Genomic DNA, 52,838 nt, shown 5'->3' on the forward strand with positions numbered 1-52,838 from the left:
ATTAGGCTGATGTTTTTTTGTATTTATAAATATAAATAAATTTAATGAATCAAAGTGAAATTATGTGAAACTTGATCAATGTAAATAAACAAAGCTAATTTCACTGGTACTTCACTTAAAGGCATGGGTTTAAGTAGCAGTTCTTTCGTGAAACGGGGTTTACCTTATATGGTAATAAGCACCGTACAGGAAAGCAGGCGAAGAAACGAAGAAAACAAGCGTTTGGCGGCTAGTCTGAGACTACAAACGAATTGTAGTCCTTTTATAGTAGTTAAAAGGAACAAAAATAAAGTCAAAGTAGGAAAGTAGTATCGTGTTAGAAAAAAATATTTAAAATATAGAGCACAAAATTAGAACTATTTTCATATATTACAAAAAAATAGGCCCTAAATTGTATAAAAAGTTTTTAATTTGCAAAACTAAATAATAAACAAAATTGTTTAATCAATCGTAAATTACACTGGAAAAACACTTAGAGGAGGAATAAAGGTGAATAGTTTATCAAAATGTATAGTTTGTGAAGAGAAAAAGGAAAATGGCATTCATATTATTGAAGCATTCGTTTGTGAAGAGTGTGAAAAGAAAATCGTAAAAACTGAAACAGACGCACCTATATACAATTCCTTTGTAGAGAAGTTAAGATGTATTAGTACGGTGAAAGAAGAAATTGCGAATTAGAGATTAGCATAAGCGTAATAGACTAATAGTAGTAGTCTAATAAGTTTTTGTAAGTTAAAATAAGATATAAAGTGAAGGACCGATTCTATATACAAGGTACCTCTGCCATAATTTATTACTGTTTGGTCACACCTTTAGTGACTGGGCCTTTAAGTAATGGAGAGAACTTGTAAATAGTATCGGTTTTTATATTGTCTATAAAATATTGGTTTTTGAGTTAGGTAGTTGTATTAAATGTCGAAAAGTATGTTTTGAACGTTTAAATTAAAACCCAACAAAAAATATACTAGTATAACGATACGTACAAATAAATTGCGTAAATTAAAGGAAGAGTTATTGATGAATAAAATGCCATTACTAAATGCACTGAAACAGTTTGTAAATAAAGAAACAATATCTCTACATGTTCCAGGTCATAAAAATGGAAAGCACACTTTTATAAATGAATTAGGATTACCAAATATATTAAATTATGATGTGACGGAATTAAACGGCCTAGATGACTTACATTACCCTTCAGAAGTAATCAGAGAGGCTCAAAAAATGTTAGCGAAAGTATACAATGCAGAAGAAAGTTTCTTTTTAGTAAATGGATCAACTGTGGGTAACCTGGCTGCAATTTTAGCGTTATGTGGTGAAAATGACGAAGTATTGGTACAACGCAATTGTCATAAGTCAATTTTTCATGGTCTTTTACTTGCTGGAGCAAAGCCCATATTCTTGCCATTAGATATTGATGAAGAGCTAGGACAGCCGCTTGGGGTAAACAGTGAGCAATCTATGAATGTAATCAAAAATTACCCGAAAGCAAAAGCAATAATTTTAACCAATCCTAATTACTATGGAATGTCTCAGAATTTAAAAAATATAATTGAGTTCGCTCATAGTATGGAGATCCCAACGATCGTGGATGAGGCGCATGGAACACATTTTATAATTGGGGGATCTTTTCCAAATGATGCGCTCTCTATGGGTGCCGATATTGTCATACAATCAGCGCATAAAACATTGCCTGCAATGACAATGGGTTCATATTTACATATAAAATCAAAACTTGTTTGCAAAGATAAAGTAAGAGAAATGCTGAGAATGCTACAAAGCAGCAGTCCTTCTTATCCAATCATGGCTTCCTTAGATTACGCAAGGAGTTTTGTCGAAACATTTTCTCATGATAAGGTAAAAATACTTCAAAAGAAAATTGCCGAATTTATTAAAGAAGTTAATGCTTTATCTAGTATACAAATTGTTACAACAAGTCGAATAAACTATACACAAGATTTACTAAAAGTAATCGTAAAAAGTAAAAAAGGACATACAGGTAAGCAACTACAGGAAATATTGGAAAATGAGGACATCTATTCTGAGCTATCAGATTGGGGACATGTTCTGTTCATTCTTCCGCTAGATGAAAAAATGGATTTTGATGACCTTATTAATCGAATAAAAAAAGCAACTGAATCTATGGCTTATATTGAAAATAAACAACCTAAGCTTAATGTACCTAATTTTACGAGTACAGTTTTACATAGTTACGCTGACTTAAAGAAAAAAAGGAAGTTGGTAAAAGATTTGGCAGATTCGGTAGGAGAAATCTCTGCAGAAAATATTGTTCCTTATCCACCAGGAATTCCGATTTTATTAAAAGGTGAACTAGTTACTACTAAGCACGTTGATTATATTCATGATGTATATCAATATGGAATGACGATTCAAAATTTGATTGAAGATAAAAATTTACAAATTGAAGTACTGATTTAGGAGGAAACACACTTGAAATCTTTATTCATTACATTTGAAGGACCAGAGGGTGCTGGGAAAACAACAATTATAAATATGATATCGGAAGAACTTCGTAAAAGAAGTGTAAATTTTATATCCACTCGAGAACCAGGTGGTATACGGATTGCTGAAAATATAAGAAATATTATATTAGACACAGAGAATATTGAAATGGACAAGCGTACGGAGGCACTACTTTATGCTGCAGCAAGGAGACAGCATTTAGCAGAGAAAGTAATCCCTGCATTGTCAGAAGGAAAAATCGTGTTATGTGATCGATTTGTAGATAGCTCGCTTGCATATCAAGGTGTCGGTAGAGGAATCGGAATAGATGAAATTTATAATATCAATCAATTTGCAATCGATGGTTTAATGCCTGATTTAACAATTTACTTTGATTTAGACCCTAAAGTTGGACTAAATAGGGTTCACCAAGCAGATGAGAGAGAAATCAATCGACTGGATTTAGAAGAACTAGATTTTCATTTAAAAGTTCAAAGTGGATATGCTGAAATCATGAGTAGAGAACCATGGCGCTTTAAACGAATTGATGCATCAAACCAGGTCGATCAAGTATTTAAAGATACCTTAAAAGTCATTTTAGAAAAAATATAAGAAATTTAATTAATTACAAAAATTGATTACATGAACAATAACATGACGGAACTGGTATAATAGAATAAGAAGCATACTTTCGAAACTTAACTGGAAATTACTTGCATAAATAGATAAATGTAAGCCAAAAGTTAGGCTTAAGTAATTAGTAAAACGATTTAAAAAAACGATGCAATTTAAAAATATCATTGATTAATTTATAGATATGAGTAGGTGTAAACATGAAAACATCTTGGGAGAAACTAAGCGAGCGTCAGCCAGTTGCCACAAAAATGTTAAAAAATGCAGTAATTAAGAAAAGGGTAGCTCATGCTTACTTATTTGAAGGCCCAAGAGGAACTGGTAAACGCGAACTTGCATTATACTACACAAAAGTATTACTATGTGAGAATGTAAGTGGCGCTACACCTTGTGGAACTTGTCGTAATTGTAAGCGTGTCGATTCTGGTAATCACCCAAATGTTTATGTAATTGAGCCCGAAGAAGCCTCAATAAAGAAACATCAAATTCAACAATTACAAGAAGAATTCTCTAAAACAGCGGTTGAATCGAATCGAAAAATTTATATAATAGACCATGCTGATCGAATGACGACAAATGCAGCTAATTCTTTATTGAAATTTTTGGAAGAGCCGGTCTCAATTACAACTGCATTTTTATTAACTGAACAAGTACAACAAATTTTGCCAACGATACAATCTCGCTGTCAATCAATCCATTTTAATCCATTACCAACAAAATACTTTGAAGAACATTTAGTTAATAGAGAGCTCCAATCAAACTTAGTACCATTATTAGCAAGATTAACAAATAGTGAGGCAGTCGCACTTCAAATTGCTGAAGAAGAATGGTTTGCACAAGCTAGAGATTTAGTGATAGAATTATATGAAGCATTATTAACGACAAAAAAAGATAGTCTTCTAGTCATACAACAAAATGTTTCTCGTCATTTTGATACGAAGGAACAGTTACAAATGATGCTTGATATGCTTGTATTAGCCTTTAAAGATATGCTATATATATATGCTGAACAAGATCAAAATGTTGTTTTTAAAAATGAAGAACCATTAATGAGACAAGCATTAAATCGTATTTCATTAGAGAAAATAACCACTTGTTTAGAAATCATCCTTTTTGCTAAAAAGCGATTAACATCCAACGCAAATATGTTAATGGTTTTAGAGCAAATGATTATAGAGCTACAGGAGGGATTGTAGATTGTGTACGAAGTAGTCGGAGTACGTTTTAAAAAAGCTGGTAAAATCTATTATTTCGACCCAAATGGATTAGCAATCCCTAAAGATACTTTTGTCATCGTTGAGACGGTGAGAGGGATTGAATTTGGAAAAGTAGTTGTACCAAATAAAAAGGTCGGAGAAAATGACGTAGTCCTTCCGTTAAAAAAAGTTATGCGATTAGCTGATGAGCATGATCGTATGATTGTTGAAGAGAATAAACAATCAGCTAAAGAAGCTTATGAAGTTTGTTCTAGTAAGGTTATGCAACATGAACTAGATATGAAATTAGTTGATGTCGAATATACATTTGACCGAAATAAAGTCATCTTTTATTTTACAGCAGATGGTAGAATAGACTTTAGGGAATTAGTAAAGGATTTAGCTGCAGTATTCCGTACTCGAATTGAATTAAGACAAATAGGAGTACGTGATGAAGCTAAAATGCTCGGTGGGATTGGGCCTTGCGGTAGAATGTTGTGTTGTTCAACGTTCTTAGGTGATTTTGAACCAGTATCCATTAAAATGGCTAAAGATCAAAACCTTTCACTTAACCCGGCGAAGATTTCAGGACTTTGTGGCCGATTAATGTGCTGCTTAAAATATGAAAATGATGAGTATGAGGCTGCAAAAGAACAACTTCCAGACTTAGAGGATATCATCAAGACAGCAGAAGGTCCTGGAAGAGTAGTAGGATTGAACATCTTAGAACGAGTTATACAGGTAGAATTGATCAAAAAAGAACGCGTTGTGGAGTATACCCTAGATGATTTAATTCATGAGGGAGTCGTGTCAATACAAACCACAGATTAAGAGGTGGTAAGATTGGACAAGAAGAATATATTCTTATCTCTTTCCAATATGGAAGAACAAATTCAAGATTTATCAACACAGCTTAGTGATTTAAAACAATATATTGCTGAGCTACTAGAAGAAAATCACTATACGAAAATTGAGAATGATCACTTACGAGAAAGATTAGGTCTAAATAAACGTATAGAAGAAAAAGAGCAAATAAAAGACTCAAAGAAGAAAAAGGTACAAAAGGATAAGGATCTTGGGGAAGGCTATGATAATTTAGCAAGATTGTACCAAGAAGGTTTCCATATTTGTAATCTACATTATGGAAGCGTACGTCATGGTGAGGACTGTCTGTTTTGTTTATCCTTCTTTGATAAAAAGTAATGGTAGGCTATTCCGGAAGAAGCGAGCGATTACCTTTTTAAACAGCTATTAAATAAACTGTTTAAAAAGGTAAAGTACGCACGTTCTAAATGGAATAGCTTCTTTTTATGCATTGCTAGTTAATTGTTATACGATTAGGCAATGCTAAAAGATAATATTGGTATGAATTTGAAAGGAACTAATTATGCTTAAAGGTGACGAACGATTAGATTACTTATTAACCGATGATATGAGGATTATACAAAGTCCATCCGTTTTTTCATTTTCATTAGATGCAGTTCTTTTATCCAATTTTACATATGTCCCGATCCAAAAAGGTACAATTGTTGATTTATGCTCTGGAAATGGAGTTATTCCATTGATGCTACACCGAAGATCTAAAGCAAATATAATAGGTGTAGAAATACAAGAGCGACTGTATGATATGGCTAAAAGAAGTATTGAATATAACAAGTTAGATGAAAAAATATCAATGATTCATGACGATTTAAAAAATGCACCAAATAAAATAGGCAGAGAATTTGTAGATGTTGTTACGTGTAATCCACCATACTTTCAAGATATTCCGACTTCTGAACAGAATATGAATGAGCATTATGCAATAGCGAGACATGAGATTAAAACGAATTTAGAAGAAGTAATCAATGCAAGTAAACAACTTTTAAAGCATGGTGGAAAATTGGCGATGGTTCATCGTCCAGGGCGTATGTTGGATATTGTTACAACAATGCGTAAACAAGGTATTGAGCCGAAAAGAATTCAGTTTGTTTATCCAAAAATGGGTAAGGAAGCAAATACACTTCTAATTGAAGGTATTAAAGGTGGTAAGTCTGACCTTAAAATTTTGCCTCCGATTTACGTATATGAGGAAAATAACGAGTATACGGCTGAGTTAAAGGAAATTCTATATGGAAGATCATAAACACTATTTATATGTGCTAGAATGTTCTGATGCAACTTTCTATGCAGGGTATACAACAAATATTGAGCGTAGAGTAAAACAACACAACGATGGAAAGGGTGCAAAATATACGAGGGGTAGAACACCTGTAAATTGTATATTTTTTGAGGAGTACCCAACTAAAAGAGAAGCGATGCAAGCGGAATACGCTTTTAAGCAATTATCAAGAGAAAACAAAGAACGATATATGAGAGGAGGAACGAGTAATGATTAAAAGTCAAAAGAGCTTCTTAAATGAAGAATTAGGCTGTCTTTATTTAATACCAACCCCTATTGGTAACTTAGAAGATATGACGTTTAGAGCGGTACGAATACTAAAAGAAGTAGATTATATTGCGGCGGAGGATACTCGTAACACGAAAAAGCTTTGTAATCACTTCGAAATACCAACGCCATTAGTGAGTTATCATGAGCATAATAAAGAAAAAGCAGGATTAAAGCTTGTAGAAGACTTGAAACGAGGATTAAAAGTTGGATTAGTAAGTGACGCAGGAATGCCATGTATAAATGACCCAGGTTATGAGCTAGTAAAACTTTGTTTAGAAGAAGGAATTTCTGTCGTTCCTTTACCTGGTGCAAATGCTGCCTTAACATCTTTAATATCATCTGGACTACCTACTGATTCGTTTTTATACATAGGATTCTTGTCACGTCAAAAGAAAGATAAGAAGAAGCAATTGGAACCGTTAAAGGGGCAACGTAGTACAGTCATTTTATACGAGTCTCCACACCGTTTAAAAGAAACGCTACACGTTATTCTTGAAGTATTAGGTGACAGAAAGATTGTACTTTGTAGAGAATTAACAAAGAAGTTCGAAGAGTTTTTACGTGGGACAGTTAGTGATGCAATAGACTGGGCAACGAATGAAGAAGTACGTGGAGAGTTTGTAGTTGTTTTAGAAGGGGCATCTGAAGAAGATGTGAAAAGCAATGAGGAGTGTTGGTGGCAGGAACTATCCATTAACCAACATGTTGATTGGTACATAAATGAAAAAAATGAAAAAAGTAAAGATGCGATAAAACTTGTTGCGAAGGATCGTTCATTAAATAAAAGGGACGTCTACGCGGAATATCACGAAATTTAATAAGGTTTAAAAATGAAGTTAGGCTGTCTTATTTATTTGTAATTCTCTACTCATTTTTACTAGCATTAATTTAGAGAATGCAATTAAACTAGGCAGCCTCTTCAATTTAATTATTATCAGCTATAAATTGTTCAATCTCGAATTTTAGAAGCTCTGCGCCTTTTTTACTTAAAACAATTTTACCATCAGCAACCTCAAGATTATTTTGAGAAATTTCTCCCGTCATCATACAAGTCATATTTGGTTCATACTTTTTTAGGATAATACGATCATCTTGAACAAATATTTCAAGTGTGTCTCTTTCAGTGATATTTAGTGTTCTTCTAAGTTCAATTGGAATGACTACACGGCCAAGCTCGTCTACCTTACGGACAATTCCTGTAGATTTCATAATTAATCCTCCTATATAAAGTTTTTATGAAAATAAATGTACTATGTAGTCCAAAAGACAGAGCTACATAATGCTACTATGCCAAAATGGGTTAATTAAAGAGAAAATGTATGTATATTTATGAGAAATAATAGAAATAGATGTTACTATTGTGTAAAATTTAACTTATAAAATAAGTATGAAGTTGTAATAGTAGATGGGGATATGCAGTTAACTCATTTTTCATTTTATAATGAAATGCAAAATCATGCGAATAATTTAGTGTCAATATTTAGAAATTTTTGAAGGAGGATTTTTGGTCAATGAGTAATAAAACTTTTTATCTTACAACCCCAATATATTATCCGAGCGGAAAATTACATATAGGTCATGCTTATACGACTGTTGCTGGGGATGCAATGGCTAGATATAAAAGACTTCAAGGGTTTGATGTCTTTTATTTAACGGGTACAGATGAACATGGTCAAAAAATTCAACGAAAAGCTGAGGAATTAAATGTCTCACCGCAAGAATACTTAGACGATATCGTTGTTGGAATTAAGGACCTATGGACAAAATTAGATATTTCCTATGATGACTTTATCCGTACGACGGAAAGCAGACATAAAGAAATCGTTGAGAAGATTTTCAAGCAATTACTTGATCAAGGTGATATTTATTTGGACGAGTATGAGGGTTGGTATTCTGTACCGGATGAAACATATTATACTGAAACTCAAATTGTTGATCCTCTATATAATGAAGAAGGAAAAATTATTGGTGGAAAGAGTCCGGACAGCGGTCATCCAGTAGAGCTGGTTAAAGAAGAGTCTTATTTCTTTAAAATGAGTAAATATGCTGACCGATTACTGAAGTATTATGAAGAAAACCCAGAATTTATTCAACCTGAATCAAGAAAAAATGAAATGATTAACAATTTCATTAAACCAGGATTAGAGGATTTAGCTGTTTCACGTACTTCATTCGACTGGGGTGTAAAAGTACCGGGTAATGCTAAGCACGTTATTTATGTATGGATTGACGCTTTATCTAACTATATTACCGCTTTAGGTTATGGTTCAGATAATGAAGAAAACTATAAAAAATATTGGCCAGCGAATGTTCATTTAGTTGGTAAAGAAATTGTACGTTTCCATACGATTTATTGGCCGATTATGTTAATGGCATTAGACTTACCATTGCCTAAAAAGGTCTTTGCTCACGGATGGTTATTAATGAAAGACGGCAAGATGAGTAAATCTAAAGGTAATGTTGTAGACCCAGTAGTATTAATCGACCGATATGGCTTAGATGCTCTAAGATATTATTTATTACGTGAAGTTCCTTTTGGATCAGATGGTATTTTTACGCCAGAAGGATTCGTTGACCGTATTAATTTTGATTTAGCAAATGATCTAGGTAATTTATTAAATCGAACAATTGCAATGATCCAAAAATATTTTGATGGTAATATTCCTGCAGTTAATGGAACAGTAACAGATTTTGATGAAAACCTTCAACAAGTGGCAAAGAACACGAAGGAAACTGTGGAAGCAGCAATGGAAAATATGGAATTTTCAGTTGCATTAACAAATATTTGGCAGTTCGTTAGTCGTACAAACAAATATATTGATGAGACACAGCCGTGGGTACTTGCTAAAGACGAAAACCGTGTACCTGAACTAGCTTCGGTAATGGCGCACTTAGCTGAATCTTTACGTCAAGTTGGGATTTTATTAAAACCTTTCTTAACTCAGACTCCAACGAAAATTTTCACACAGTTAGGACTAGTTGATGAAAAGATTCTTTCATGGGACAGCCTAAAAGAGTTTGGAGCAATTCAAGAGGATACGAGAGTACAAAAGGGTGAACCAATTTTCCCACGTTTAGAGACAGAGGTTGAAGTTGCATATATTAAAGAACAAATGCAAGGTACTGTAAAACCAGTGGTAGAAGAGAAAGTGGAAGAAACTGTTCCTGAAATTACAATTGATGAGTTCTTTAAAGTTCAACTAAAGGTAGCTGAAGTAAAAGAAGCTGGTGCAGTAAAAGGAGCAAAAAAACTTTTAAAACTTCAATTAGATTTAGGAAACGAAGCAAGACAAGTTGTATCAGGTATAGCGGAATACTATAAACCAGAGGAATTAATTGGTAGAAAAGTGATCTGCGTAACGAATTTAAAACCTGTAAAGCTTAGAGGGGAACTATCCGAAGGGATGATCCTTGCAGGAAGTATTGAAGGTAAGCTATCACTTGCAACAATTGATCAATCATTACCAAACGGTACTATTATTAAATAATGTTACTAGGAAAAGTATTTCGTGTAAAAACTAACATGAAATACTTTTCTTTTTGATTTGTTTTACTGAAATAATTGTTGTATTGTGCAGAAAATTGTAAAAATATCATAAGAATCACAAATATGATAATATTTTGTTGATTTATGGCAGGTGTTAACAAGTTATTGTTAAAAAATGTCACTATATGAAGAAAGTATTACAGATTGATTACAATAGTAAACTAAAAAAATTATCAGAATTTTGTTTTAAAAAGTAAGAAAGTCTTGATATAACATGGAATTAATTTAAAACATCTTTAAAAATTTATTAGAAATTGCTTAATTTTGACTGTTTCTTTTTGTAACGGAATTGTTAACTGTGCGTTAGGTAAGAAATTTTACGGTATGCTAGACTAAATCTCAGATGAGCAAAGGGGAAGTAAAAATGCTTTTTGATACACATGTACATTTAAATGCAGATCAATACAAAGAAGACCTTGAAGAAGTAATTAGTAGAGCTCTAGAAGCAGGAGTTGTTCATCAAGTAGTTGTTGGCTTTGATCGACCAACAATTACGAAAGCTATGGAATTAATTGAGAAGTATGATTTTCTTTATGCAGCTATTGGCTGGCATCCAGTTGATGCAATTGACGCAACAGAAGAAGATTTTGAATGGATTAAGGAATTATCAAAACATCCTAAAGTAGTAGCAATTGGTGAAACTGGGTTAGATTACTACTGGGATAAATCTCCAAAAGAAATCCAAAAAGAAGTATTTCGCAAACAAATTCAATTAGCAAAAGAATGCGGACTACCGATTGTTATTCACAATCGTGACGCAACAGAAGACATTGTAACCATTTTAAAAGAAGAAAATGCATCAGAAGTAGGTGGCATTATGCACTGCTTCGGCGGAAGTGTGGAAACTGCAAAAGAATGTATTAAAATGAACTTCTATATTTCATTAGGAGGACCAGTTACATTTAAGAATGCAAAAAAACCAAAAGAAGTTGCGACAGAGATTCCGTTAGAAAATCTATTAATCGAAACGGATTGTCCATACTTAACACCACATCCGTATAGAGGAAAAAGAAACGAACCTAGCTATGTATCACTTGTTGCTGATGAAATTGCACGTTTAAAAAACATATCAGTTGAGGAAGTTCAAAAACGAACTTTTGAAAATGCGTGTAATATTTTTCAGATTAACAAATGATCTCATGAACTAGTACGAATACATAAAATTCGTCACAGTTCACGTATGAAGAGTTGAAGAATTTGTCGAAAGAAAACTCTTCTACTTCTAAATCTAGTAAACATACATTCAGTAGAGTAGAAGCACTAGTTAATAGGTTTGGAGCTAGTCAATCTTTTTTCTCAGGCGAAAAGGAGGAGTAAAATCGTGATAGACGCGAATAGGTTACTTTCTAGACTTGGGAGTAGTAAAAAACTAGCAGTACAACTTGCAGGAGCTTTAGTTTTCACTGGATCAGTAGGTACAGGAGCATATGAGGGACTTAAAGAACAAGTAACTCTTGAGGTAGACGGGAAGGAACAGGTTATTCAAACACATGCAAATACTGTGGCTGAATTATTAAAAGAACAAAATATTAGTATTACGAATGCAGATGAAATATATCCGTCGGCCAAAACGAAAATATCAGATGATATGGATATTACAGTTCATTTAGCGAAACCTGTTAAACTTACGATCGATGGGCAAGAAAAAGTCATTAAGACAACTGCTCAAACGGTAAAGGAATTATTAAAGGAACAAAATATTAAGATCAATCCTGATGATGTTATAATGCCTGCACTGTCAACACCGTTAGAGGAAAATGGTAAGGTATCTTACGAAAAAGCATTCCCTATGGTATTAAATGACGGAGGAGCTTCTAAAAAAGTATTTGCAACTTCGACTACTGTCGCTGACTTTTTAGAAAAGCAGAACATTACATTAAACGAATTTGACCGAGTTGAACCAGGTGCCGGCGAAATGATCAAACAAAATGATACAGTTCGAGTTATCCGTGTCGAAAAAGTCAACGATGTGGTGGAAGAGCCTGTAGATTTTAAAGAAAAAGAGCAAAAAGATTCTTCTATGTATAAGGATGAATCTTCGGTCATTTCAGAAGGTGTTAAAGGACTTGTTAAACGTAACTTTGAACTGATTAAAGAAAATGGTAAGGTAGTTTCTAAAACGCTAGTTGATGAAACTATTTTAAAAGAACCTGTTGATCGAGTAGTTGCAGTTGGAACAAAGTCTGTACCAACATCAAGTGCATTAGTAAAATCTAGTGCGCCAAAATCAAGTAGTAAGGTAAAAGAAATGTATGTTGAAGCAACTGCATATTCACCTTACGATGCGGGGATGTCTGGTGTAACAGCTTTAGGTATTAATGTTCGTAAAAATCCTAACACAAAACTGATTGCAGTTGATCCAAAAGTGATTCCTTTAGGATCAAAGGTTTGGGTTGAAGGATATGGCGTTGCTATTGCTGGTGACACTGGTGGAGCGATTAAAGGCAGAAGAATCGATATTTTAATGCCAACAAAAGACGATTGTTTTGATTTTGGTCGTCGTACTGTAAAAATTCGTATTATTAGCTAATATTTTTAAAATAGATCGTTGTTTAAATGAAAGTAGAAGGATAAGTCCTTCTGCTTTTTTTTATACTACTTTTAAGAGAGTATGAAGTTTTATTATCCTTATGGTATGATTACATATACTTGTACTGGTTGGAGGAACAAATGAAAATTAAAGAAATCATTGTTGTTGAAGGTAAAGATGATACAGCGGCAATTAAAAGAGCTGTGGATGCAGATACAATTGAAACAAGTGGTTCTGCTATAAATAAGGATACTTTAAAATTAATAAAGCATGCTCAGGAGACTCGAGGAGTTATCGTATTTACAGATCCTGATTATCCTGGTCAGCGTATACGCTCGATTATTAAGGAACATGTACCAGGATGTAAGCATGCGTTTTTACCAAAGGAAGAAGCTGTTCGTTCAGGTAAAAAAGGATTAGGAATCGAGCATGCTACTAGAGAATCTATTCGAAATGCTTTAATTCATGTTAAGCAGGAATTTATCGAAGTTGAATCTGAAATTACAAAGGAAGATTTAATAGATGCCGGATTAATTGGACATCCCTCATCAAGTGAAAGACGAGATAAACTTGGTAAAATTCTTAATATAGGTTATACAAACGGTAAGCAACTAGAGAAAAGACTGCAAATGTTTCAAATCTCAAAAGATGAATTTGGGCAAGCAGTAAAAAAAGTTTTAATGGAGGAAAAATAATGAAGGATATCGCGACACCTAGTCGAACGAAAGAAATATTAGCCAAGTACGATTTCTTCTTTAAAAAAAGCTATGGTCAAAATTTCTTAATTGATACAAATATACTAGAAAACATTGTAAGTTATGCAGATTTAACTGAAGAAAGTTGTGCAATTGAAATTGGCCCGGGAATTGGAGCACTAACTGAGCAAATTGCTAAGCGTGCTAAGAAAGTATTAGCTTTTGAAATTGATAATAGACTAATCCCAATCTTAGAAGATACACTTTCACCATATGATAATATACAAATCGTTAATGAAGACGTACTAAAGGCAGATGTTGAAAAAGCGATTAATGAGTATTTGCCTAATGAGTTAGATATAATGGTAGTCGCAAACTTGCCTTATTATGTAACGACGCCAATTATCATGAAGCTATTAACAGAAGGTTTACCAATCAGAGGAATTGTTTGTATGTTGCAAAAAGAAGTAGCTGACCGTATCTCCGCTAAGCCGGGAACAAAGGACTATGGTTCACTATCAATCGCAATACAGTTTTATACACATGCTTCAACTGTTATGACTGTACCTAGAACAGTCTTCATGCCTCAGCCAAACGTTGATTCTGCTGTTATAAAGCTAGTAAAACGTGAAGAACCAGCTGCAGAGGTAATTGATGAATCATTCTTTTTTGAAGTAGTTAGAGCGAGCTTTGCTCAAAGACGAAAAACATTAAATAATAATTTATTAAATAATTTTTCTCAACTGAAAAAAGATAAGGCAATACTTGAAGCTTGTCTTTTAGAGGCGTGTATTGAAGGAACAAGAAGAGGAGAAACTTTATCAATTCAAGAATTTGCAACATTAAGTAATAGTCTATATAAACAAGTAAAATAACAAAAAGATGATTATAAGCTAATTTACCAACTAGTTTGTAATCATCTTTTTTATTTGTTACTTTATTTTAGTTCTGATGCCCTATAAAAGTTCAATAAACCTTCTTTTCACCCTTTTTTTTGTCCATACATAATCTAAGAAAAGAGAGCGAACTCGTAGTGTACTTAAGCAATTTTGGAGGGGAAGGCATGTGAATATTAATGTAGGGGATATAGTAGAAAGAGCATCTTATAAATATGACCTAGTTTTTCGAGTAGTGGAGGTAAAACAAATCGGGGATGAAGTCATTGCTATTTTATATGGTGACGATTTTCGTTTAATTGCTGATGCGCCTTTATCTGACCTGCGAGTAATCATTGAATCAGAGTATAGAGAAAAAGGTAAAAGATCATCTGTTCAAATTGAGGAAAACTATAAACTATTTAAAAGAGAAGCCTTGGAGCAAAAAGAAAAAAGAAGATTTCAAGCAACAAATGGATATAGAACAGATGTAAATCTTTTTCAAATACCAGGTCGGGTTCTTCACATCGATGGAGATCCAATATATTTAAAAAAATGTCTTGAAATGTATAATAAGATGGGTGTGCCTGTTGAGGGAATCTATTGTAAGGAAACAGAATTACCAACAAAAATTGGTTATTACTTAGATCATTATCGTCCCGATATACTAGTTATAACTGGTCATGATGCATACACAAAGTCAAAAGGGGTCGTTACTGATATAGAAGCTTACAGACATTCAAGATATTTTGTCGATGCTGTAAAAGAAGCGCGAAAGAAGGTACCATCTTTAGACCACCTTGTAATTTTTGCTGGGGCATGTCAATCTCACTTTGAAGCGATTATACGTGCAGGAGCAAACTTTGCAAGCTCACCAACTAGGGTAAACATACATGCATTAGATCCTGTGTATGTAGTTGGGAAGATAAGCTTCACATCATTTATGGATCGAGTAAATGTTTATGATGTGGTTCGTAATACAATTACAGGTGAAAAGGGACTTGGTGGAGTAGAAACAAAAGGAATTTTAAGAACAGGGCTACCTTTCCAATCGATGGAAGAGGAGTAAGGAAAAGATTTTCTACATTAACGAGAAAACTCGTATGTAGAAAATCTTTTTTTTATTTTCATACATAAATTTTCAGATTTTCACAAATAATAATCGAGTGTTGCAAAAAAATATTGACAGGTAACCTGTATCGTTGGTATAATTTTATCTTTTTTGACTTAGTTTACATAAGATGGTATACTTGTCATAGTGAGGTGGTATGAAATGGCAAAAAAATTATCTGAAATAAAGGATACTTTAGATAGTCATGTTGGACAACGACTTACATTGAAAGCAAACAGCGGACGTAGAAAGACTGTGGAACGTTCCGGTGTATTAGCAGAAACATATCCATCCATATTCGTAGTACAATTAGATCAAGAAGAGAACGCATTTGAACGCTTATCTTTTAGTTATGCAGATATTTTAACAGAAACAGTTGAATTGTTTTTCTGTGATGACCATACAAGTGGACTGATGGCGAATGGGCAGTAGAATTTTCTACTGTCCCTTTTCTTTTTATTATTCATGAAATTAAACAGAATTACACATACTAACAATGTCGAAGTGGAAAAAGGGGGTTGCTTTTTTTGGGTAGAAGAAAAAGAGGTATAATGTCACAGAGCTTTAAAGAGGAACTTGCAAAAGATCTTGGTTTCTATGACGTCGTTCAAAAAGAAGGCTGGGGAGGCATTCGAGCGAAGGATGCCGGCAACATGGTTAAAAGGGCAATCGAATTAGCTGAGTTACAATTATCTAATAAGCAACAATAAACAATCTTCACTTCGACAAGTGAATTTGTCTACACATCAAACCGAAGCTAAATGCTTCGGTTTTTGTGAATCTTTCCAAAGAAAGTTTACTGATCTAGCTCACTTTCATTGGGGTACATTTTTCTTATGAGTTAATTATGATACAATAGCAAAAAAGTAAGTGTTCATAAGAAGGTGAGAATAGTGAAATTAATGGTGAAGGCTCCTGCGAAAATAAATCTTTCATTAGATGTAGTAGGGAAAAGAGGCGACGGTTATCATGATGTAAAAATGATCATGACAACGATCGATTTAGCCGATCGAATTGAATTAGAGCTTATTCAAGAAGATAAGATTGTCGTTACATCACACAATCGATACGTGCCAGATGATCAACGCAATTTAGCATATCAAGCTGCGATGCTACTTAAAGAAATGTTCGGAGTTAAATTAGGAGCGCATATTTTTATTACAAAAAATATTCCTGTTGCTGCTGGTTTAGCCGGAGGTAGTTCAGATGCTGCGGCAGTACTAAGAGGTCTAAATAAGCTTTGGAATTTAAACTGTTCGTTAGATGAATTAGCGGTAATTGGCTCTAAAATCGGGTCGGACGTATCATTTTGTGTTTACGGCGGAACAGCTATTGCTACAGGTCGTGGCGAAAAAATTGAACATATCGATACACCACCACCTTGTTGGGTTATTTTAGCAAAACCAACACAGGGCGTTTCAACGGCAACTGTTTATCAAAAGCTAAAATTAGATAATATTCAACATCCTGATGTAGATCGTATGGTTAATGCCATTTCAAATAAAAATTATGACGATATTTGTCTGTCATTAGGAAATGTATTAGAAACAGTTACACTGCAATTACACCCTGAGGTTGCAATGATTAAGGATCAAATGAAACGTTTTGGTGCAGATGCTGTTTTAATGAGCGGAAGTGGTCCTACAGTATTCGGATTAGTTCGCCATGATTCTAGGATGAATCGTGTTTATAACGGATTAAAAGGTTTCTGCGATCAAGTATACGCCGTTCGGATGTTAGGTGAAAGGGAAAAACTTGATTAAAAACGAATATTATTATAAAATTTTTATAAAATATTCGTGATTTGAGGTGCTGCATGAAAATTAGAAGAAGCTCTCGTCTTGTAGGTATGACACACTATTTGTTGCATCATCCACAACAATTAGTATCATTAACATTTTTTGCTGATTTATATACGTCTGCTAAATCATCAGTAAGTGAAGATTTAGGTATTATAAAGCAGACGTTTGAACAACAAGGAATTGGGACACTATTGACTGTGCCAGGAGCAGCAGGTGGTGTAAAGTATATTCCTAGTATTAGTAATCAAGAAGTAAATACAGTAATTGAAGAATTATGTGATCTACTTCAAAAACCAGACCGAGTGTTGCCTGGTGGATACTTATACATGACTGATATATTAAGCAATCCTAACTATGTTAATAGTGTAGGCCGGATGTTTGCATCTATATTCAGTAATCAAAAAATAGATATCGTTATGACAATCGCAACAAAAGGAATTCCTTTAGCATATGCTGTTGCAAACTTTTTAAATGTACCAGTTGTAATTGTTCGTCAAGATAACAAGGTTACGGAAGGATCAACAGTAAGTATTAATTACGTATCTGGTTCTTCAAAACGTATACAAACAATGTCATTGGCAAAAAGAAGCATCGAGGCAGGTTCAAATGTTTTAATTATCGATGATTTCATGAAAGCTGGTGGAACGGTTACTGGTATGAAAAATTTGCTTAAGGAATTTCAGGCAAATGTTGCAGGAATTGGTGTATTAGTTGAGGCAGTAAATATTGAAGAAAGATTAGTTGAAGATTATATATCACTTGTAAAGTTATCTGAGGTAAATGAAAGAGAACAGCTTATTCGAGTTGAAAGAGGCAATTTCCAAGAAGAATCATTTATTAAAACTGAAAGCTTATAGTCATTAAATGGATAAGCTAATTGTATATAATGAAGAAGGGGAAGATACATAATGCAATTAATTCATACTGATCATGCACCAAAAGCAATTGGACCATATTCTCAAGCAATAATCGCTAATGGATTGTTATACACATCTGGACAAATTCCATTAACTGTAGAAGGGAATATTGTAGAAGGTGGAATTGAGGAACAAACAAAGCAAGTGTTTGCGAACCTTAAGGCTGTTCTAGAAGAAGCTGGAACAGATTTATCAAAAGTTATTAAAACAACTGTATTTTTAAAAGATTTAACAACCTTTGTTGATTTTAATGCTATTTATGAAGAGTTTTTCAATGGACACAAGCCTGCAAGAAGTTGTGTGGAAGTTGCAAGACTACCTAAAGACGTATTAGTAGAGATCGAATGTATCGCAGTTGTATAAGACCAAAACCTGAAATTATTTTCAGGTTTTTTTTATTGTGTGGAAGTATTGCTAAGTCAATATTCAAAAATAGAAAAATAAGTGAAAATTAAGTAGTTATGACTTTCGTTGATATTATGTTGAGTATTTATTAATCCAACTTCTTCATTTTTTATGATTTGAAATTTTAAAATGCTATATGTTTGAGCGGTTTTATAAACTGATTAAATAAACAACTGTTAGTTTACGCTAAGTAAAGGGCTATTTGATTAGATTTTTATTGCACACTTTTTTTGATGAATAAGTTGATTGGAACGAAGGGGTGCTCGACTCCTATGGGATAAGCGGGAAGCCCGAGGCCCCGCAGGCTTGCAGAGGAGGCTCGGGTCTCGCCCCATGGAAAGCGAGCACCCCGTAGTGGAAATCAACATCACTAAACTCCCGTTACAAAATTTTGGTAATTAATTGACAAAATTGTATTTTAACAGCGTAAAAAACCTGAAATTATTTCAAGTTTTTTTTATTTTCATTAAAATTCAATTAAAATAATCCGATAAATAAGGTAAGGACATTAATTTAGTAAACATTTGTAAAAATTAAATAATTTAAATAAAAAATTTTCCAAAAAGAAGGAAATTATTGATAATTGTTGAAACTTACTAATTATGGTTTAAGTTGATAAAGGTGGTGAACAAGATGGAAGTGACAGACGTAAGACTACGCCGCGTAAACACGGAGGGTCGTATGAGAGCTATCGCATCAATTACATTAGATCATGAATTTGTTGTTCATGATATTCGCGTAATCGATGGTAATAACGGTTTATTTGTAGCAATGCCAAGTAAACGTACTCCGGATGGAGAGTTCCGTGATATCGCTCATCCGATTAACTCTTCAACTCGTAGCAAAATACAGGATTCTGTATTAGCTGAATATCACCGTGTAGGTGAGTTGGAAGAAGACTTTGAAGAAGCAGGTGCTTCTTAAAAATATGACCAAAAAGAACCCATTAATGTATAATGGGTTCTTTTTTTATGGTATAATAAAATGGATGTATTTTGTGGAAAAATATTAAAATTAGCATTTTGAGCTACCAGGTATAGGTATTTAGATTGATGGAGGATGACTATGTCAAATAAATATGCGATTGTTCTAGCTGCAGGAAAAGGTACTAGAATGAAATCAAAATTATATAAAGTACTTCACCCTGTTTGTGGGAAACCTATGGTTCAACATGTTGTAGACCACGTAATGTCAGTTGGTGTACAAAATATTGTAACTGTTGTAGGTCACGGAGCGGAATTAGTTAAAACACAAATAGGTGATCATAGCGAATATGCTCTACAAGCTGAGCAATTAGGTACTGCACATGCTGTTATTCAAGCGGCGCCAATGTTAAAGGATAAAGAAGGAACTACTTTAGTAATCTGTGGTGATACACCGTTAATTTCACCAGAGACAATTCAAGCATTATTCGATGAGCATGAAAGATTACAAGCAAAAGCTACAATATTAACAGCCCATCTTGAGGATTCAACTGGTTATGGTAGAATAATTAGGGGCGAAAATGGATCTGTATTAAAAATTGTTGAGCATAAGGATGCAAGTCCAGAAGAGCTAACAGTTCAAGAAATCAATACAGGTACATATTGCTTTGATAATAAAGCATTATTTGAAGCATTAAATGAAGTAAACAATAATAACGCTCAAGGTGAGTACTACTTACCAGATGTTATTGAGATACTAAAAGCAAAAGGCGAAATAGTAGCTGCATATAAAACAGCAAACTTCGATGAAACATTAGGTGTAAATGATCGATATGCATTATCTATTGCAGAATCTATCATGCGCAAAACTATAAACAAAAAGCATATGTTGAACGGTGTAACAATTATCGATTCAGCTAGCACGTATATCTCTGCAGATGCAAAAATTGGTTCGGATACAATTATTTACCCTGGTACAATGATCTATGGAAATAGTATAATTGGAACGGGTAGTACAATTGGCCCAAATACTGAAATTATCGATAGTGAAATTGGTAATGATACAGTTATTAAACAATCAGTTGTACATGAAAGTAAAATCGGTCATTCAACTACAGTTGGACCATTTGCTCACATTCGTCCGGCGTCAACATTAGGTGATGAAGTTCGAATTGGTAATTTCGTTGAAACTAAGAAAGTTACTTTTGGCAACGGAAGTAAAGCATCTCATTTAAGCTATATTGGTGACGCGGAGATTGGTCAAGGTGTTAATCTTGGTTGTGGCTCAATCACTGTGAACTATGACGGTAAAAATAAGTTTAAAACAACGATTGAGGACAATGTCTTTGTTGGTTGTAATTCAAATTTAATTGCACCTGTAACTGTGAAAAAAGGTTCATACATTGCAGCTGGTTCAACGATTACTGATGAAGTTCCAGAAGATTCACTAGCAATTGCAAGAGCAAGACAAGTGAACAAAGAAGGTTACTATAAAAATTAATTATAGATAAAATGAAAAGAAAAAAAGCGGAGGGTACACGAAACATGCCTAATCATTATCCAGACAAGCATTTAAAAGTATTTACTCTAAACTCGAATCCTAAATTAGCTGAAGAAATTGCAAAACACATTGGTGTAGAGCTTGGTAAATGTTCGGTTTCTCGTTTTAGCGATGGAGAAGTGCAAATTAACATTGAGGAAAGTATCCGTGGTTGTGATGTATTTATCATTCAATCAACAAGTTTCCCTGTAAATGAAAGTATTATGGAATTATTAATTATGATCGATGCTTTAAAACGTGCATCAGCAAAAACAATTAACATTGTAATTCCTTACTACGGTTACGCTCGTCAAGATAGAAAAGCTCGTTCACGTGAGCCGATTACATCAAAGTTAGTTGCAAATCTACTTGAAACTGCAGGGTCAACTCGAGTGATTACACTTGATTTACATGCTCCACAAATTCAAGGATTCTTTGATATTCCGATTGATCACTTATTAGGTGTACCTATCCTTTCAGATTACTTTAGAAAAAAACAGCTTGAAGATATCGTAATTGTTTCTCCTGACCACGGTGGAGTAACAAGAGCTCGTAAAATGGCAGATCGTCTAAAAGCTCCGATTGCTATCATTGATAAACGTCGTCCAAAACCAAATGTTGCTGAAGTTATGAACATCATTGGTAATATTGATGGTAAAACGGCTATCTTAATTGATGATATTATTGATACAGCGGGTACAATTACACTTGCTGCTAATGCATTAGTAGAGCATGGTGCAAAAGAAGTATATGCATGTTGTACACACCCTGTATTGTCTGGACCGGCAATTGATCGTATCGAAAACTCTTGTATTAAAGAATTAGTTGTAACAAATTCAATTTGTCTTACTGAAGATAAAAAAAATACTGATAAACTCGTTGAATTATCAGTTGCAGGCCTGTTAGGCGAAGCGATTATTCGTGTATATGAAGAGCAATCAGTAAGTACTTTATTTGATTAATATAAAAATTACATCTTTGCTTTGAAACTTATAAGAGGACGTAACCAGAAGTGGTTACGTCTTTTCGTAATATAACCAAGTGAATTAGAATGGAGGATAATAAAATGAAGTTGTTTGTAGGACTCGGCAACCCAGGTAGAGAATATGAAAGAACGCGACATAATATTGGGTTCATTGCGATCGATGAATTAGCTCACCGATGGGGCTTTTCATTAACCCAACAAAAATTTAATGGTATTTATACTTCAGGAATTGTGAACGGAGAAAAAGTTTTCTTGCTAAAACCTTTAACATATATGAACTTGTCAGGTGAATGTGTAAGACCATTTATGGATTATTTTAATATTGATATAGAAGATCTTGTTGTTCTATATGATGAAATGGATATTCCAACCGGAAAGCTACGTCTGCGTACAAAAGGAAGTGCTGGGGGGCATAATGGTATAAAGTCGTTAATTCAGCATTTAGGAACACAAGAATTCCAACGTGTTCGAATTGGTGTAGATCGTCCGTCAAATGGAATGAGTATCGTAAATCATGTATTATCAAACTTTTTTGAAGAAGAAATTGCTGAAGTAGTTGATGGGGTAAAAAGAGCCGCAGATGCATGTGAATATTTTTTAAAGCATTCTTTCGTGGATGTAATGAATCAATATAATAAAAAATAAAAAACAGGAATTTAAGCTTTCACATTGAATAAGTATAGTTAGTACAATCCATACTGTATATATGAATTTTATGTAGTATGGAGGAAGTAATGGAATTATTAGATTGTCAGTGTCGGTATTGTAGTAAACAAATGGGTAGTATTGAAAAACAACAGTTGTTACAAGTTTCATCTTCGTATTGTCATTCTTTCGATGAAGAATTAAGCGATTTTGTAAATTTTATTCAATCTCCTAATCAAGTAATTTATATTGTGTGCGAGGATTGCGAAATGACTCTAACTGAGTTTCCACATTACCATGAATATAAGAATTTCATAAATTAAATTGCCTTTGGTTTATAACTGAGGCGTTTTTCTGTTTTTTTCTAGACTCTGTTAAGATGAAGTGTGTGTATCGATACAAAAGACACTTAAAATGGAGCAAATTACAAAAAAATTATAAATATAAACTTCAACTAAGATTATTGTTACTTAGATTGACTGTTAGGGGAGATTGACTTCGTGATTGGTTTAATTGAACAATTTAACCAGTATAAAGATATTAAGAAAGTAATAAATGGCTTAAAAAATGGTCTAAGAGAACAATTGGTAACAAACTTAACGGGGTCTGCGAAGACATTGCTTGCTGGAGCTGTTTTTAAAGAAACTGGACAAACACAGTTAATCGTGACAAATAATCTTCTCCAAGCTCAAAAAGTTTCGGAAGACCTAAAATCAGTAGTTGGGGAAGATAAAGTATTTTTATATCCTGCAAATGAATTGATTGCTTCAGAGATTGCAGTATCAAGTCCAGAGCTTAGATCACAAAGACTAATCGCTTTAAACAGTTTGATGTCAAAAAAACCGTCGGTAGTAGTTACACCTGTGTCAGGATTAATTGGCTTTTTGCCATCTCCAGAATTATGGTCTAACTATCAGATCAATTTTGAAATTGGTGAAGAAATCGACTTTTCGAATTTGATTTCAAAGTTTGTCCAAATGGGCTATGAACGTGTTGGGATGGTCGAAAGTAAAGGAGAGTTTAGCGTACGCGGAGGAATTCTTGATATTTATCCTCTAACGTATGAAGATCCTATTCGAATCGAACTTTTCGATACAGAAATCGACTCAATCCGTTCGTTTTCTCCTGATTCTCAAAGATCTATCACAAAATATGAGAGTGTCCATATTGGTCCAGCGACGGAAAGAATTATTTCCAAGACTGATTTGCAATTAGGAGTTCAACGAATTGAACAAGCTTTTAAAACAACTCTATCAAAAATAAGTGATCAACAAGTAAAAGAGTTATTGGTTGAAAAGGTAACTTATGACCTTGAGCAACTAAAGCAAGGCCAATTGATTGATCAAATATACAAATACTTTGGTCTAATCTATGAAAACCAATTTAGTTTACTAGATTACGTTCCTAAGGAAACTGTTGTTGTTATTGATGAGATTTCGAGGGTTCATGAAATCGTAGAGCAGCTTAAAAAAGATGAAGCAGAGTGGTATACGTCTTTACTAGCTGAAGGAAATGCGTTACATGGAGTAAGTTTTTCACATGATTTTTTTGAATTACTACATTCGAGAATGCGCCAACAAATTCATACGAGTCTTTTCCCTAGAAGAGTACCTCATACGCATCCTGAACAAGTAGTTTCGATTCAATGTAAATCGATGCAAGAGTTTCATGGACAGATGAATCTGTTGAAAAATGAATTAGATCGTTGGAAGAAAAATAACTATACTATCGTTATGCTCGGCGAAAGTGACGAAAGAACAAATAAAATTGAAAATATATTAGAAGATTACAAAATTGAAGGTAAAATTGTCTCTTCTTTAGAGCAAATAAAAAATGGTGAAGTATACATCATGAAAGGGGATCTTCGTTCTGGATTCGAACTTCCTTTAGAAAAATTTGTTCTAATAACAGAGCGTGAGTTATTCACGAAAAAAGCTAAGAAGAAAAAAAGAATCAATACAAAATTATCAAATGCAGAACGAATAAAAAATTACTCAGAATTAAAAGTTGGAGATTATGTTGTTCATGTAAATCATGGTATTGGTAAGTTTTTGGGAATTGAAACATTAGAGATTAATGGTATTCATAAAGATTATTTACATATTCGATATCATGGCGACGACAAATTATTCGTACCGATAGAACAAATTGATCAAGTACAAAAGTATGTTGGATCTGAAGGTAAGGAACCAAAGATTTATAAACTTGGTGGTACTGATTGGAAAAAGGTTAAGAAGAAGGTTGAAGGCTCCGTTCAGGATATAGCTGATGATTTAATTAAGCTTTATGCAGAACGCGAAGCATCAAAAGGCTATGCTTTTTCACCTGATGGACTCGAACAACAAGAATTCGAATCTTCATTTCCTTATCAGGAAACTGACGATCAACTTAGATCAATTCATGAAATTAAAAAGGATATGGAAAGAGAACGTCCAATGGATCGACTGCTTTGTGGTGACGTAGGATACGGAAAAACTGAAGTAGCTATTCGAGCGGCTTTTAAAGCAATTGTTGAAGGTAAGCAAGTTGCTATTTTAGTTCCAACTACAATTTTGGCACAGCAGCATTTCGAAACATTAAGAGAAAGGTTTCAAGATCATCCAATTAATATCGGTTTGTTAAATCGTTTCCGCTCTCGCAAACAGCAGCTTGAAACGATGAAAGGCTTAAAAGAGGGCTCTGTCGATATAGTAGTTGGAACACATCGCCTATTATCGAAGGATATTCTATATAAAGATTTAGGACTTTTAGTTATTGATGAAGAGCAAAGATTTGGTGTATCTCATAAAGAAAAAATAAAACAACTAAAAGCAAATATAGATGTTTTAACATTAACTGCAACTCCAATTCCTCGTACATTGCATATGTCGATGCTAGGAGTAAGAGATTTATCAGTTATTGAAACACCACCAGAAAATCGTTTTCCAGTTCAAACATATGTAGTTGAATATAATGCTGCATTAGTGAGAGAAGCGATTGAAAGAGAGCTTGCTCGAGATGGACAAATATATTTCTTATATAATCGAGTAGAAGATATTGAACGTATGGCTGAACAGATTTCGATGCTTGTACCGGATGCAAAAGTAGCTGTAGCACATGGTCGAATGAATGAAGGGGAACTAGAATCAGTTATGTATGCCTTTTTAGATGGCCAATATGACGTATTAGTAAGTACGACGATTATCGAAACAGGTGTGGATATTCCAAATGTTAATACATTGATTGTATATGATGCAGATCGAATGGGTCTATCAACGCTTTATCAATTAAGAGGGCGTGTAGGACGTTCGAATAGAGTGGCATATGCTTACTTCACATATAAGCAGGATAAAGTATTGACTGAGGTTGCCGAGAAGCGCCTGCAAGCAATTAAAGAATTTACAGAACTAGGTTCAGGTTTCAAAATCGCTATGCGTGACTTGTCTATCCGAGGCGCTGGAAATTTACTTGGAGCACAACAACATGGATTTATTGATTCGGTTGGTTTCGACTTATATTCTCAAATGTTAAAAGATGCAATCGAACAGCGTAGAGGGGTTAAGAAAGAAGATATAATTTCAATTGAAATTGACATTGAAGTAGATGCTTATTTACCTGATACGTATATTCAAGATAGTAAGCAAAAAATTGAGATGTACAAGCAATTTAGACGTGTTGAAACGTTTGAAGAGTTAAATGATTTACAAGATGAATTAATGGATCGTTTTGGTGATTTCCCGTTAGAAGTAGGTTACCTATGCCAGGTTGCTCATATTAAACTTTTAGCTATTGCAGAGAAGATTGAACTGATTAAACAAGTTAAATCAGAAGTAAGTGTTTATTTCTCTGAGAAGGCAAGTGCTAACATTGATGGTGGGAAGTTATTCCAACTATGTAATTCATTCGGTAGAGGCATTGGTTTAGGCATGGATGGATCGAAATTAAAAGTAACGCTAGACGTAAAAGGAAAAAATCCAGCTAACTGGCTTACTACGCTAGAAGGTTTAATAAATGGATTAAAGAACGTGAAAAAAGAGAGTGTAAATGCTTAGGGAAGTAATAAGAATGGTTGCTTTAATTAGGCGATCAAGTAATTAAAAGTTACCAAAAAGTGCTTACAATACTATATTTTTAGTAAAGGTGTTAAAAAATCTCACTTATTTTGTATAGAACTTTCGTTGTGTAGGATACTATCATTAATTAAGGGTGACCTTACCTCATTGTCACTCGGATATCTTTCATCAACGTAGACATGCAAGTAAGTGAGGAGGCGCTTTACAAGTATGAAAGCAACAGGTATAGTTCGTCGAATTGACGATTTAGGTCGAGTAGTAATACCAAAAGAAATTAGGAGAACTTTACGGATTCGTGAAGGTGATCCATTAGAAATATTTGTGGACAGAGATGGAGAAGTCATTTTAAAGAAATATTCACCAATTAGTGAATTAAGTGATTTTGCGAAGGAATACGCTGATGCACTCTACGACACACTTGGACATACTGTCATTATAAGTGACCGAGATTCAGTTGTAGCAGTTGCAGGGGCTTCCAAAAAAGAATACTTAAACAAAAACATTGGTGATATTATCGAAAAAACTATGGCAGAGCGTAACTCAAAAGTAGTTAGCGAGCCTGGGGAAGCTTCATTTATCGAAAGTGTAATTGAAAAATATCAATCCTATGCAGTAGGAGCAGTCATCGCAAGTGGCGATCCGATTGGAGCCGTCGTTATCTTTTCAAAAGATAAAACAATTTCTGAAGTTGAAAAGAAAGCAATCGATACTGCTACTAACTTCTTAGCTAGACAAATGGAGCAATAATCATATATGAAGTAAACATGGGCCAGTAAAGGAATATTACCTTAACTGGTCTTTGTTTTTTCCCTTTGATATAAACTACCGGATTCACATTTAAAGAAAACCATTACTTGCTAAAATGGGAAAAGAGAGGTTTTTTCTATTGGCAACTCTTTACATAAGCCCTATTAATGTAATACATTAAAGGGTGAACCGTCTAACAAAGGAGTTGTTATCCTTTTGCAAAAAGCTAAGCAAAAAGCAGCCCTACAAGGGGCTTTGTTCATAACAATAGCATCATTATTATCGAAAGTACTAAGTGCGTTTTATAAAATTCCTTATCAAAATATTGCCGGCGATTTAGGTTACTATATTTACCAACAGGTATATCCTGTCTACGCAATTGCTTTAGCATTTTCTACATATGGCTTTCCTTTAGTCTTATCATCTTATGTGGCTGAAAAGTTGGCTAAAAAAGATGACAAAGGGGCCAAAGATTTGGTGTATGCAACATTTATGATGTTGTTAGTCATTGGTATATTGTGTTTCTTTACTTTATACATAGGAAGTAATAGTATAGCGAAGTTTATGCGTGATGATCATCTAGCGATGTTAATTCGTGTTGTTAGTGTTGGCTTCTTATTTGTCCCAATCACTTCAGCATTTCGAGGATATTATCAAGGTTTAGGAGATATGGGACCTACTTCAGTCAGTCAGGTAATTGAGCAATTAATTCGAGTTATTACGATTCTAGTGCTGTCACTTTATTTAATGCAAACGACCGACAATCTTTATATTGTAGGAGCAGGGGCTGTTTCAGGTTCAATACTGGGTAGTATAGCAGCGATACTGTACTTCTTTTATTGGGTGTCTTTTCGTGGATCTGGTTTGAGCATACCATCATTTGGTTTACTTAGAACATATCGCTTAGAATTAAAAACAATTTTGTATCAAGGTATCCTACTGAGCTTAAGTAGTTTAGTACTTGTATTCATTCAGTTTATCGATTCACTCTCTTTTTATCCGTTATTAGTACAGTATGGATATCATGTTGAAGGTGCTAAGCTGGTAAAGGGTATTTATGATCGTGGATTTCCTTTAATTCAATTAGGCTCTGTCATTGCTTCATCGTTTTCCCTTGCCCTAATACCGTACTTATCTAGTGAATTAGTTCGTAAAGAACATCATTCTATTAATAGTCGAATCTCAGGTGCCATTAGAGTAAGTATTGTAGTAGGAGCAGCAGCAACAATTGGTTTAATTTCAATTATCCATCCGACCAATATTATGCTTTATCGAAATGATTTAGGAACGGATGTCCTAACTGTTTTATGTATATCGATCTTCTTTGCCGGGGTATCGATAACGACATCTTCAATCGCACAAGGATTAGGAAAAAGTTTAATTCCAGCTTTAAATGTCATTGCTGGAGGATGTGTTAAATTTATTGGAAATGTTATTTTAATGGAGCAAATCGGATCTAAAGGAGCAGCTTATTCAACGGTATCTGCTTTAATTATTGTTACGATTTTGAACTTAGCTTATATATATAAATTGTCAAAAGTAGCATTTTTTGACTTTAAGTTTATTGTTAAATTACTAGTATCTGTAGCCATTATGTATGGTTGTGTATATGGTTATGAATATGTTTTTGAAAAATATTCAATGTTTATTAACCCACTTCGTTTAAGAATGTTAGTTGAGGCACTATCTTCAGCGGTTGTCGGTGCAATTGTATTCGCGATTGTATTAATAAAAATCAAGCTATTTACAGTAGAAGAGCTAAGCTCAATCGTTAAAAGTGAAAAATTACAGAAATGGCTTTCTTAAAAGAACAGGAGGATCAAAATGAACAAGATTACAGTTTTAGGTTTAGGAGCAGGTGACCTTAATCAGCTTCCATTTGGTATCTATAAAGAGTTACAAAAAACTGACAATCTTTATTTACGTACAAAAGACCACCCTGTTATAAGTGAATTAGAAACAGAAGGATTAACGTTCCAATCATTCGATGAAATCTATGAAAAACATGATCGTTTTGAAGAGGTATATGAAGAAATTGTTCAACTACTGGTAAAAGCTTCTGAAGCAGGTGCAATTACATATGCTGTACCAGGCCATCCTCTTGTAGCGGAAAAAACTGTTCAGCTATTAATAGAGCTTGCAGATAAAGGAAAAATCCAGCTAGACATCAAAGGTGGACAAAGCTTTTTAGATGCGATGTTTACTAGTTTGAAGATTGATCCAATTGAAGGCTTCCAGTTTGTTGATGCAACGGATTTAGAGGCGGAGTCGATTACGTTTAGACAGCATTTAATCATCTGCCAGGTTTACGATCAAATGACTGCCTCACATGCGAAATTAAAGCTAATGGAGCAGCTTCCTGATGATTATGAAGTCGTAATCGTTACGGCAGCAGGTAGTTCAAATGAGCAAATAAGAAGAGTACCATTGTATGAGTTAGATCGCGATACATCAATTAATAATTTGACAAGTGTTTATGTACCTCCAGTTAAAAATGAAGAGGATCTGTATCATCAATTTGAAACACTTCGTTCTGTCATTGCTACTTTAAGAGGCCCTAATGGATGTCCGTGGGATCAAAAGCAAACCCATGAATCATTAAAGAAATACTTGCTAGAAGAGGCTTATGAGCTACTTGAAGCAATCGATGAAGAAGATGACGATCATATTATTGAAGAACTTGGAGATGTATTACTACAAGTCATGTTACACGCACAAATTGGAGAAGATGAAGGTTACTTCTCAATCCAAGATGTAATTCAAGGATTAGTAAGTAAACTAATCTATCGTCACCCGCATGTATTTTCAACAGTTCATGTAAATGATGAGGAAGACGTATTAAAAAATTGGCAAGAATTAAAACAAGCTGAAAAAGGACATGTAGTTGAGTCCGTTCTTTCAGGCATACCAAAGGATCTTTCAGGAATATTAAAAGCAGAGAAACTTCAAAGTAAGGCCGCTAAAGTAGGTTTTGATTGGAAGGAACTACCGCCAGTGGTAGATAAGGTTAACGAAGAGTTAGCTGAAGTTCTTGATGCCGTCAAATTGAATGATCAGTCTAAAGTTGAAGCGGAACTTGGTGATCTGTTATTTAGTATTGTTAATTTAGCACGTTTTATTGATGTAAATCCTGAAGAGGCGATTTTAAAAACAAATATGAAATTTACAAAACGTTTTCAATATATTGAATCAAGACTTCGTGAAATAAATAAGACATTTTCTGATGTATCTCTTGAAGAAATGGATGAGATATGGAATGAAGCTAAAAAATACGAATAATGTCTAATTGAATGAGAATTGAGGAGGATAAATTATGAGACTTGATAAATTTTTAAAAGTATCGAGAATTATTAAGCGTCGTACTCTTGCGAAAGAAGTAGCTGATCAAGGTAGAATAACGATCAATGGAACAGTTGCGAAAGCATCTACAGAAGTCAAAGTAAATGACGAATTAAAAATTCGATTCGGACAAAAAATTGTTACAGCAAAAATTAATTTACTTAAAGAGACCGTTCGAAAAGAAGAAGCAGATGCAATGTATACAATCATTAGCGAGGAAAAACTGTCAGATAGCTTGTTCTAAAAAAGTTGTCCCTTCATATACTTGTACAAATAACACTGTATTAGGAATCGATTTACAAGAGGTACAGTTTATGTAAATGGAGGGACTAGTATGAATAATCCGTATGAGTTAAATGCGAAAAATACAAGCCAAATAATCGAGCAGGATTTATCGTTAAAAAGTAGAAGATATCTTGAGATTACAGGAGTAAAACAGGTTGAGAGCTTTGATAGTGAAGAGTTCCTATTAGAAACAGCTTTAGGCTTTTTGCATATTAAAGGTCATAATTTACAAATGAAAAACCTTGATGTAGAAAAGGGGCATGTAGCAATCAAGGGAAAGATTAATGAACTTTGTTATATTGATGAATACAATTCGGGGAAAGCTAAAGGAATCTTTAGCAAGCTATTTAAATGAGCTTAAACGTTCAGTTCTACTCAATGATAGCGATGGTCGGTATGGGTGCTTATCTTGGTATGGCACTAGATACATACCATCGTTTTTTATATCGAGGTACTCGTAATCGATTCATTGTATTTGCAACTGATATATTATTTTGGGTTTTTCAAGCTCTACTAGTTTTTTATGTATTATACTTAGTTAATGAAGGTGCACTCAGGTTTTATCTACTATTAGCTTTACTATGTGGTTATGCGGCATATCAAAGTCTTTTTCGAACTATTTATAAAAAAATATTAGAACTTGTTATTCAACTAGTTATTAGCATTTATCGCATTATAGTAAAGTTGATCGTAATATTTATTGTAAAACCAATAAAGTGGATTATTCAGGTAATAATCATCATTCTCTTGTTTATTTATGGACTCCTTATTCGACTAATCCGTTTAGTTTACAACGTTGTACTATCAATTCTTTTGTTTTTCGGCAGAGTATGTTGGTTTTTTGTGCCAAAACGAGTCAAAAACTATTTAATACAATTTAAAGGAGTTTTCGGAAAATTCAAGAATATCTTCCTTACTACTATTAAAAAAGTAAAGGACCTTTTAGATAGGAGGAAGAAATAGGTGGAACATGCGAGAAAATTGGATTTAACTAGACAAGTTCAAGATAAACAAAATATTACTTTAGTTGAGGAACATGGTGTTAAGCCAAGGAGAAGGAGTTTTAAAAAGTTTTTAGTGCGAATTTCATTATTCTGCTTTTTAACTGTCCCCCTATTCTTTTTATTACAATCTCATTATGTAACACAACAACATGTGTATTCATCTAAAGTAAAGCAATTAAAACTAGCAAAGGTTGATTTAAAGAAAACTAAGAGTACGGTAGAGGATTCGAAGCGTATGATCGACCAATTGAACGATGATCAATATATTATTGAGTTAGCTAGAAAAAACTTATTTTTTTCTAAAAAGGGAGAAATCATTTTTCCTAATATCAAGTAATTATCGTTTCATTGACACTTGTTTTTATAATTTTATATAATATAGTAAATCCAGTTAAACATTTTTAAGGAGGAGCATTTTTTTTATGTCAATTGAGGTAGGCAGCAAAGTTAGTGGGAAAGTTACAGGGATTACAAATTTTGGTGCTTTTGTTGAGTTACCAGAAGGAGTAACTGGACTTGTTCACATTAGTGAAGTAGCTGACAACTATGTTAAAGATATTAACGAACATTTAAAAGTTGGCGATGAAGTAGAAGTAAAAGTAATCAATGTTGAAAAAGACGGTAAAATCGGTCTTTCAATCAAAAAAGCGAAAGAACGTCCACCAGTAAAAGAGGGAGAGCGTGAGCAAAGACCTCGTCAAAGCAGACCTTCATATGGAGGCGGCGGTGGTGGAAACCGTGGCAAAAATCAAAACCGTTCGGATCAACGTCCGGTTAAAGAAACATTTGATCAAAAAATGAGTAAATTTTTAAAAGACAGTGAAGACCGTCTAGCTTCATTAAAACGTAACACAGAATCTAAACGTGGTGGCCGTGGAGCTCGTCGAGGCTAATTTTCTACCTTGTCAGGACATAAATAGGTATATAGAACACGCACTCTTTAATGGGTGCGTTTTTGTATGGAAAAAATAATAAAATAACTTTTAAAAAACTGTTGACGGTTAATTAGTACCATGATAATATAAAACTTGTCGTTTAAAGATAATGGCGGTGTAGCTCAGCTGGCTAGAGCGTACGGTTCATACCCGTGAGGTCGTGGGTTCGACTCCCTCCGCCGCTACCATTCCCTTTAACGGCCCGTTGGTCAAGTGGTTAAGACACCGCCCTTTCACGGCGGTAACACGGGTTCGAATCCCGTACGGGTCATACAACAACAAAAACGTTTGGTCTCTATAAGAGAGGCTAGGCGTTTTTTTCTTTTTCAGGAACATGCATCCCCGTCTCTTAATCCCATTCTTCATTCCATACTTTCTCTCTTTATTCTGAATTTCGATTGACATAAAATTTAATAATTGCGTTTCTTTTACCCTATTAGAGAAATTATGCTGCAAGCTTTTCTCATATTTTGTAAAACAGTTGTACGTAAAAGCTTTTTCCGTCGAAGAAAACTTTTATTTGCCTTTGTCATTTTGACATATTCCTTCAATTAGACAAGTTAAAATATGTTCAATAAACCAATTCGGATGAGGTGGAAATATGACGAAACTGCAAAGAGGGTCTTCTAATTCTTCAGCAAGCTTGGTCCCTACTAATGGATTTCAATCAGTATTTCGGCAATCTTCTAAATCAATTAAATCCAAATTAGAGAGAGCATTCTTTGATTGGGGGTTACTAATCTTTTTAACGGGATTTTTATTAGGACGAGCGTTGATACTATCACATATTCTCCCGTTTGTATTACCGTTTTTTGCCTCAGTTTATATGATGAAACGTGAGCGTACAGGAATAGCTTTTGTTGCTCTTATGATCGGTTCATTAACTGTGTCGGTTGAAACGGTTAGTTATGCATTTGCCACAATTATCCTATTTTTTATCCTTAATATTTTCTTCGCTAGAGTTAAACGACATTATATAGGTTTAGTACCTTTTCAAGTTTTTTTATCAGTATTTATTAGTCATCTATTAATTACTTATGCTTTTCAACAAGAAGTTCTGATGTATGATGTTTTGATGGCATCAGTTGAAGCGGGATTAAGTTTTATTTTAACGATGATTTTTTTCCAAAGTGTACCTCTACTCGCGATTCCTAAAAGAAAACAACTTTTAGGTGTTGAAGAAATCGTATGTTTAGTTATTCTTTTAGCCTCAGTTGTGACGGGGACAACTGATTGGTATATTCAAGATTTATCTATTCAGCATATTGTTACTAGATATATTGTCTTACTATTTGCCTTCGTAGCCGGAGGAACGGTCGGGTGTACAGTAGGGGTTGTAACGGGCCTTATACTAAGTTTAGCGAGTGTTTCGAGTCTATATCAAATGAGCTTATTAGCATTCTCTGGATTACTTGGTGGCCTTCTTAAAGAGGGGAAAAGATTAGGTGCGGCAGCTGGCCTATTAATTGGGACATGCCTCATTAGCTTTTATGCTGAGAAACAATCAGATATTATTTTTTCAATCATTGAATCAGTAATTGCGATTGTCTTATTCTTAATAACACCATCTTTCCTACTAAAACAATTAGCTAAACTAGTACCAGGAACAGAAGAACATTCTACAGATCAACAACAATACTTGCGTAAAATAAGAGATTTGACTGCCAATCGAATTACTCAATTTTCAAACGTGTTTGAAGCATTATCTGCAAGTTTTTCACAGCCTAGCCAGTTTGCACATATTGAGGACGAACTAACTGATGAAGAGCTGTTTATTTGTAGTATTTCAAATAAGTGCTGTAATAGTTGTATGAAAAAGGACCATTGCTGGTCAAACAATGGTGATCGAACATATCAATACATGGAAAATATGATGCATTTAGTTGAAAAGGATCAACTTATTAAGAATGGCCAATTTATGAGAGAGTGGGAGAAATATTGCCAACGTTCTTCAAAAATGGCAGATTTAATGAAGCAAGAGGTTTTCTACTTCCGTGCAAATCAAAGGCTTAAAAAACAAGTTCAAGAAAGTAGAAGATTAGTGGCAGAGCAATTGCGAGGAGTTTCAAAAGTAATGGTCGACTTTGCTAAAGAGATCCAACGAGAAAAAGAAAATCATCAATTACAGGAAGACCAAATCCTACAAGCTTTATTAAACTTTGGCATTGACGTTAGCCAAGTAGAAATTTATAACTTAGAGCAAGGTAATATTGATATAGATATATTAATTCCATTTGAAAACGAGTATGGTGAATGTCAAAAATTAATTGCGCCAATTCTATCAGATATTTTAAAAGAGACGATTGTCGTATTAAAAGAAGAGGCAGCGACAATACCAAATGGAGGTAATTACTTAGTTACATTTGGATCAGATAAGGCATTTGTTATTGAAACCGGGGTTGCAACTGCAGCTAAAGGTGGAGGCTTTATTTCGGGTGATGCATTTAAAATAATGGATGTTGGAGCAGGAAAACACGCTATTGCGATTAGTGATGGAATGGGAAATGGTGAGCGAGCTCATATTGAAAGTAATGAGACACTAAAACTACTTCAAAAAATATTAAATTCAGGTATTGAAGAAACCGTCGCTATTAAATCGATTAATTCGATTCTATCTTTACGTACTACTGAAGAGGTCTTTGCTACGCTAGATTTAGCGATGGTTGATTTACACGATGCTTCAGCAAAATTCTTAAAAATTGGTTCATCGCCAAGCTTTGTTAAACGAGGCAAGCAAGTTATTAAAATTGAAGGTAGTAATTTACCAATTGGTATCATTGATGAATTTGATGTAGAAGTCGTAAGTGAGCAGTTAAAAGCTGGAGACTTATTAATTATGATGAGTGATGGTATTTTTGAAGGTCCTAAACATGTTGAAAATTACGAAATGTGGATGAAACGTAAAATAAGTGAATTTGAAACGGATGATCCACAATCAGTAGCAGAATTGTTACTCGAGGAAGTAATTCGTTCGAATACAGGTGATATTAATGATGATATGACGGTTGTGGTTGCTGTTGTTAAACGAAACTTGCCAGAGTGGTCATCTATCTCTTCATATAGTGCGATGGCTTAGTAAAATAAAATAAATAAAGGTTTATCCCCTCCCGTAATTGGACAAAATGGTAACAACTTTTACGCGGAGGGGATTTTGTATGTATAAGGGAAAGTTAAAACAAATTCTATTAATAACTGATGGTTATTCAAACCATGGTGAAGATCCGTTAGCTGTTTCAAGCCTGGCACAAGAATACGGTATTACAGTAAATGTAATTGGAATTTTAGATGAAAATGTACAAAGTGGTGACGGTTTAAAGGAAATCGAGGAAATTGCTAGAGCAGGTGGAGGGATAAGTCAAGTCGTTTACACAAAGCAACTTTCTCAAACTGTCCAAATGGTTACTAGAAAAGCGATGACACAAACAATTCAAGGATTTGTTAATAAAGAATTAAAGCAAATTTTAGGTGATAGTAATTCGATTGAATCACTTCCTCCTTCAAAGCGAGAAGAGGTATATGAGGTTGTGGAGGATATCGGAGAAACTGTAGGTTTAGAAGTTATTATTTTAGTAGATACGAGTGCTAGTATGAAAGACAAACTAGAAACTGTTAAGGAATCATTATTTGATTTACAAATTAGTTTAAACTCAAGAACAGGAGAAAATGCCTACTCGTTATTTATATTTCCCGGGAAACATGACGATGTAGATAAATTACTAGATTGGACACCTAAGTTAGAAAAACTAAACACAATTTTTCCTAAGTTAACGATGGGCGGTATGACGCCAACCGGTCCTGCTCTACGTGAGGCTTTAAACTATTTTAACGAACAAAACTACAATAGAGGTAATAATGGTGATGATGAACAATCAATTGAATGGGCAGATTAATCTTGCGCCTGGGACTCTCATTACTGGAAAGTGGAATAAAAACAAATACGAAATTAAGAGTTTACTTGGAAATGGGGCAAATGGAACAGTTTATCTAGCTTCTGGAAAAACTGGAGATGTTGCTATTAAGCTGAGTAAAGATTCTACTAATATCACGAACGAAGTAAATGTTTTAAAAAAAATCACACAGGTCCAGGATTCAATCCTTGGGCCTTCTTTTATCGATGTAGATGACTATATAAATCCAGGAACAAATGAATGCTGCTATTACTATGTTATGGAATATGTAAATGGTGTTAGCTTACCGAAATTTATTGAAAGAAATGGAATGGAATGGAGTAGTATTTTTATCATACAAGTTTTATCATTGTTAGATAAATTGCACCATAAAGGTTTTATTTTTGGAGATTTAAAAACAGATAATCTACTAGTTACGAAAGAACCAAATAAAATCCAGTGGATCGATTTTGGAGGAGTTACTCAAATTGGACGTGCAGTTAAAGAGTTTACGGAGTTCTTTGATCGTGGTTACTGGGGTTTAGGTTCTAGAAAAGCAGAAATTTCCTATGACTTATTTGCTGTTACGATGATTTTTATCCACTTACATTGTAAAAAGCAGTTTTTAAAAAACGGGTTGGGAATAAATCAAATTGAACAAGTAATAACGCAAACACAAACCCTTAATCCATATAAAGAATTTCTAATGAAGGGATTAAAAGGGGAGTATGTTAATGCAAGTGCTATGAAACAAGCTCTATTAATGTATGAACAAAAGATAAATGCTACAAAAAAGAAGAAGAGTAAAAAGGATCAAGCTACTACAGCGCAAACGATAAATCAAACAAGGCAATCGAAAAGGCAAAATCAGACTGCTAATCAATCAACACAATCAAAAAAACATAGCCAGCCTACAAATCAATCTAGAAATTCAACTAGTCAGAATCAAAAACCTAACCAATCAACACAGACAAGAGCAGGGAACAACGTCCAAGTGAAGCAAAAGAAAAAAAGAATGCACTGGTTCGAAACATCGACCATTCTCTTGTTAATGGGCTTGGCCTATGCATTATATTTTTATTATCAGCTGTAAATTATAGTACTCCAAGTGTGTGGATGGTAACATATAGATATGAATTTTACTTTCATTAGGAGTATAAGTAAATGGTAATTAATCAATTAAAAGAATTTATAAAACAAAACAATATTAACAAAAAAAGTGTAATTGTGATTGGTGTTTCTGGAGGTCCAGACTCAATGGCTTTAGCTCATTCTTTTTTATCTATTAGAGAAGAATATGAGTTCTCAATTATTATCGCACATGTAGATCATATGTTTAGAGGACAAGAATCTTTAGATGATTTAGAATATGTTAAGAACTGGTGCCTCCAAAAAAACGTACAATTTGAAGGTAAGAGCATAAATGTAGATCAGTATATCGAGGAAACGGGTTTAAGTAGTCAATTGGCGGCAAGGGAATGTCGATATCGTTTTTTTGACGAAATGATGAAGAAATATGAAGCGAGTTATTTAGCGTTAGGTCATCATGGGGAAGACCAAGTTGAAACGATTTTGATGCGTTTAGTAAGAGGTAGCTCGCAGGTCGGTTACGCTGGCATTAGGGAAAAGAGGTCTTTTAGTACAGGTGAAATTATTCGTCCATTTTTAGATTTAAGAAAACAAGCATTAATTACATATTGTTACGAACAAAGTATTGTCCCTCGAAAAGATCCAAGTAATGATAAAGATGTTTACACAAGAAATCGATTTAGACATCATATTCTACCTTTTATTTTTGGAGAAAATCCAACTGCACATAAAAAATTCCAGCAGTTTAGTAGACAGCAATTGGAAGATGATCTATATTTAATGGAATTAACTGAAGACGCAATGAATACAGTTATTAAAAATAAAGAAAAGCAAGCAGTCACTATTGACGTTAAACAGTTTTTAAATGTGCCTATATCTTTACAAAGAAGATGTATTCAACTAATATTAGATTATGTCTACCTATATATCCCTAAAGGCTTGACACAAGGGCATCTTAATTCAATTCTGACTTTATTACGAAATGAAAAATCTACGTGGGAGCAGAATTTACCAGGAGGACTTTTTGTTACACGCTCATATAATGAATGCATCTTTACATTCGAACAAATGAATGTGAAGGATTATACTATTTCTATTAATGAGCCTGGCGAATACGAACTACCAAATGGTTTTTTAATTAAAGTTGAATTAAACAATCAATGTTTTGAACAAAAAAATGACATGTTTTTTTGTTCTGTCAAGGATGTTTCTTTTCCACTCATTGTTCGGAATCGAAAGAATGGTGATCGAATGTCATTAAAGGGTATGAATGGGTCAAAAAAGTTAAAAGATATATTTATTGATGAAAAAATGAAACAATCATTACGTGATGAATGGCCAATAATTACGGATAGTCAAAATAATATATTATGGGTACCTTTCGTAAAGAAATCTGCATTTGAAAGAAATTTTTCGACAGATGAGTCACTCATTGCAATACAGGTGGTTTCTAAGAGTTTCTAGGAGGAAAAAATGAAACAAGACATTCAACAAGTATTAGTAAGTGAAGAGGCAATTCAACAAAAAGTAGTAGAATTAGGTGCAGTACTAACTGAAGAGTACAAAGACCGCTTTCCACTAGTAGTGGGTGTTTTAAAAGGAGCTCTTCCGTTCATGTCTGACCTTATCAAGCATATTGATACATATATCGAAATTGATTTTATGGATGTTTCTAGTTATGGACATAGTACAGTTTCTTCTGGTGAAGTAAAAATTGTAAAAGATTTAAATACTTCTGTTGAAGGAAGAGATGTAATCATTCTAGAAGATATTATTGATAGTGGTCTAACTTTAAATTATTTAGTTGAACTATTTAAACATCGCAAAGCTAATACAGTTAAAATCGTTACTTTATTAGATAAACCAAGTGGACGTAAAGCAAATATTGAGGCTGATTTAGTTGGTTTCGAAGTACCAGATGCTTTCGTGGTAGGATATGGTTTAGATTATATTGAACGTTATCGAAATCTGCCGTATGTTGGCGTTTTAAAGCCTGAAGTTTACACGAAATAAGTCAAGTTTTATTCGTTTGTTTACATGGTATAACTATGCTACTATATAAAGTAATTAAATTGAAAGAGAGGAGGTTTGGAATTGAATCGAATTTTCCGTAATACAGTCTTTTACATATTAATCTTCTTAGTTGTGATTGGTGTTGTTACATATTTCAATGGGCCAGAATCTCAAGTTAAGAAAGTAAGTTACGATACATTTTATACTAAGTTACAAAAAGGAGATGTTAGCAGCTTAACATCTATCCAACCTAAAAATGGAGTGTACATAGTAAGAGGTCATTTTACAGATGTAAAAAAAGGCGAATCTTTCCAAACTCAAGTACCAATTAGTGACGAAACAACAAAAATAGTTAACAAAGCAGTTGCTGACTATAAAATAAAGGCTAATTGGAATCCAGCTGAAACAACAAGTGCATGGGTGCAAATTTTCACTTCACTCATTCCATTTGTTATTATTTTCATTCTTTTCTTCTTCTTAATGAATCAAGCACAAGGTGGCGGAAGCCGTGTTATGAACTTTGGGAAGAGCAAAGCTCGTCTTTATAATGACGAGAAAAAGAAAGTACGATTTAAAGATGTTGCAGGTGCAGATGAAGAGAAGCAAGAGCTTGTTGAAGTAGTAGAGTTCTTGAAGGATCCTCGTAAGTTTTCTGAATTAGGTGCAAGAATTCCTAAAGGGGTACTATTAGTAGGACCTCCTGGAACAGGTAAAACATTATTAGCAAGAGCTGTTGCAGGAGAAGCTGGAGTTCCATTCTTCTCAATCAGTGGTTCTGATTTCGTTGAAATGTTTGTGGGGGTCGGTGCTTCTCGTGTTCGTGATTTATTTGAAAATGCGAAGAAAAACGCTCCTTGTATCATATTTATAGATGAGATCGATGCTGTAGGTCGTCAACGTGGTGCTGGATTAGGTGGAGGTCACGATGAGCGTGAACAAACATTAAACCAGTTACTTGTTGAGATGGATGGTTTCGGTGCTAATGAAGGTATTATCATCATCGCTGCAACAAACCGTGCAGATGTTCTAGACCCAGCGTTATTACGTCCAGGTCGATTTGACAGACAGATTACGGTAGATCGTCCAGATGTAGTAGGACGTGAAGCGGTATTAAAAGTTCATTCAAGAAATAAACCATTATCACCAGAGGTAGACTTAAAAGCTATTGCTCAAAGAACTCCTGGTTTCTCTGGTGCAGATTTAGAGAATTTATTAAACGAAGCGGCATTAGTTGCGGCTCGTCGTGATAAAAAGAAAATCGATATGCTTGATATTGACGAAGCAACTGACCGTGTAATTGCGGGGCCTGCTAAGAAAAATAAGGTTATATCTGAAAAAGAGCGGAAAATTGTTGCGTTCCATGAAGCTGGACATACGGTTATTGGCCAAGTGTTAGATGAGGCTGAAGTGGTTCATAAAGTAACAATTGTACCTCGTGGCCAAGCTGGTGGTTATGCAGTAATGCTTCCAAAAGAAGATCGTTACTTTATGACAAAACCAGAATTACTTGATAAAATTGCAGGTCTACTTGGTGGACGTGTTGCTGAAGAAGTGGTATTTGGTGAAGTAAGTACAGGAGCTCATAATGACTTCCAACGTGCAACAGGTATTGCTCGTCGTATGGTTACTGAGTTCGGTATGAGCGATAAACTAGGTCCATTACAGTTTGGTCAATCTCAAGGAGGAAATGTATTCCTTGGTAGAGACTTTAATAATGAACAAAATTATAGTGATAAAATTGCTTATGAAATCGACGTAGAGATTCAAACAATCATTAAAGAATGTTATGCAAAGGCAACTGATATTATTAAGACGCATCGCGATAAATTAGACTTGCTTGCTAACACATTATTAGAAGTGGAAACTTTAGATGCAAAAGGAATTAAGAGTCTTTGGGAACAAGGCACACTTCCTACATCTCCATCTTCAAAAGATGAAGTTAAAGTCAACATTTCTAAAAAGAATGATGAACCAACTGAGCCTAAAATCACTGAATAAAAAATTAAGAGTGTCTTTCTAGACACTCTTTCTTTTGTTTATTGGTGAAAAGTCAAGTAGGCAAAGACCATGGGAAAAAGGGTTCATTGAAGCGTTTTAATAAACCAATACGAACCCATGTCCACAGCAGAAAGCATCTATTTTTAAACTACTATCAACTTGTGTTATCATTATTTTTATAGTGATTAAAAAATGTACTTGAGACAAAAAATATAAAATAAAAGTTTTATTTTTGAAATGGAGAGACGGTGGATTATATGTTATTTGTAATCGATGTAGGCAATACAAATACTGTTTTAGGTGTTTACCAAGAAGATGAGTTAATACATCATTGGAGAATTGAGACGAATCGTTATAAAACAGAAGATGAGTACGGTATGGTCATTGGTTCATTACTTGAATATGCAGGTATTGGGTTTGATGAGTTTCATGCAGTTATTATTTCATCAGTTGTCCCACCGATTATGTTCTCACTGGAAAGAATGGCAACAAAATACTTTAAACAAAAGCCACTAATCGTTGGTCCTGGTATAAAAACAGGTTTAAACATAAAATATGATAATCCGAAAGAAGTTGGCGCAGATCGAATTGTTAATGCGGTTGCTGGAATTGCACAATACGGAAGTCCGCTGATTATTGTAGATTTCGGAACAGCTACTACATATTGTTATATAGATGAAAATAAAAATTACATCGGTGGAGCGATTGCACCAGGGATCAATATTTCAACAGAAGCACTCTATACAAAGGCTTCAAAACTTCCTCGTATAGAGCTTTCAAGACCTTCTAATATTGTTGGTCGTACAACTGTAGAAGCAATGCAGGTTGGAATCCTATATGGTTATGTAGGTCAAGTTGAAGGTATTGTAAAACGAATGAAAGCTCAAGCAAAGGTAGAACCTACTGTTATAGCAACAGGTGGACTTGCATCATTAATATCTAAAGAATCGGATATAATTGATGTTATGGATCCATATTTAACATTAAAAGGTCTACATTTAATTTATAAACGAAATTCTTAAAAAGGGGTACAACATGAAAGATTATTTAGTAAAAGCATTAGCCTTTAACGGTGAAGTCCGTGCATATAGCGTTAGATCAACAAATATTGTAAAAGAAGCTCAAGAACGTCATGACACTTGGTCAAACGCTTCTGCTGCATTAGGTCGTACACTAACAGCTGCTACAATGATGGGTGCTATGTTAAAAGGCGATGAAAAGTTAACTTTAAAGGTTGAAGGTAATGGCCCAATTGGCCATATTTTAGTCGATAGTAATGCAAAAGGTGAAGTACGAGGATATGTACAAAATCCGCATGTACAAACTGAACTTAACAAACATGGAAAAATAGATGTAGCAAAAGCTGTTGGTACTGTAGGTACAATTTCGGTTGTTAAAGATATTGGTATGAGAGAACCTTTCACGGGCTCAGTGCCTATTGTATCAGGTGAACTTGGTGAAGATTTTACTTACTATTTTGCTGTATCAGAACAAACACCTTCATCTGTAGGCGTCGGCGTATTAGTAAACCCAGATCATTCGATTTTAGCAAGTGGAGGATTTATTATTCAAATTTTACCTGGCGCTAGTGAAGAATGCATTACGCAAATTGAAAATCGTTTAAAAACGATTAAACCAGTTTCTAAACTAATTGAAGAAGGCCTGACTCCAGAAGAAATTTTATATGAAGTGTTAGGAAAAGAAGAAGTTAAAGTTTTAGAAACGATGGATGTAAAATTCCAATGTCAATGCTCAAGAGAGAGAATTGAGGGTGCTCTTTTAAGTATTGGTAAACAAGAATTGGAATTAATATTAGAAGAGGATGGAGAAGCAGAAGTAACATGTCATTTCTGTAATCAACCTTATCATTATTCTGATGAACAATTAAAAGAATTAATTAACAAATTGTAGGTGAAAATTGAAGGGATTTGTCGAGCTTTCTTTTCATAATTTATTATGAATTTCATACAAGTTATGTATAGGAGAAAGTAATTGACAGATTCTTTTGTTTTTTACATAATGTATATTAAACAGGTCAATATACTAGGGATTAGGAGTGGATGAAATGAAAGTTGCAAATTCAGTTTACGAATTAATCGGTAGAACTCCAATTGTAAAACTTAACAGATTAGTAGACGAGGACAGCGCGGAAATTTACTTAAAACTAGAGTTTATGAATCCTGGTAGCAGTGTTAAAGATCGTATTGCACTTGCGATGATTGAGGATTCGGAGAAAAAAGGTTTAATAAAACCAGGTGATACTATTATTGAACCAACTAGTGGAAATACTGGTATTGGATTAGCAATGGTAGCTGCTGCTAAAGGCTATAAATCAATTCTAGTAATGCCAGAAACAATGAGTATTGAGAGAAGAAACTTATTACGTGCATATGGCGCAGAATTAGTTCTAACTCCAGGTCCTGAAGGAATGGGAGGAGCAATTCGTAAAGCTGATGAATTAGCAAAAGAAAACGGGTATTTCGTTCCACAACAGTTTAATAATATTGCAAATCCTGAAGTTCACCGTTTAACAACTGGTCCTGAAATTGTTGAACAAATGGGAGACCAACTTGATGCATTTATTTCAGGAGTAGGTACAGGAGGAACAATCTCTGGTGCAGGAGCTGTTTTAAGAGAAGCTTACCCTGGAATTAATATTGTTGCAGTTGAACCTGAAGACTCTCCAGTTTTATCAGGTGGTAAACCAGGTCCGCATAAAATCCAAGGCATTGGAGCAGGTTTTATACCTGAAACATTGAACACGGATATTTATGATGAAATCGTTCAAATCAAAAATGACGATGCAATGGAAACAGCTAGAAAAGTAGCAAAAGAAGAAGGTATACTTGTAGGTATCTCTTCTGGTGCTGCAATTAGTGCTGCATTACAAGTTGCAAAAAAACTTGGAAAAGGTAAAAAAGTACTTGCGATTATTCCAAGTAATGGAGAGCGTTATTTAAGTACAGCATTATTCCAATTTGAGTAATTTTTTTGATGGATTAAATGATAAATTTAAAATCCCTTTGCAAGCTGCAAAGGGGTTTTTTGTTTTTCCATAAAATGCTTTGATGTATACTTCTTACTTTTTGTGTAAAATGAAAAAAGAAGCGCTATCAGAGGGGGATATTCACATGAATTATGAAATCTTTTCAAAAGTTATTAAATATACTACACCTTTCTTTAAACATTTTGTAGAAACGGCAAAAGAGAAAAAGAATGCCGTACTTCTTGAAAGTGGTCGTGACGGAAGATATTCAATTATGGCATCTAATCCTGTTGCGAAGTTATATGGGAAGGGTAATAAATTAACGGTCGAAGTAGGAATTGAAGGATATTCAGGAAAAGAGGAGTATTTAGGAAATCCAATTGATTTAGCAAAGGAATATCTATCTAAATACACAGTGGAAAAAAGAGAAGACCTACCACCATTTCAAGGTGGAGCAATCGGTTATTTCACATATGACTGTAACCATTATATCGAAGACCTACCAACAATGGCTGAGGATGTCTACAATATTCCAGATGTTTATTTATTAATCTTCCATGAAGTGGTTATTTATGACCATCAAGAAAATCAATTATATTTTATTGTAATAGATGAAATGAATAATGCCGATATGGCACAAGAACGAATAGATTCTTTAGAAGAGTTCTTCATTAGTGAAATAGAGAAAATCGATTTATCTAGAAGAACTTCTACCGAAGAGATTGCAAAAACAATTTATATGTCTGAACAAAAATTTACGGATGCTGTTGGAAATGTTAAAGAATATATCAGTGCGGGGGATGTATTCCAGGTGAATTTATCCGTGCTACAATCTGAGACGCTTGTAACAGAACCACTGTATATATATGAGCAGCTAAGAGAAATAAATCCTTCACCATATATGGCTTATTTAGATTTTGACGAGTTTCAAATTGTTAGTTGCTCACCAGAGCTATTAGTAGCAAAACGTGATCAAGAAGTTTGGACAAGACCAATAGCAGGTACAAGGTCTCGTGGTAAAACAGTTGAAGAAGAACAACAACTGATGGAAGAACTACGTTCAAATGAAAAAGAACAAGCTGAGCATATTATGTTAGTTGATTTAGAGCGCAATGATTTAGGAAGAGTATGCGAATATGGAACTGTTGAAGTAGACGAACTATTAGTAATCGAAAAGTATTCGCATGTAATGCACCTTGTTTCAAATGTTAGAGGTGAGCTACAAAAAGGTAAAGATTCATTTGACTTATTAAAAGCGGTATTTCCCGGGGGAACAATAACTGGAGCTCCAAAAATCCGTACGATGGAAATTATTGAAGAACTAGAACCGACCAAGCGTGGCATTTATACAGGTTCAGTTGGATGGATTAGCTTCACAGGGGATATGGAGATGAACATTACGATTCGAACAATGATTACAAAAGATCAGCAAGCATTTGTACAAGCTGGTGCTGGCATTGTTATTGATTCTAATCCAAAACATGAGTATTTAGAAAGTCTTAAGAAAGCTCAAGCTTTATGGACAGCTAAGAAAGTAAGTGAAGAAAAAGCACAGTTGGGTGGGAATGTAAAATGATATTAATGATTGATAATTATGATTCATTTACCTATAATCTAGTTCAATATTTAGGCGAATTAGGTGAAGAGTTAATTGTAAAACGGAATGATGAAATTTCTTTAGAAGAAATCGAAGCATTAGCCCCATCTTATTTGATGATTTCGCCAGGTCCTTGTACACCAAACGAAGCTGGAATCAGTTTAAAAGCAATTGAACACTTTGCTGGGAAAATCCCAATTTTAGGCGTATGTTTAGGTCACCAATCAATCGCTCAAGTGTTTGGTGGTGACGTAGTACGTGCAGAACGCTTAATGCATGGAAAAACATCGGCAATTACACATGAAGGTTTAGGATTATTTAATGATCTACCATCACCAATTGATGTTACACGATATCACTCTTTAATTGTTAAAAAAGAAACTTTCCCTCAGGAGCTTGAAATAACAGCTTGGACGAATGAGGGAGAAATCATGGCTTTAAAACATAAGACATTACCGATTGAAGGAGTACAATTTCATCCGGAATCGATCATGTCACAATTCGGTAAAGAAATGCTTAGAAACTTTTTACAAGCATATAAACCAACTAGGAGTACAGTATGAAACTATATTTTAATGGAGAATTCTTGAACGATCATGAAGTGAAAATATCTCCATTTGATCATGGCTTTTTATATGGTTTAGGAGTATTTGAAACATTTCGGATCTATAATGGGCATCCATTTTTATTATTTGATCATTTAAAGCGTTTAAGAAAGTCCTTATTGAACCTGAATATCGAGTGGAATTTGCTAGATGAGGAAATACAAAGAATTTTAAATAGGTTAATTGAATTAAATGGGTTACAAGATGCGTATATACGTTTGAATGTTTCAGCGGGTGAAGGTGAAATAGGTTTATACACTGGTCAGTATTCGAATCCAAATACCATCATTTTTATTAAACCTATGCATGAAAGTAATATCTTAGAGAAAGAAGGGGTAATACTAAATACCCCTCGAAACTCTCCTGAAGGAAAAGAGCGTTTAAAGTCTCATCATTATTTAAATAATATTATCGGGAAAAAAGAGATCGGTAACTCACCAAGTATAGAAGGAATCTTTTTAAACAAAGATGGGTTTCTTTCAGAAGGTATCGTTTCAAATCTCTTCTTTATTAACCAAGATCGACTATATACACCACACGTTGATACGGGAATCTTGAATGGGATAACGAGACAGTTCGTGATTCATTGGGCAACATTAAAAGGGATTACAGTTGAAGAGGGCTTTTACACAGAGCAAGAACTGTTAAAAGCGGATGAAATATTTATTTCAAACTCAATCCAAGAAATTATTCCAGTTACAGTAATTGGCGAGCGGAACTTTAATGTTAGTGAAAGTAGCGTAATAAAGGATTTGCAAAAGGATTATAGACTTCACCGAAAATCCTTATTAAGCATGAATGAAATGGAAAGAAGTGAACAAGTGTGAGAAGAGCAACAAAACCTTTGATTTGTGGAAATTACGCATTACCTATTCAGAATGAAACAATTGTAATGGGGATTTTAAACGTAACCCCGGACTCATTTTCTGATGGTGGTCGATACAACGAAATTGAATTAGCGATAGAACATGCAAAGAAGTTAATTGCTGATGGAGCAAAAATTATTGATATAGGTGGGGAATCGACAAGACCTGGAGCTGCCATAGTTGACGAAGACGAAGAGTTAAGAAGAGTTGTTCCGATTATTAAAGCATTATCTAAAGAAATTGATGTCCCAATTTCCATTGATACTTATAAATCTGAAGTGGCAAAACAAGCTGTTGAAGCAGGAGCTACTATCATTAATGATGTTTGGGGAGCAAAGAAAGACCCTAAAATTGCTGAAGTGGCGGCTGCGTACAATGTTCCAATTTGTTTAATGCACAATCGAACAGATGAAAACTATTATAGTTTAATGAGTGATCTTGTCTGTGATTTAGTTGAAAGTATTAATATAGCAAAACGTGCAGGTGTAAAGGATGAAATGATTATTTTGGATCCGGGTGTTGGTTTTGCAAAATCAGCTGGGCAGAATTTGGAAGTGTTAAACCAAATGGAGCAAATCAAAGCACTGGATTATCCAGTGTTACTTGGTACTTCTAGAAAAAGGTTTATAGGGGAAGTTCTTGGTACTGAAGTACATGAGCGAATGGAAGGTACAGGGGCTACAGTCTGTCTAGGTATTACGAAAGGCTGCGAAATTGTACGAGTACATGATGTATTAGCGATTTCGCGTATGGCTAAAATGATGGACGCAATGTTAAAGATTGGAGTAAAAAATGGATAAAATTTATGTAACAGGTATGAGATTTTATGGATACCATGGTGTATTTAAAGAGGAGAAAACATTAGGGCAACGATTCAATGTTGATTTAATTGTCGAATTAGATACAAAAAAAGCAGGAGAAACAGATGATTTGGCGTATTCAGTAAGTTACGCAGACTTATTTAAAACCTGCGAAGAAGTAGTTCAAGGTCAGTCTTATGATTTAGTTGAATCAGTGGCTGAAGAGATTGCCAAACAAATATTAAATACATATGGTTTAATTCAACAATGTACTGTAAAAGTCATAAAACCAGATCCACCAATACCAGGACATTATGATTTTGTAGCAGTTGAAATAACAAGAGGTCGCATATGAAAAATGAATCATATTTAAGTTTAGGAACGAATATAGGCGACCGAGAAGGTTTTCTTACAAAGGCTATTAGGGAATTAGTGAATCATCCCGACATTCAAGTAGAACAAATCTCTTCTATCTATGAAACAGACCCAGTTGGATACGTAGACCAAGATCCATTTTTAAATCTCGTTTTTAAAATTTCTACCAATTTGACACCACTTCAATTACTTGATGTTACGCAAGGAATCGAACAAAACCTTGGTAGAAAAAGGGAATTGCGTTGGGGGCCAAGAACAATAGACCTTGACATTTTACTCTTTAATCACGAAGATATAGAAGTTGAGCACCTAAGAATACCGCACCCGAGAATGTTTGAAAGAAGCTTTGTATTAATCCCCTTAAAAGAAATTAACCAATCAATTAAGGTTGAAACTAAATTTTTAGAGGATAAAGGAGTTCGATTATGGAAGCTGAAAAGTGGGGTAGACGGATTAGGGCTTTTAGAAAATTAAAAGGTTTTACCCAAGAAGGCTTTGCAAAAAACCTTGGAGTTTCTGTTTCGGTGTTAGGTGAAGTTGAGCGAGGGAATCGTATGCCGACTGAACAGTTTTTGCATGATTGTGCAAAACAATTAAAAGTAAGTGTAGAGGAATTATCAATATAGAGTTTTATTGTAATAGAAGGAGGATGGGATGTGCTAAAAATTGGTGACATCGAGATGAAAAATCCCGTCGTATTAGCACCGATGGCCGGAGTTTGTAACTCAGCTTTCCGTTTGACAGTAAAAGAATTTGGTGCAGGTTTAGTATGCGCAGAGATGGTAAGTGATAAAGCGATTCTTCACAATAATAAAAGAACATTAGATATGCTTTATATGGATGAACGCGAAAAGCCATTAAGCTTACAAATTTTTGGTGGTGAAAAATCAACATTAGTTGAAGCTGCTAAGTACGTTGACGAAAATACGAATGCAGATATTATTGATATTAATATGGGGTGCCCTGTTCCTAAGATTACAAAAGTAGACGCAGGAGCTAAATGGCTTTTAGACCCAAACAAAATTCATGAAATGGTATATGCTGTAGCACAGAATGTAAGTAAACCAGTTACAGTTAAAATGCGTCTTGGATGGGATGACGATCACATTTATGTAGTAGATAATGCAAAAGCAGTGGAAGCAGCGGGTGGTAAAGCAGTTGCGGTCCATGGGCGAACTCGTTACCAAATGTATGAAGGGAAATCTGATTGGAGCTGGATTAAAGAAGTTAAAAATCAGGTTTCGATTCCTGTAATCGGTAATGGGGATGTGGAGACTCCTCAGGATGCCAAGCGTATGTTAGATGAAACAGGCTGTGATGGCGTAATGATTGGACGTGCTGCATTAGGAAATCCATGGATGATTTATCGTACAGTTAAATACTTGGAATCTGGAATTTTAATGCCTGAGCCAGAAGCACGAGAAAAAATTGATGTATGTTTATTGCATTTAGACCGATTAATTGATCTGAAAAATGAACATGTAGCTGTAATGGAAATGAGAAAACATGCAGCATGGTATTTAAAAGGGTTGAAAGGCAATGCATTAGTTCGAAATCAAATTAACGAGGTTGGTACTCGTGCTCAAATGGTTGAAGTATTAACAACATACGTTAATGAAGTGGAAGAAAAAATGAAAGCTACTCAAGCTTTGTAAGTTTGACAGGTTTCGCTTGACAAAATATAATAAGTTATAGTAAACAAAACTGCCAGATCGAAATACTGGCAGTTTTTCTATTAAAATCATATTGTATTTAAATATTTATTGAATAATTACGTGGAGTTGAGAAAATGAGTCACGAAGAATTAAATGATCAAGCCCTTATACGTAGGGAGAAATTAAAAACACTTGAAGGAAAAGGTATCGATCCATTCGGTAAAAAGTTTGTGCGCACACATTCTTCAAATGATTTATTAGCACAATTTGACCAGTTTTCTAAGGAAGAATTAGAAGAAAAAGCGATTGTTGTTTCATTTGCAGGTCGAGTAATGACTAAACGTGGTAAAGGTAAAGCTGGGTTTGCGCATGTTCAAGATTTAAATGGACAAGTTCAAATCTATGTTCGTAAAGATGCTGTAGGCGAAGAACAATATGAAATCTTTGATATTACTGATTTAGGTGACATTGTAGGTGTTACTGGTGTGGTATTCAAAACGAATGTAGGGGAATTATCTATTAAAGTTAAAGAATATACATTCCTTTCAAAAGCGCTATTACCACTTCCTGATAAATTCCATGGTTTACAAGATGTTGAACAACGTTACCGTCAAAGATATTTAGATTTAATGAATATGGATAGCCGACAAACATTTATTGCTCGCAGTAAAATTATCCAATCTATGAGACGTTATTTAGATAGCCAAGGTTATTTAGAAGTTGAAACTCCTATGCTACATGCTATTGCAGGTGGAGCTTCTGCAAGACCGTTTATCACTCATCATAACGCGCTTGATATGGAATTATATATGCGTATTGCAATTGAGCTACACTTAAAACGACTAATTGTAGGTGGACTTGAAAAAGTTTATGAAATTGGTCGCGTATTCCGTAATGAAGGTATTTCTACTCGTCATAACCCAGAGTTTACGATGATTGAATTATATGAAGCTTATGCTGATTATGCTGACATTATGGAACTTACTGAAAATCTAATTGCTCATATCGCTAAAGAAGTTTTAGGTACTACTACTATTCCTTACGGTGAGTACACAGTTAACCTAGAGCCAAAATGGACTAGACTTCATATGGTAGATGCGATTAAAGAAGCTTGTGGAGTAGATTTCTGGCCAGAGATGTCAGTTGAGCAAGCAAGACAATATGCTAAAGAACATAATGTTGAAGTTAATGAGAATATGTCTGTTGGTCATATTATTAACGAATTCTTTGAACAAAAAGTTGAAGAAACATTAATTCAACCTACATTTATTTATGGTCATCCTGTAGAAATTTCACCGCTTGCGAAAAAGAATGCTGACGATCCACGTTTTACTGATCGTTTTGAGTTATTTATTGTGGCACGTGAACATGCTAACGCATTTACAGAGTTAAATGATCCAATTGATCAAAAAGAGCGTTTTGAAGCACAGCTTAAAGAACGTGAGCTTGGTAATGACGAAGCACATATGATGGATGATGATTACATCGAAGCATTAGAGCATGGTATGCCGCCAACTGGTGGACTTGGAATAGGTATTGATCGATTAGTTATGTTGTTAACTAATTCTCCTTCAATCCGTGACGTGTTACTGTTCCCATTAATGAGACATAAATAAGATTTAACTAACTGGCTAAAGGAATACTTTTAGCCAGTTTTTTTATGAATGGATGTATCTTTTTAAAGGAATAAGGACATCATTTATTTATTGAAATCCGGTATAAACTATCTGAATAAAAAGAATTTAAAATTAGGTATTGTATTTTGTTTTTATAGGTGTTATATTATTAAACGTTGTCACATTAACACGAAATGACAACGAAAAAAACTTTTTAAAAAACATTGACAGCATTCGATAGAAAATGTTAAGATGTTTAAGTCGCCTCAGAGTGACAAGGTGAACTTTGAAAAC

The 52,838-nt window shown here is 34.3% G+C and carries 53 protein-coding genes and 2 tRNA genes; 54 read left to right on the forward strand and 1 reads right to left on the reverse strand.

The window, feature by feature from the left end; translation table 11 throughout:
* Window positions 1-489: 489 nt before the first annotated feature.
* From ABEY15_RS23105 to rsmI, 9 genes are all read left to right on the forward strand, one after another.
* Window positions 490-678 (forward strand): sigma factor G inhibitor Gin, encoded by a 189-nt coding sequence (locus tag ABEY15_RS23105; RefSeq protein WP_429892344.1) that lies wholly within the window; start codon window positions 490-492, stop codon window positions 676-678.
* A 339-nt stretch (window positions 679-1,017) separates the two neighbouring features.
* Window positions 1,018-2,436: an aminotransferase class I/II-fold pyridoxal phosphate-dependent enzyme gene (locus tag ABEY15_RS23110; RefSeq protein ID WP_429892345.1), complete on the forward strand. Its 1,419-nt coding sequence runs from the start codon at window positions 1,018-1,020 to the stop codon at window positions 2,434-2,436.
* Between the two features lie 12 nt (window positions 2,437-2,448).
* Window positions 2,449-3,072 (forward strand): dTMP kinase, encoded by a 624-nt coding sequence (tmk, locus tag ABEY15_RS23115; RefSeq protein WP_429892346.1) that lies wholly within the window; start codon window positions 2,449-2,451, stop codon window positions 3,070-3,072.
* Between the two features lie 221 nt (window positions 3,073-3,293).
* Window positions 3,294-4,289: a DNA polymerase III subunit delta' gene (gene holB / locus ABEY15_RS23120; protein ID WP_429892347.1), complete on the forward strand. Its 996-nt coding sequence runs from the start codon at window positions 3,294-3,296 to the stop codon at window positions 4,287-4,289.
* A gap of 3 nt (window positions 4,290-4,292) precedes the next feature.
* The gene (locus ABEY15_RS23125) at window positions 4,293-5,120 is read left to right on the forward strand and encodes a PSP1 domain-containing protein (protein WP_097979278.1); all 828 of its coding nucleotides are present in this window, start codon (window positions 4,293-4,295) and stop codon (window positions 5,118-5,120) included.
* A 12-nt stretch (window positions 5,121-5,132) separates the two neighbouring features.
* A complete protein-coding gene (gene yabA, locus ABEY15_RS23130; RefSeq protein WP_069033942.1) occupies window positions 5,133-5,492 on the forward strand; it encodes a DNA replication initiation control protein YabA in 360 nt (119 codons plus the stop codon).
* Between the two features lie 181 nt (window positions 5,493-5,673).
* Complete coding sequence (locus tag ABEY15_RS23135) at window positions 5,674-6,414, forward strand: tRNA1(Val) (adenine(37)-N6)-methyltransferase (RefSeq protein WP_429892371.1); 741 nt, start codon at window positions 5,674-5,676, stop codon at window positions 6,412-6,414.
* Window positions 6,401-6,667 (forward strand): GIY-YIG nuclease family protein, encoded by a 267-nt coding sequence (locus ABEY15_RS23140; RefSeq protein WP_129692183.1) that lies wholly within the window; start codon window positions 6,401-6,403, stop codon window positions 6,665-6,667. The genes ABEY15_RS23135 and ABEY15_RS23140 overlap by 14 nt, the downstream gene beginning before the upstream one ends.
* Window positions 6,663-7,538: a 16S rRNA (cytidine(1402)-2'-O)-methyltransferase gene (gene rsmI, locus ABEY15_RS23145; RefSeq protein WP_429892372.1), complete on the forward strand. Its 876-nt coding sequence runs from the start codon at window positions 6,663-6,665 to the stop codon at window positions 7,536-7,538. Before ABEY15_RS23140 ends, rsmI begins: the two co-directional genes overlap by 5 nt.
* Window positions 7,539-7,644: 106 nt before the next feature.
* On the opposite strand, the gene ABEY15_RS23150 is transcribed toward rsmI, so the two are convergent.
* Window positions 7,645-7,929: an AbrB/MazE/SpoVT family DNA-binding domain-containing protein gene (locus ABEY15_RS23150; RefSeq protein ID WP_069033946.1), complete on the reverse strand. Its 285-nt coding sequence runs from the start codon at window positions 7,927-7,929 to the stop codon at window positions 7,645-7,647.
* Between the two features lie 302 nt (window positions 7,930-8,231).
* Between ABEY15_RS23150 and metG the strand changes: the two genes are divergently transcribed.
* The 45 genes from metG (at window position 8,232) to lysS (ending at window position 52,544) form a co-directional block, all read left to right on the forward strand.
* Window positions 8,232-10,208, forward strand: a complete 1,977-nt coding sequence (gene metG, locus ABEY15_RS23155) for a methionine--tRNA ligase (RefSeq protein ID WP_429892348.1) — start codon at window positions 8,232-8,234, stop codon at window positions 10,206-10,208.
* Window positions 10,209-10,631: 423 nt separating this feature from the next.
* Window positions 10,632-11,402 (forward strand): TatD family hydrolase, encoded by a 771-nt coding sequence (locus ABEY15_RS23160; protein WP_097979274.1) that lies wholly within the window; start codon window positions 10,632-10,634, stop codon window positions 11,400-11,402.
* A gap of 186 nt (window positions 11,403-11,588) precedes the next feature.
* A complete protein-coding gene (locus tag ABEY15_RS23165) occupies window positions 11,589-12,797 on the forward strand; it encodes a ubiquitin-like domain-containing protein (RefSeq protein WP_429892349.1) in 1,209 nt (402 codons plus the stop codon).
* Between the two features lie 140 nt (window positions 12,798-12,937).
* On the forward strand, window positions 12,938-13,492 hold the full coding sequence (gene rnmV / locus ABEY15_RS23170) for a ribonuclease M5 (RefSeq protein WP_056474503.1): 555 nt from the start codon (window positions 12,938-12,940) through the stop codon (window positions 13,490-13,492).
* Window positions 13,492-14,367 (forward strand): 16S rRNA (adenine(1518)-N(6)/adenine(1519)-N(6))-dimethyltransferase RsmA, encoded by an 876-nt coding sequence (gene rsmA, locus ABEY15_RS23175; RefSeq protein WP_429892350.1) that lies wholly within the window; start codon window positions 13,492-13,494, stop codon window positions 14,365-14,367. Before rnmV ends, rsmA begins: the two co-directional genes overlap by 1 nt.
* Window positions 14,368-14,557: 190 nt before the next feature.
* Window positions 14,558-15,436 (forward strand): sporulation peptidase YabG, encoded by an 879-nt coding sequence (yabG, locus tag ABEY15_RS23180; RefSeq protein ID WP_429892351.1) that lies wholly within the window; start codon window positions 14,558-14,560, stop codon window positions 15,434-15,436.
* Window positions 15,437-15,640: 204 nt separating this feature from the next.
* Window positions 15,641-15,910 carry a biofilm formation stimulator Veg gene (gene veg / locus ABEY15_RS23185; protein ID WP_069033953.1) on the forward strand — a complete coding sequence of 90 codons (270 nt, stop codon included), beginning with the start codon at window positions 15,641-15,643 and terminating at the stop codon, window positions 15,908-15,910.
* A gap of 119 nt (window positions 15,911-16,029) precedes the next feature.
* Window positions 16,030-16,188: a small, acid-soluble spore protein, alpha/beta type gene (locus ABEY15_RS23190; RefSeq protein WP_069033981.1), complete on the forward strand. Its 159-nt coding sequence runs from the start codon at window positions 16,030-16,032 to the stop codon at window positions 16,186-16,188.
* 183 nt (window positions 16,189-16,371) lie between these two features.
* Window positions 16,372-17,241 (forward strand): 4-(cytidine 5'-diphospho)-2-C-methyl-D-erythritol kinase, encoded by an 870-nt coding sequence (gene ispE, locus ABEY15_RS23195; protein ID WP_097979270.1) that lies wholly within the window; start codon window positions 16,372-16,374, stop codon window positions 17,239-17,241.
* Window positions 17,242-17,294: 53 nt separating this feature from the next.
* Complete coding sequence (gene purR, locus ABEY15_RS23200; protein WP_429892352.1) at window positions 17,295-18,137, forward strand: pur operon repressor; 843 nt, start codon at window positions 17,295-17,297, stop codon at window positions 18,135-18,137.
* Between the two features lie 51 nt (window positions 18,138-18,188).
* A complete protein-coding gene (locus tag ABEY15_RS23205; RefSeq protein WP_335485412.1) occupies window positions 18,189-18,560 on the forward strand; it encodes a RidA family protein in 372 nt (123 codons plus the stop codon).
* A 675-nt stretch (window positions 18,561-19,235) separates the two neighbouring features.
* Window positions 19,236-19,526: a septation regulator SpoVG gene (spoVG, locus tag ABEY15_RS23210; protein WP_056474486.1), complete on the forward strand. Its 291-nt coding sequence runs from the start codon at window positions 19,236-19,238 to the stop codon at window positions 19,524-19,526.
* 141 nt (window positions 19,527-19,667) lie between these two features.
* The gene (gene glmU / locus ABEY15_RS23215; protein WP_429892353.1) at window positions 19,668-21,026 is read left to right on the forward strand and encodes a bifunctional UDP-N-acetylglucosamine diphosphorylase/glucosamine-1-phosphate N-acetyltransferase GlmU; all 1,359 of its coding nucleotides are present in this window, start codon (window positions 19,668-19,670) and stop codon (window positions 21,024-21,026) included.
* Between the two features lie 44 nt (window positions 21,027-21,070).
* On the forward strand, window positions 21,071-22,027 hold the full coding sequence (locus tag ABEY15_RS23220) for a ribose-phosphate diphosphokinase (protein ID WP_429892354.1): 957 nt from the start codon (window positions 21,071-21,073) through the stop codon (window positions 22,025-22,027).
* Window positions 22,028-22,131: 104 nt separating this feature from the next.
* Entirely contained in the window at window positions 22,132-22,695 is a 564-nt protein-coding gene (pth, locus tag ABEY15_RS23225; RefSeq protein ID WP_429892355.1) for an aminoacyl-tRNA hydrolase, read from the forward strand.
* Window positions 22,696-22,784: 89 nt separating this feature from the next.
* Window positions 22,785-23,018, forward strand: a complete 234-nt coding sequence (locus ABEY15_RS23230) for an anti-sigma-F factor Fin (protein WP_429892356.1) — start codon at window positions 22,785-22,787, stop codon at window positions 23,016-23,018.
* Window positions 23,019-23,195: 177 nt separating this feature from the next.
* Window positions 23,196-26,726, forward strand: coding sequence for a transcription-repair coupling factor (gene mfd, locus ABEY15_RS23235; protein ID WP_429892357.1), 3,531 nt, complete (start codon window positions 23,196-23,198; stop codon window positions 26,724-26,726).
* Window positions 26,727-26,957: 231 nt separating this feature from the next.
* Window positions 26,958-27,494, forward strand: a complete 537-nt coding sequence (gene spoVT, locus ABEY15_RS23240) for a stage V sporulation protein T (RefSeq protein ID WP_114347079.1) — start codon at window positions 26,958-26,960, stop codon at window positions 27,492-27,494.
* 216 nt (window positions 27,495-27,710) lie between these two features.
* A complete protein-coding gene (locus ABEY15_RS23245; protein WP_429892358.1) occupies window positions 27,711-29,300 on the forward strand; it encodes a putative polysaccharide biosynthesis protein in 1,590 nt (529 codons plus the stop codon).
* A gap of 18 nt (window positions 29,301-29,318) precedes the next feature.
* Window positions 29,319-30,773 carry a nucleoside triphosphate pyrophosphohydrolase gene (mazG, locus tag ABEY15_RS23250; RefSeq protein ID WP_429892359.1) on the forward strand — a complete coding sequence of 485 codons (1,455 nt, stop codon included), beginning with the start codon at window positions 29,319-29,321 and terminating at the stop codon, window positions 30,771-30,773.
* Between the two features lie 34 nt (window positions 30,774-30,807).
* Window positions 30,808-31,077: an RNA-binding S4 domain-containing protein gene (locus ABEY15_RS23255; protein ID WP_056474461.1), complete on the forward strand. Its 270-nt coding sequence runs from the start codon at window positions 30,808-30,810 to the stop codon at window positions 31,075-31,077.
* 90 nt (window positions 31,078-31,167) lie between these two features.
* Window positions 31,168-31,473 carry a sporulation protein YabP gene (gene yabP / locus ABEY15_RS23260; RefSeq protein WP_056474457.1) on the forward strand — a complete coding sequence of 102 codons (306 nt, stop codon included), beginning with the start codon at window positions 31,168-31,170 and terminating at the stop codon, window positions 31,471-31,473.
* A complete protein-coding gene (gene yabQ / locus ABEY15_RS23265; protein ID WP_429892360.1) occupies window positions 31,470-32,081 on the forward strand; it encodes a spore cortex biosynthesis protein YabQ in 612 nt (203 codons plus the stop codon). Before yabP ends, yabQ begins: the two co-directional genes overlap by 4 nt.
* The gene (locus ABEY15_RS23270; protein WP_098429628.1) at window positions 32,082-32,459 is read left to right on the forward strand and encodes an FtsB family cell division protein; all 378 of its coding nucleotides are present in this window, start codon (window positions 32,082-32,084) and stop codon (window positions 32,457-32,459) included.
* Window positions 32,460-32,544: 85 nt separating this feature from the next.
* Window positions 32,545-33,015 carry a S1 domain-containing RNA-binding protein gene (locus ABEY15_RS23275; RefSeq protein WP_056474447.1) on the forward strand — a complete coding sequence of 157 codons (471 nt, stop codon included), beginning with the start codon at window positions 32,545-32,547 and terminating at the stop codon, window positions 33,013-33,015.
* Between the two features lie 153 nt (window positions 33,016-33,168).
* Window positions 33,169-33,245 (forward strand) — tRNA-Met (locus ABEY15_RS23280).
* Window positions 33,246-33,256: 11 nt separating this feature from the next.
* Window positions 33,257-33,328: transfer RNA gene (locus ABEY15_RS23285), tRNA-Glu, on the forward strand.
* A gap of 330 nt (window positions 33,329-33,658) precedes the next feature.
* On the forward strand, window positions 33,659-36,133 hold the full coding sequence (spoIIE, locus tag ABEY15_RS23290) for a stage II sporulation protein E (protein WP_429892361.1): 2,475 nt from the start codon (window positions 33,659-33,661) through the stop codon (window positions 36,131-36,133).
* A gap of 79 nt (window positions 36,134-36,212) precedes the next feature.
* Window positions 36,213-36,947, forward strand: coding sequence for a VWA domain-containing protein (locus ABEY15_RS23295; protein ID WP_069033966.1), 735 nt, complete (start codon window positions 36,213-36,215; stop codon window positions 36,945-36,947).
* Window positions 36,916-38,037, forward strand: coding sequence for a protein kinase domain-containing protein (locus tag ABEY15_RS23300; protein ID WP_429892362.1), 1,122 nt, complete (start codon window positions 36,916-36,918; stop codon window positions 38,035-38,037). Before ABEY15_RS23295 ends, ABEY15_RS23300 begins: the two co-directional genes overlap by 32 nt.
* 71 nt (window positions 38,038-38,108) lie before the next feature.
* Window positions 38,109-39,497: a tRNA lysidine(34) synthetase TilS gene (gene tilS, locus ABEY15_RS23305; RefSeq protein WP_429892363.1), complete on the forward strand. Its 1,389-nt coding sequence runs from the start codon at window positions 38,109-38,111 to the stop codon at window positions 39,495-39,497.
* A 9-nt stretch (window positions 39,498-39,506) separates the two neighbouring features.
* Window positions 39,507-40,046, forward strand: coding sequence for a hypoxanthine phosphoribosyltransferase (gene hpt / locus ABEY15_RS23310; RefSeq protein ID WP_088014785.1), 540 nt, complete (start codon window positions 39,507-39,509; stop codon window positions 40,044-40,046).
* Window positions 40,047-40,127: 81 nt separating this feature from the next.
* Window positions 40,128-42,044 (forward strand): ATP-dependent zinc metalloprotease FtsH, encoded by a 1,917-nt coding sequence (gene ftsH, locus ABEY15_RS23315; RefSeq protein WP_429892364.1) that lies wholly within the window; start codon window positions 40,128-40,130, stop codon window positions 42,042-42,044.
* 257 nt (window positions 42,045-42,301) lie between these two features.
* Window positions 42,302-43,066 carry a type III pantothenate kinase gene (locus ABEY15_RS23320; RefSeq protein ID WP_056474433.1) on the forward strand — a complete coding sequence of 255 codons (765 nt, stop codon included), beginning with the start codon at window positions 42,302-42,304 and terminating at the stop codon, window positions 43,064-43,066.
* Window positions 43,067-43,079: 13 nt separating this feature from the next.
* Window positions 43,080-43,955 (forward strand): Hsp33 family molecular chaperone HslO, encoded by an 876-nt coding sequence (gene hslO / locus ABEY15_RS23325; RefSeq protein ID WP_098862353.1) that lies wholly within the window; start codon window positions 43,080-43,082, stop codon window positions 43,953-43,955.
* A 154-nt stretch (window positions 43,956-44,109) separates the two neighbouring features.
* Window positions 44,110-45,030, forward strand: coding sequence for a cysteine synthase A (cysK, locus tag ABEY15_RS23330; protein WP_069033972.1), 921 nt, complete (start codon window positions 44,110-44,112; stop codon window positions 45,028-45,030).
* 145 nt (window positions 45,031-45,175) lie between these two features.
* A complete protein-coding gene (locus tag ABEY15_RS23335) occupies window positions 45,176-46,606 on the forward strand; it encodes an anthranilate synthase component I family protein (protein ID WP_429892365.1) in 1,431 nt (476 codons plus the stop codon).
* Window positions 46,603-47,190, forward strand: a complete 588-nt coding sequence (gene pabA / locus ABEY15_RS23340; RefSeq protein ID WP_429892366.1) for an aminodeoxychorismate/anthranilate synthase component II — start codon at window positions 46,603-46,605, stop codon at window positions 47,188-47,190. Before ABEY15_RS23335 ends, pabA begins: the two co-directional genes overlap by 4 nt.
* Window positions 47,187-48,059, forward strand: coding sequence for an aminodeoxychorismate lyase (gene pabC / locus ABEY15_RS23345; protein WP_429892367.1), 873 nt, complete (start codon window positions 47,187-47,189; stop codon window positions 48,057-48,059). The genes pabA and pabC overlap by 4 nt, the downstream gene beginning before the upstream one ends.
* Before the next feature lie 65 nt (window positions 48,060-48,124).
* Window positions 48,125-48,898, forward strand: coding sequence for a dihydropteroate synthase (gene folP / locus ABEY15_RS23350; RefSeq protein WP_429892373.1), 774 nt, complete (start codon window positions 48,125-48,127; stop codon window positions 48,896-48,898).
* Complete coding sequence (gene folB, locus ABEY15_RS23355; RefSeq protein WP_429892368.1) at window positions 48,891-49,253, forward strand: dihydroneopterin aldolase; 363 nt, start codon at window positions 48,891-48,893, stop codon at window positions 49,251-49,253. The genes folP and folB overlap by 8 nt, the downstream gene beginning before the upstream one ends.
* Window positions 49,250-49,747 (forward strand): 2-amino-4-hydroxy-6-hydroxymethyldihydropteridine diphosphokinase, encoded by a 498-nt coding sequence (folK, locus tag ABEY15_RS23360; protein WP_429892369.1) that lies wholly within the window; start codon window positions 49,250-49,252, stop codon window positions 49,745-49,747. The genes folB and folK overlap by 4 nt, the downstream gene beginning before the upstream one ends.
* A complete protein-coding gene (locus ABEY15_RS23365; RefSeq protein WP_056474403.1) occupies window positions 49,699-49,899 on the forward strand; it encodes a helix-turn-helix domain-containing protein in 201 nt (66 codons plus the stop codon). Before folK ends, ABEY15_RS23365 begins: the two co-directional genes overlap by 49 nt.
* A 30-nt stretch (window positions 49,900-49,929) precedes the next feature.
* Window positions 49,930-50,928 carry a tRNA dihydrouridine synthase DusB gene (dusB, locus tag ABEY15_RS23370; RefSeq protein WP_429892370.1) on the forward strand — a complete coding sequence of 333 codons (999 nt, stop codon included), beginning with the start codon at window positions 49,930-49,932 and terminating at the stop codon, window positions 50,926-50,928.
* Window positions 50,929-51,062: 134 nt separating this feature from the next.
* Window positions 51,063-52,544 carry a lysine--tRNA ligase gene (lysS, locus tag ABEY15_RS23375; RefSeq protein ID WP_069033980.1) on the forward strand — a complete coding sequence of 494 codons (1,482 nt, stop codon included), beginning with the start codon at window positions 51,063-51,065 and terminating at the stop codon, window positions 52,542-52,544.
* The last annotated feature ends 294 nt before the right edge of the window (window positions 52,545-52,838 follow it).

The organism is Gottfriedia acidiceleris (assembly GCF_050457485.1).
Taxonomy (GTDB): Bacteria; Bacillota; Bacilli; order Bacillales; family Bacillaceae_G; genus Gottfriedia; species Gottfriedia acidiceleris_D.

What these genes read in the sequence shown, in the direction of transcription:
- ABEY15_RS23110 (WP_429892345.1), top strand. Translation starts at nt 1,018, where the DNA reads ATGAATAAAATGCCATTACTAAATGCACTGAAACAGTTTGTAAATAAA.
- holB (WP_429892347.1), top strand. Translation starts at nt 3,294, where the DNA reads ATGAAAACATCTTGGGAGAAACTAAGCGAGCGTCAGCCAGTTGCCACA.
- ABEY15_RS23140 (WP_129692183.1), top strand. Translation starts at nt 6,401, where the DNA reads ATGGAAGATCATAAACACTATTTATATGTGCTAGAATGTTCTGATGCA.
- ABEY15_RS23150 (WP_069033946.1), bottom strand. Translation starts at nt 7,929, where the DNA reads ATGAAATCTACAGGAATTGTCCGTAAGGTAGACGAGCTTGGCCGTGTA.
- metG (WP_429892348.1), top strand. Translation starts at nt 8,232, where the DNA reads ATGAGTAATAAAACTTTTTATCTTACAACCCCAATATATTATCCGAGC.
- ABEY15_RS23160 (WP_097979274.1), top strand. Translation starts at nt 10,632, where the DNA reads ATGCTTTTTGATACACATGTACATTTAAATGCAGATCAATACAAAGAA.
- rnmV (WP_056474503.1), top strand. Translation starts at nt 12,938, where the DNA reads ATGAAAATTAAAGAAATCATTGTTGTTGAAGGTAAAGATGATACAGCG.
- rsmA (WP_429892350.1), top strand. Translation starts at nt 13,492, where the DNA reads ATGAAGGATATCGCGACACCTAGTCGAACGAAAGAAATATTAGCCAAG.
- veg (WP_069033953.1), top strand. Translation starts at nt 15,641, where the DNA reads ATGGCAAAAAAATTATCTGAAATAAAGGATACTTTAGATAGTCATGTT.
- ABEY15_RS23190 (WP_069033981.1), top strand. Translation starts at nt 16,030, where the DNA reads ATGTCACAGAGCTTTAAAGAGGAACTTGCAAAAGATCTTGGTTTCTAT.
- purR (WP_429892352.1), top strand. Translation starts at nt 17,295, where the DNA reads ATGAAAATTAGAAGAAGCTCTCGTCTTGTAGGTATGACACACTATTTG.
- ABEY15_RS23205 (WP_335485412.1), top strand. Translation starts at nt 18,189, where the DNA reads ATGCAATTAATTCATACTGATCATGCACCAAAAGCAATTGGACCATAT.
- spoVG (WP_056474486.1), top strand. Translation starts at nt 19,236, where the DNA reads ATGGAAGTGACAGACGTAAGACTACGCCGCGTAAACACGGAGGGTCGT.
- glmU (WP_429892353.1), top strand. Translation starts at nt 19,668, where the DNA reads ATGTCAAATAAATATGCGATTGTTCTAGCTGCAGGAAAAGGTACTAGA.
- ABEY15_RS23220 (WP_429892354.1), top strand. Translation starts at nt 21,071, where the DNA reads ATGCCTAATCATTATCCAGACAAGCATTTAAAAGTATTTACTCTAAAC.
- pth (WP_429892355.1), top strand. Translation starts at nt 22,132, where the DNA reads ATGAAGTTGTTTGTAGGACTCGGCAACCCAGGTAGAGAATATGAAAGA.
- ABEY15_RS23230 (WP_429892356.1), top strand. Translation starts at nt 22,785, where the DNA reads ATGGAATTATTAGATTGTCAGTGTCGGTATTGTAGTAAACAAATGGGT.
- spoVT (WP_114347079.1), top strand. Translation starts at nt 26,958, where the DNA reads ATGAAAGCAACAGGTATAGTTCGTCGAATTGACGATTTAGGTCGAGTA.
- mazG (WP_429892359.1), top strand. Translation starts at nt 29,319, where the DNA reads ATGAACAAGATTACAGTTTTAGGTTTAGGAGCAGGTGACCTTAATCAG.
- ABEY15_RS23255 (WP_056474461.1), top strand. Translation starts at nt 30,808, where the DNA reads ATGAGACTTGATAAATTTTTAAAAGTATCGAGAATTATTAAGCGTCGT.
- yabP (WP_056474457.1), top strand. Translation starts at nt 31,168, where the DNA reads ATGAATAATCCGTATGAGTTAAATGCGAAAAATACAAGCCAAATAATC.
- yabQ (WP_429892360.1), top strand. Translation starts at nt 31,470, where the DNA reads ATGAGCTTAAACGTTCAGTTCTACTCAATGATAGCGATGGTCGGTATG.
- ABEY15_RS23275 (WP_056474447.1), top strand. Translation starts at nt 32,545, where the DNA reads ATGTCAATTGAGGTAGGCAGCAAAGTTAGTGGGAAAGTTACAGGGATT.
- spoIIE (WP_429892361.1), top strand. Translation starts at nt 33,659, where the DNA reads ATGACGAAACTGCAAAGAGGGTCTTCTAATTCTTCAGCAAGCTTGGTC.
- ABEY15_RS23295 (WP_069033966.1), top strand. Translation starts at nt 36,213, where the DNA reads ATGTATAAGGGAAAGTTAAAACAAATTCTATTAATAACTGATGGTTAT.
- ABEY15_RS23300 (WP_429892362.1), top strand. Translation starts at nt 36,916, where the DNA reads ATGATGAACAATCAATTGAATGGGCAGATTAATCTTGCGCCTGGGACT.
- tilS (WP_429892363.1), top strand. Translation starts at nt 38,109, where the DNA reads ATGGTAATTAATCAATTAAAAGAATTTATAAAACAAAACAATATTAAC.
- hpt (WP_088014785.1), top strand. Translation starts at nt 39,507, where the DNA reads ATGAAACAAGACATTCAACAAGTATTAGTAAGTGAAGAGGCAATTCAA.
- ABEY15_RS23320 (WP_056474433.1), top strand. Translation starts at nt 42,302, where the DNA reads ATGTTATTTGTAATCGATGTAGGCAATACAAATACTGTTTTAGGTGTT.
- hslO (WP_098862353.1), top strand. Translation starts at nt 43,080, where the DNA reads ATGAAAGATTATTTAGTAAAAGCATTAGCCTTTAACGGTGAAGTCCGT.
- cysK (WP_069033972.1), top strand. Translation starts at nt 44,110, where the DNA reads ATGAAAGTTGCAAATTCAGTTTACGAATTAATCGGTAGAACTCCAATT.
- ABEY15_RS23335 (WP_429892365.1), top strand. Translation starts at nt 45,176, where the DNA reads ATGAATTATGAAATCTTTTCAAAAGTTATTAAATATACTACACCTTTC.
- pabA (WP_429892366.1), top strand. Translation starts at nt 46,603, where the DNA reads ATGATATTAATGATTGATAATTATGATTCATTTACCTATAATCTAGTT.
- pabC (WP_429892367.1), top strand. Translation starts at nt 47,187, where the DNA reads ATGAAACTATATTTTAATGGAGAATTCTTGAACGATCATGAAGTGAAA.
- folP (WP_429892373.1), top strand. Translation starts at nt 48,125, where the DNA reads ATGGGGATTTTAAACGTAACCCCGGACTCATTTTCTGATGGTGGTCGA.
- folB (WP_429892368.1), top strand. Translation starts at nt 48,891, where the DNA reads ATGGATAAAATTTATGTAACAGGTATGAGATTTTATGGATACCATGGT.
- folK (WP_429892369.1), top strand. Translation starts at nt 49,250, where the DNA reads ATGAAAAATGAATCATATTTAAGTTTAGGAACGAATATAGGCGACCGA.
- ABEY15_RS23365 (WP_056474403.1), top strand. Translation starts at nt 49,699, where the DNA reads ATGGAAGCTGAAAAGTGGGGTAGACGGATTAGGGCTTTTAGAAAATTA.
- lysS (WP_069033980.1), top strand. Translation starts at nt 51,063, where the DNA reads ATGAGTCACGAAGAATTAAATGATCAAGCCCTTATACGTAGGGAGAAA.